Here is a 57671-nt window from a genome sequence, read left to right as displayed (position 1 = left end):
ACATTTTGCAGGTGGCGGATAGGCATCTCTTTCACGGTAGCCGATATGTCTCGAATGGTGTCGAACCAGTACGGGCTCTCTTTCGCCTGCGTCAAGGTCGCAATGCCTCGAGACCGAAGTCGCTGCAAGCTTGTAATGACAGAAGCTTGCTGCTGCCCTAAGTTCTGAGACAAAACAACGGACTCACCCAAATCTATGTCAACGTAAGGCACGCTCTGCGGCCAATAAAACTCGATAAATTTCTCGGCGATTCGTTCTATCGGGATCTGCAGCGATGAACCCGTGTCATCGCCCATTTCCACCGCAAGCTCGCCAAGGGCGAGTAGCAACGCGTACTTATAGGTGGAACTGAACTCACCTTCATCGAACACGAGTTGCAGTTGTCGTAAAAAGGCGAGCTGTTGATCCGCGGTAGGAGCTAAAGTTTCAGGCATCGCGAAGACGAGCGGTCAAATTGGCAAATGACGAATGATGCGCCGGTACGGATTTTTCCGGCCGCCGCCCTCATAGTACTTTGATCTTAGTGATTGGACGCGATGGCACCAATGATTGAGCCGATAAGTCCGCCCACCGCCCCCGAAAGCGCCACCCACCACCGCTTGTCTTTCTGGTGTTCGAGCGCTCGTGAATGAAGGTTGACAGCGGTGTCGACGAGCGTCTTTATATCGGATGCTGATAGGGGTACACGCGAGATTCTTGCATACGACTTCGGATCGGCATGGATTCTCCGCCTGTATTCCTCACCCGATAAGACGCATTGTTCGTCAACATCATATCGCTTCGGAAATTGACGCCGCCATACAAGTGATGCCCGCGCACGGTCTGAATCAAGTCTAAAAAACTCTGGGTGCTCCACAAAGACTCTTTTCCATTTCTCAGTCTGAGTTACATCTGCAGAAATCCGATCAGCCCATTCCGCAAAGCTGAGTTTATAGAACCTGTAGGTCGCCATTGCTTGGATTGCGGCTATCACATCACCTAGTCTGTTCGCATCCGCTAAATACGGCGATGGGACTTTAGATCGGAGGTTAAATTTTTCGATCATTTCACGCTCATTCAAACAACCTGATGCTGATGGGCCGGACATCCTGTAGGCACATCCGTTTGCGCCTAAACCTATCCGCCCCCAAAGAGTCGCACTGCGCACTCCCCCGTACAATGTCGGAGCCGCCTACAGCGACTTCGTTACCTGTTGAACAAGGTTTGCCACATCACTAGCTGCGCCAGCAAACCACCAACTATAAGCAACCACAGCAAGCTCGATCACAACCACCTCGAAAAAGGTTTTCGCTGTATAAGTTCGTTTGTATATCAACTGCATAAATAGCTTCCGTGGAAGCTGGACGACAATGTCTCGTATGGCCAGCCCTCGATAAGTATTTCTCACAGCGACGACAATCGCGATGCACCAGATTACGGGAACCATGATACGAATAGCCAAAGGTTGATCAAGTGCATAAGCACTCTGCACTATCGCAGCCTTCAGTTGAGGTAGCGTTACGCCGGCGGCGATCGCAAGAAAGACGCCCCCAATCAGCACGCTCACGCCTCCGGTAGCCCATATGTACGAGGCACGCGCATACGCACGCCGAAAGGGACGTTTGAGTCGTGAAAACGTCCGCTGTGGTTGTATTAGCAAATAAGCATTGACAGCAAGGTACAATTTTATTATGCAATTGAGGGTAAGGTAGGGCGTCTGTTTTGTCGCGAATCCTACAAAAGCCGACAGAACGACCACGCTCAACCCCCACACCTGTCGCCACTCTTCGCTCAATCTTTCCTTCCACACGTATTCAGTAATGCCGGGTCGCATTTTTTCCGTATGCTCCTGTGCGTTGAAAAGAGACGCTAAGCAAGATACTGCGCAGGTCGACCGCGAGTCCGAATCGCAAGAAAGCGTTTCTAGAACTCCCGCAACTTACCAAGGGTCGAGGCGAGTTCTATTTTAATCGGCGTGCCGACGTGGTTTCCACGCTTTCACGTAATGCAACGCCTGCTCGCACTGATCAAGCGTACAGGCGCGAATTTTCGACGGCAGCGGATCGAAGCCGAGTTCCGCCGCGCCCCATCGGAAAGCCCTGGCGCGGGCCCCCAAAGACACTGACGCCGTCGCACCGCGTCTTCGCTTCCGCTAACGGTTCGAGCATAACGTGCAAGCGGCTTTTCGCTTCCATAACGCTGCATTGGCGAGGCGGGCCAAGCGGAGAGTTGTGCTTGCCGCGCGGACCGATCCACGCGCCATACAGCGTGCACGCCCATACCGAGCAGTAGTCGCAATGCGGTCGAGGGAGAGCTTTGACAGGGGCCGACTCGCACGGGTATCCTGGCACCAATGCTGGTGTTTACCTTTCATGACAAGAGGTCTGGCTTTCCCCGTCAACGTCTCCTGTTACCCCGCTGTCAATTACGCAATATCGACAATTCCCATAAAAAGTTTAGCGACTACGTTCAAATTTCTTAGTGCAATCTGCGCTCCCGCTTTGATCGTTTTGTTGCCTTCGAATTGCTGCTACTATCCGGACCGTATTTGATTGACTAGAGACCTATGAATACTTTTTGGATAACCAATGTCGTCAAGCTTGTTTTGGAACAATCCATCAGATATAGATCAAAAGCGGGCAGCCGATCCGTTGGGCTTCGACGCCCTGCGCGAGGCGATGTCTGACGATCTCGCTCCGTTGCTAACTGGAGTAACCAGAAGTGCCGATGAGTATTTGTGGACCGTCATCGGCCTAAGGTGGGCGAAAGAAGCCACTAAAGCAAACGTCGACGCGGAGTTGTTCGGTGACGGATTCGCCCCGTTCGAGCGAGCGCTCAAACAGTTCTGGTGCAAGTTCGACACGGCAAATCAATGGCACATAGCTGGCATTACAGTCGTACGGAGTCTTTGCGAAGGCAAACGGCCTGACATCAGCCGCCCCATTCTTGCCGATCAGCGGGCCACCGGACTCGTCGGTAACTACATCGTCTCGCTACGCGGCTTAGGTGTTGTGCAGGACGGTTCGCTCCAGATTATCGATAGCGTTGTTGGAAATCTCTTGCAGGATGTGGACTTTCCCCAAGACCGTAAGTGGATTTCATCGTGGGACGCTTTGGAAAAGGCATGCCGTAAGGTCGATCTTCGTGCGGCACGCAAGCGCCTCGGCAGGTTGCTTTTCAGCGGCGCCAATAGTCGAATGAGGTTAGCTGCGCTCGCGGCTCTGCGTCGTCCTCTGGCTCAGTCATGGTCAGAAACACATCTGCGATGCCTCGACGCCGAGCAACGCCGACTCGCTCGAGCGACGAAGCTGGTCACTCAACTTGAGCGTGCCGCGCTGGACGTCTTCGCGGAGATGTTGCAAGGTGTCGAAGCCATCGCCTCGTCAAAGGCGCGAGCGCTGCGGACCCTAGCATCGGCTGCGCAACGAACCAATCCATTTCCGACTGCATGGCAGGCGAACAACCCGATCGCTGTGGCGCTGCGAGAAGGAATAGATCAACTCGCTCAAAGCGAGAATCCGGTAAATACCCTTTATCGAATGCATCTAGCGGTTACGCGCGATGCCCGGCGGGGAACACCTTGGTTGGATGCTATCGGACAGCACTCGGTCTATTCCGACTGGCGCCCCGCCACGCAACGCCGCGATTTCCGTTTTTCAAATCTCAGGGCTTTGGTCCGTCAAACAGGATGGAAAGCTCATGCGGCTTGAAGTAACTGCCTCACTAGAGGAAAGCTGGCTAAACGTCTTTCGCGAGCTAGGAGCACCGCAAGCGTTGCTAGCGTGCACGTTCACCTTCAATGGCGACTTTTTTGCCGACCTCCTTGCCCGATTCAGCAATGCCGCATGCGAATCGCCCGAAGGGGTAGCGTGGTCGCCGTCCACGGTCCTGGTTGACGTCATATGTGACCGCTCGAACTACAAGGGGCACAAGCTCGGATTCAATGTGTCATTCTGGCCCAATTCCCGACGGCTCTTTCATCCCAAGCTCCTTATCGCGCTCTTTGAACATCAAGTAGTCTGGTCCGATGGATCATCGAATTTGACGAGAGCAGGTTGGCGCGCGAATCGTGAGATCGCTATGTTCCATCGGCCGGGTGACACTCGATTGCCAAAGGATCTACAGGTTCTGCTTGATGCGCTCGGTGACGTCAGAAGTGCACAACTGATTCGACGGCAAAGCACGCAAGCGCGAGCGGACGACTTCGGTGGAGCATTCGTTACGAGCCTGAACGAACCAATCGGCCCGCGATTTTTATCTTCGAAGGCGCCGCGCGACGCGGAGGAGATTCACCTCATCGCCCCATTTTTTGAGCGACATGAGCCGGGTGACGGCTCCGTGGATAAAACATGGCTGGAACGACTGGCCACCCGATATCCGGACGCGCAGTTTCATGTCTATCTTCCGCAACTCGAAAAGTCGCCCCTTCGCGTGCAGGGCAATCGCGAAGTTTTCGAGCCGCTCGCGGACAGGCTTTTGTTGTATCCGGTTCCGCCCGCGCGCGGGCATCTGCACGGCAAGTTGGTCGGCATTGTGCATAGGCCGAAGCGTGTTCGACGGGTGTGGATGCTCGCGGGGTCGCCGAATATGACGCAAGCCGCGTTGCTTACCAAGCCCTCGTCCGGCAACGTGGAGTGCGCCTGGATCTTTGACGCAGTATGGGAAAAGATTCACGCGATGCTATTCGATCCACTGCAAACAAAAGGTGTCCCGCTCGACGAGGTTGAATTCCAACCGCCCGAGATCAATCGGAACAAAGTTTGGATGCCATTGAAGAGTGCGATCTACGAGCCGTTCAAGCGTGAACTCCGAATCGAATGGGTTTCGTCGGAAGCTGCGTCGAGTACGGAGTTGCGCTACGCGCGCAAGGTGGTCAAGGTGGCGCGCGGGACATGCAGCAACTTCGACCTTGCGGAAGGTGAAGCCTGCCTCGTCACCCACAAACGGGGCGGCGGATATGAAGTCGGATACTTCCCCATCTTCATCGAACCCGAGCAGCTTCCTGCTTGCGAAGAAGTCACGACGGACCCTGCGCCGGAGGATTGGCTCGCCATGATGGGCGCAATGACGGGCCGAGGGTTGCCAGGTACGAAATGGAAGATCGCAAAGCGGAGCAAAGGCGATGAGCAGTCGCGCTGTGATTTTCAGTGGTCCGATCGAGTTCGCGAACTTGCAAGCCGCATTCGGTACTTCGAAAGAAGCATGCTCGAACCAACAACGCCTGGATTGGAGCGCACCTATCTGACGCGACTCCTCGACCACATTTTCGATGTGCATGCTCCGGCGGCCGGCGCCGACGAGATCGAGAAAGTTTGGCACGCATGGGTACGCCTCGAACTATGGCAAGCAGCTGAAGCGCTGGCCGCACGCGTGCGCGGGAATGAACGCACCCGGTGGCAGCAACGCTCGAAACGATTTTGCTCAGGTATTGCCAAAGGTCTTCCGGTCCATCTTCGCCCGCAATTTCGAGTTGCAATCGAACAACTCAAGGGGGGCGCATGATCGCGTTTGGAGTTGGGAAGGATATCGACCTTTCCCTTTCAGGCGACGAAATAGGCAAGGCGTACAGGCAGGAATTGCTGAACCAAAACGCACGATCGCAAGGCATCTACGACCGTCTTTACGACAAGGACGAACCCGGCGTCCTTCTCGCCGACGAGGTAGGCAAGGGAAAGACGTATGTGGCACTAGGCGTCGCGTTTGCAGCGCTGGCGCGCAAGAAGGGCGCCAAAATCCTCGTGCTTACTCACAGCAGACGCATGGCCGAAGTTTGGCAGCGCCGTTGGGATGAGATTTCGCGCTGCGTCAGCGAAGAGCGCATTGCTGAATGGAAAAGCTGCGGAAAGAAGCTTTACTCAAACCTCAGCATGTTCGAATCGGACGCCGCGAACGGGACGCTGCCCAACATCTCATTTTCCTCGTACGAGACATTGAAGAAGTACGGTTCCGATAGTCGCGACGCCGGATTCCTTCGCGCCGCTCTCAAGCAGTCGGTAAGGTCTGTCGGTATACGGCTCCAGGATGCTGAGCGCAACCAGCTCATCAAGAAAGTGCTGGATTGTGACCTCCGTACGGTGCAAGACGAACAAATATCCCCAGCGCAGGCTCGTCGCATCAACCTCTTGCTGGACCCGAAAACCCGCGACTGGAAGGAAGGAGTGCATCCTCAAGTTGAGAACGAACTCGACCATATTCAGGCTCGTGCAAGTCTTAATGGGACACGATTCGACTTACTGATAGTCGATGAAGCACACAAGCTGGACGGCACCGTTCGACATCGCGTGGTGTCGCGACTACTTCACAATCGCTTCAAGAAATGCCTCCTGGTAACAGCGACGCCTTTCGCGTTATCTGTGGAGCAGTTCCGCAAGCGCCTGTTCGACTTTTCGCACGCGATCGGCGTACCGAAGGCGTTCAAGGATGAGATATCAGACCTCGCCCTCGATGATTTCCGGCAGGCCGTCGCGCGCCGTGCGCCGTACCCGGCCAAAGCAGAACTTGAGCGGAAGCTGCGCCGACATATGGTGCGAGCATCGTGGGATCACGAATCTGAGCGCGCGGTGCAGCATTGGGCCGGAAGGACAAACTCGGACGCCTTGCTACCCACGCTGTTGCTTGAACGTAGTATGGAGAGCGTATTGGCGTCCGGCAGTAGAACGCATATCGCCAGCCGCCGCGAATCGTTCTGCTCGTCATGGCCTGCAGCCCGAAAGTCCCTCGAGCTCTCGCCACTCGCCGCTGTCGACAAGCATTGGACAAACGCTTTTTGGGCCGTGGTTGCGAAGCACGAGGTCAATGATCCCAAGCTCCGGATTGCAGTAGAAAAGCTCGCTGAACTGGTCAGCAAGAACACCAAGGTAGTGGTGTTTACTCAGCGGATCGAGACTTCCAAGGCATTAACGAAGATGCTTTCCAAGCATCCGGCGGTCGAAAAGTATTCCGATGTGATGAGCCACCGCGCGGAGAAATTTCGGCGCAACATCGATAAGATTGTAAAGTGGCTTGATCTTGAGCCCGACTGTGCCGCTGGCGTTGCGAAAATCATGTCGCATTCCCAGGATTGCCCACCGATCGAAATGTCTGCCGTCAAGAATTGGTGGCGTAGGCATTTGAAGCACCTACGCGAAGCAAAGATGGATACATGGAAATCGCTAGAGCCTTTGGTGGGAACCGGTCGACGCTTGCCCGTCGTCGTTCGTCACGACGCGGAAACTGATGACGAAGAAAGAAACGTGGAAAAGTTCAATCTTCCGTCGTCTCCTCTTGTATTGATCGCTACGCCAAAGGCTCAGGAAGGGATAGATCTCCATCACTATTGCCGACATGTGGTTCTTTTCGATCTGACGTGGAACCCTGCCGCAATGGAGCAGCGGATTGGTCGGGTTCACCGGCTCGGGGGCAGCCGGCGTACGAATGAGAAGGTGGAGGTGATTTATTGCTATCAAGCGGGCACATACGAACAGACTATGGCTCGTCGCGTGCAGCAGCGTTGCGAGATGATGCGCGTCCTGCTTGGGGCTGGGCAGTGGCTTGATGCAGAGCAGGAAGTCGAAGAATTGGAGCGGTATAGGATGAGTTTTCCGGCATAGTCGTTGGGACAGGCTTTCCACGTCTGTCATCGACGGCATGCGCGTGCAATGCGGCAATACAGCGCCACAAGCCGACTCGTCAGTCTTTTTGATGGCAGTTGCATCGTAAGGATCTTCGCGCGTTTTCAGAGGCTATCCTTGACTGCCGAGAGACGCGAGACTGTCAGAGATTTTGTATTCAAGGCATAGCATGCACGCAGAGGAGTTGTGTGCCGCGCAAACCGAAATCAGGGCCCGAGGGCCCGACTGAATTGCCGAGTACCCCCATTCAGAGCCTCATACAGGGCCCGCGGCGCGTCATCAGGGATCTCGATCGTTCGGCACGAGTCTTCCCACGCCTGTAGCAATTCTTCGGCGTCTCGATCTCGCAAGCGAAAAACCTCGACAATCCTCAGCAAATCTACGCGTCGGGCGGCCTTTGCGCCCCACTTCGAGCGAAGACAGGTACGACTGCTCGTAGCCGAACTTTTCGGCGGGATCGGATTGCCTGAGGTTGCTGCGCGGTCGGAACTCGTGAAGAAGAATGCTAAAAGGACTCATGAAACCTGCTGTGTAAGCGAGTTCCCCGTACCGTCTGGAACTGACCGTTGAATTTGGCTACTTTGATGTCCACCAAATTATGGTGGACGCAATCGTGGACAGACCAACACAAGCCAAACGCATCAAACGCCCGAACTTCCCGGTGGAGTTCAAACGGCAGATTGTCGAAGCAACGCTGCAGCCCGGCGCATCGGCCGCACTGATCGCGCGCGAGCATGCGGTGAACGCCAATCTGCTGTTCAAATGGCGTCGCCACTACCTGGCTGGAGATTACGGCATGCCCGACATTGCGGCACAGGCGACGCCTGAACCCGCGACACTGAACTGGCTGCCTGTAGCGGTTGCACAGCCGGTGCCAGTTACACCCGAAGAACCCGCATGCCCACCACCGCATGTCGGCCACATGTATGAGATCGAATGCGGCGAAGCGAAACTGCGCCTGAGCGGCGACATCTCCACCGCCACCCTGATCGAGATCGTGGTAGTCTGTCGCGGTGAACGTGCTGATGTTGCCGTCCGCCGTTGGCCTGCCCGGCGGATCTCGCGTGTGGCTCGCCGCCGGCGTCACCGACATGCGAGCGGGCTTCAACAGCCTCGCCGCGAAGGTGCAGACCGTGCTCGAGCGAGATCCGTTCAGTGGTCACGTCTTCGTCTTCCGCGTAAGCGAGTATCGAGTACCGTCTGTTCATGACGAAGCTGCCTGGGCATTCTGATTCCCACCAGATCTAGTGGGAATCAGAGCAATGGAATTGAACGCACCAGGGCGGCAACGAGGCTCAAAGAACTACACGAAAGAGTTTCGGGAGATGGTGGCCGCCCAGGCAAACGAGCCGGGACGTTCGATCTCGGAGGTTGCGCAGGAGCACGGGCTGAATGCGAACATGGTGGCGAAATGGCGACGTGAGCGCGCACGGGTCGATGCGACCGGTCTGATGCCGGCAGAAGAAACGTTCCTGCCTGTGCAAATGCCACCGTCGCCGCGACAGCAGATGGCCATCATCGTGGAACGGGGACCCGTTCGCGTGCGCCTTGAAGGCCCACCTGATCTTGATGTGCTGCGTGCCGTGCTGACCTGCTTGCGTGATGTTCCGTGATGCTAGGCCTACCATCGGGTACACGCGTGTGGTTAGCTGCCGGCGTCACCGACATGCGCGCGGGCTTCAACAGTCTCGCCGCGAAAGTGCAGACCGTTCTCGAGCGCGATCCGTTCAGCGGTCATGTGTTTGTCTTCCGCGGCAGGCGCGGTGACCTGCTCAAGGTCCTCTGGTGGAGCGGCGACGGGCTGTGCCTGCTCATGAAGCGTCTTGAGAAGGGGCGCTTCGTGTGGCCACAGGCGACCGGCGGAACGATATTGCTGAGTCCCGCACAACTCTCGATGCTGCTCGAGGGCATCGACTGGCGTCAGCCGACGCGCACCGGCGCGCCCATGTCCGCGTGGTAAACGTCGCCGCCGACACGTAAACTGTCGGACATGAGTTCGGCCGACACCCTTCCCGATGACATCGATGCGCTCAAGGCGCTACTGCGCCAGCGTGACGCGCAGCTCGAGCACATGCAGGATCTGCTCGTCTCGCGCGATGCGGTCATCGCCACGGGCAAGGCCAAGATCGAACACCTGAAGCTGCTGATTGCGAAGTTGCGCCGCATGCAGTTCGGCCGCAAGTCGGAGAAGCTCGATCGCCAGATCGAACAGCTCGAACTGCGACTTGAAGAGCTCGAAGCAGACGAAGGTGCCACGCCAATCGAGATTCCGAAGACGCCGCGCACAACACCCGAACAGACGCCGCGCAGCCACTACCGGAACATCTACCGCGAGAGGTACAAACGCATCTGCCGGAATCGGCCGGGACATGCACAGCCTGCGGCGGGCAGATGAAACTGCTCGGTGAGGACGTCGCCGAGCAACTCGAGTACGTGCCGGCGAGCTTCCGTGTGATCCGTCACGTACGCCCGAAGTTCGCATGCGCTTGCTGCGATTACATCGCACAGGCACCAGCGCCGAGTCGTCCCATCGAACGCGGACTCGCCGGTCCGGGTTTGCTCGCCCATGTGCTCGTTGCGAAGTTCGCGGACCACATCCCGTTGTATCGGCAGTCGGTCATGTACGCGCGCGAAGGCGTCGAGCTCGATCGTTCGCTGCTTGCGAAGTGGGTCGGGCATGGTGCGAAGCTCCTGCAACCACCCGTCGATGCACTACGGCGTCACATGATGGCGGCAACGAAACTGCACGCTGACGACACGCCGGTTCCCGTGCTGGCGCCGGGCAACGGCAAGACGAAGACTGGGCGCCTATGGGTTTATGTACGTGACGATCGCGCATCGGCAAACATGACGCCGCCGGCCGTGTGGTTCGCTTATACGCCTGACCGCAAGGGCATCCACCCACAGCAACATCTCGAAGCGTTCGGCGGCACGCTGCAGGCCGATGCATATGGCGGATATCAAGCGATCTACGAAACCGGCCGCGTCACTGAAGCCGCGTGCTGGGCGCACGCCCGACGACAGTTCTACGAGTTGCATGCGTCGCGTCCGAATGCGCTGAACACCGAAGCCCTTGAGCGCATCGGTGCGCTCTACAGGATTGAAGAAGCGATCCGTGGCAAACCACCCGACGAGCGTCGCGCGTATCGACAGGAGCACGCGCGCCCGTTACTTGATCAACTTCACGCGTGGCTCGCCGCCATGCTGGAGAGGCTGTCGAAGAAATCCGACACGAGCCGGGCCATCCTCTATGCGCTGAACCGCTGGGAAGCGCTCACGCGATATTGCAGCGACGGCCAGCTCGAGATCGATAACCTGCCGGTCGAGCGAGCATTGCGCGGGGTGGCCATCGGACGGCGAAACTACCTGTTCGCCGGCGCCGACTCGGGCGGCGAACGCGCGGCCGCAGTCTACAGTCTCATCGGTACCGCAAAGCTCAACGACATTGATCCCGAAGCGTACCTGCGCTTCGTGCTGGCCCGCATCGCCGATCGTGCGATCAATCGCGTCGACGAACTGATGCCGTGGGCCATCGCCGATCAATTGGGCAGCGGCGCCCGACTAACAGGCGATTGACCAATGGGTTCCACAGATGAGTACCCGCATGAATCTGGATAGAACGCTGATAGTGGGGAACTCGGGTTCCGGAAAAAGCTGGCTCGCGGAACGAATCGCGAATCACCTGGGATCGCCTTGTGTAGACCTGGATTTAATTCATTGGCTTCCGGGCGGGTACAACATCGCCCGCGAGCGCGATGAGGCCGTTCAACTACTGCGAAATGCCGTCACAACCGATCGCTGGGTCGTTGAAGGTATTTACGGCGCGCTCGTCAATGAGATCCGTGACGACTCAACCGCGCTGATCTGGGTATGTCTTGATGAAGCTGAATGCGTTGAGAATATCCGTCAGCGCGGTATTCGTCGTGGCGGGGACACAGCGTCATTCGCAGCGTTGCTGGAATGGGCTTCGACGTATCGCAGCCGTCAGGGATCGAGTTCGTACATTGCACATCAGCAACTGTTTGACGACTACGCGCTCGACAAGCGGATTCTTCAATCACGCGATGACGTAACGGCCTTCCTGGATCGTTGGGGAGCGTAGGCTTTGTGCGGTCCGCCATGCGCCGGGCACACCGAGATTACAACGAGTGTGTCAAGACGGCATCGGCTACACGCTTACACTGCTGTTCGTTGTACTGCAGGCATTAACACGCAGGCGATGGAGGGCTTCGATGGGTCCAGTTTATGCCGCGTGCATCGGTCTCCTTTCGGGCCGAGAACGGACACTCATCATCCCGTGATGACTGTCGAAAATTGGTCGCGAACTGCACTCCAATTTGCGAAGTTGAGCGATCGCTTCAGGCTAACTAAGCGCGGGTCCCTCTCGGTAGCGGCAAGGCCGCCGCATGGATCCGAAGTGCCGGACTGTATGATTTCGGTACACTAGGCTCCGGAATTCCGGGTATGTCTGCGCGTAGTGAGGACACAGGCCCATGGACACGATACTAAAAAACGCAATCGCTTCTATTCAGATTGGGGCTGAGGATTACCTATCCGGGGACGAACGGAGAGGTCTTTCTGCTGTGCGCAATCTGACAGCCGGCATATTGCTGCCATTCAAGGAAAAACTGCGCCAACTCTCACCCCCGGATTCGGACGAAGCCCTAATTAAAAAGAACATCCGACCAGTGCGCAAGCAAGATAACAGCATCGGCTTCCGGGGAGAAGCCAAGAAGACGGTTGATGTTCAAGATATCAAAGAGCGATTCAAATCACTCAACATTGTCGCGGACTTTGTTCGATTGGATGAAGTGGTACGTCTTCGCAATGACATCGAGCACTATCGAACAAGTGCTACGACGGAAAGCATCCGCGAAGTATTAGCAAAGTCGTTCATTGTCATCCGCGACTTCATCGCTACCCAACTTAATGAGGACCCGGCTGAGTTGCTTGGCGACAAGACTTGGGCCGCGCTTCTTGACAGAACGAAGTTTACGAACGCGAACTCGATTCGTGCCGAGCAACGATGGACGAAATCGACTGGAAGTCGCCGGCGGGAGAACAAGTTGCCCGCCACATTCGCTGCAGTCATTGTGGTTCCGAGCTGGTGAAGCCGGTGAATTCGGAAGTCGAGTCTCTCGAACAACTCGCCTTCAGCTGCGCGTCCTGTAGGCAGGATTTCGACTTCGACGACGTCATCGAGGCAGCGGTCGCGGACTGCTATTTTGCGGACAGCTACATCGCCATGACTGATGGCGGCGACCAGCCTATAGCAATCTGCCCAGAATGCACTAGGGACACGTTTCTCCTCGAGGATGGACGTTGCATCGCATGCTCGGGGAGACTGCAATTCACCCGATGCGCGGCGTGTAGTGAGGCGCTTGGACCGGATGACCAAAACAACAATGGACTTTGCAGCTACCACGCCTGGCAAGCCGAAAGGGATGACTGAGCGCGATCCCGTAGCGTCAGCACAACACGTTGATTGCACAAATCCGGGTGACCGCTCTTCGATAAACTGCGGTACCCGCCGTGGTGACCTGAAGGTCAGCAACGGATCGTCACCGGTCGCTCCAGTCGCCGAGCTGAGATGCGATGGCTTAGTGCAGCACATGCCTCACGGCTTGTGTCAGACTCTTTTGTCGCAAGATGGCTGCGCTAACCGTGTCGCGCAGTGCTCGTGTCAACATCTCTTTCCCCGGGTCGTGATCACGAGCACCGCTAATCGAATGAGTTTATTCGGGTTGCTGTGTCAGACTCTATTGTTCGTTCACACCTGTGTATGCACTTGAAGCAAGCGCAAGCAGACGTTGACAACACGATATATCGCATAAACGGCGGTCACGAATAACTGGTGATCATGACATGCGCTAGCTCATCCAGCGTTAACTCTTTTTCACTCCCTGAATGTGTTCGCGCGCCAATTTCTCCAACACCCTCTCCCCCATGTTGAGCGGAATCGCTGCCTCAGCGTGTGCAGCAATCAACGGTATAACGGCATTCGGGTAACGCATCGAAACAAGCATATCCAGTAGATCGAGCATGTCGGGTAGACGGGGAAACTGTAGCGGGTTCGCCGTTGAGCGATCATCTTGAGCGTCTGACAAAATCGCGCTGATCCCAACGATCATCGCACCAGAAGCAGTCTTATATAAGAACGGTCGACCGTAATATGTATCCTTTCCGTGAGGCTTATCCGTGACGCTCGGGACTACATACTTCTTGATGTATGGATCATCTATTAGCAAAACCGATTGTTTTGCAATGCGCCCTGGCGTTTTTATTTGGAACCCACCATTACCGACCGTGTCTTCTGAAGGCTGATCTCGCTCATGCTGTAAATCCTTGCTGCTTTTCTGATCTAAGCGGCACCAATGATCGAAAAAACGCCCACTTTTCTCTATACCAAATATCAGAAGCTGCTCGCCCGTTTCTTCGACAACGACATCGTTGATACGCTTGAGCTCAGCTTTGATTGCCTGACTTAACCATGCGGGATGTCCAAAAATCGCCAAGCTGCCGTCCATAATTATGGCGACGTCCCCAAACATGGACCAGTTCCCACTTATCCGACAAAGACGCTCCATCTCACGCACAAAGCCTACAAGGAATAAGTGCTCGAGGACTCGCATGACTTCACCGAAACATTCCCCGTTGCTAGCGAAATCACCAAATCCCTCATGGATACGGAGCGCGTCCGACAAATAAACCGGATATTTTCCGCAAGCACACTTACCAGACGCATAGTCAGCCGTAGGTGTGTCCGTCACAGCACAGATATCCATCAACGGGCAGTGTTGCTTGGTATCCTGTTGCCTGAGGGTGAGCAGTGCTTTGTACGTATCTAGAAGAGATTCTGCGTTTTCTGCAGGCTTAGTCTTCTCGAGCAACTCGGACCAGTCTCTACGAAAGGAGGCGCGCGCATCCGGCGCCCCTTTCGTGACCATATTGGTGCTTGCCAAAACGGCGGTAAAAGGCTGCGCGCCCTGAACCTTGTTAAACTTCACTGGATCGATAGACGGTTTATCGGATTCTGCTAGAAGGAGTTGCACGTCGATCAAGATTGTTGCGACGCTTACGAAGCCAAGCTCGGCCCCCGGAAAGCCCTGATCGTACTGGACCTCATGATGACTACCGTCTATTGCCACCACATAGCGCGGTTGCCATTGCCGACGTTTAACCTCAACGCCGCGCGCACGCGTATCGTCGGGATACTCGGGCTCTTGAAATTCCTGAAGCTTGCGCTTCAACTCCTCATTCTCAGTGAATCTACCGAGAATCTTGTGCTGAGCAAATTCGGCAGGACCATACGACACAATATTTACCCCTGTTTATAGAGCATTTTCATCAATATTGAGAGTAAAACGTTCGATTTGTATCGGATTGATATACGGGTTACTCAACATCTTTACTCGCAAAAATCCTCGGTTTTGAACGCGCAAAATCGAGTCTTCGAAATTAGAGAAATCATAAAATTTCTTCAGTTCGCGCGTCTCATCGGTATTGTTGAGATGTGAAATAAACCAGTTCGCGGTATTCTTCAGAATATTTTTCTGAATACTCGACACCTCCTGAGTTGCGTACACCAAGCCAATCCGATACTTGCTACCTTCCTTCGCTGTTCTAACCCAGACATCCTTTAGGTCATCGGCTTTGCTTGGGGGAAGTAAATTATGCGCCTCTTCAACGTAGATCAAGATGTCGGGTGGGGTTAGACCAGAAATAAATGCACGCTGATTTCCCTTAAAAACGGCCCACATGATTCTTCGTGCAGCAGCCTCATTCAAGTATGGGTCCCCGCCCGCTTGATCGATGATCACCAGCTTCCCGCTAACCAGTTCGTCATAGATCTCGACCGCAAAATCCTTAGTGTTATTGGGCTCATGATATGGCGAAAGTCTTGCAACAGATCGCGCGCCATTCGGATAGCGATACATTTCCAGCACTCTCAACAAATTCTGGTCGGCCCAGTTTTCACCACTATTTTTTGAATCAGAAATGTATTCATTGTTAAAGTCCACATATCCGCTGCTCCTGTCCGCGATGAACTGTGCGAGTGTCTCGAGGGCATTGCCGAGTTTTTCCCACGTCAGGGAACTGGCGTTTGCAACATCTAGAGCATTTGCTGCTGCCGTATACGTAACCCGAGCATCAGCGTTAGGGCTGGCACGCATAGCCGTTAGGAGTTTGGCGCTAAATAGACCGTTTCCTTTATAACCGCTGATATCGGGTGCCCTTAACGCCGAGGGCGCATCTAGCCCGCCCCTGCGCAGAAGCGCACGATACGCAAGAACCAAGCGTCTATAGCGTGTATTTTTGCTTCCGCTACCAATATCAGACGGAACCGACAGGTCGACCTCGCAAAAATTTTGGATATATTTCGCGGGATCGTCTGCAAGCAAATCACCTAGAATGCCTTTTCCAACAATCAACATGTCTAGATCTTCCGACACCTTTTCCTGATCGGACCAGTCTCGAACTTTGTTCCCAAACGCGTTGATGTGAAGCATCCTGCGATCAGGATCTGTCACCGGCTTGTTGAGACCGTATGTCACCACATCATTGATCGCGCCCGCGCGCTCGCGCCAGACATTCTTTAGTGCGTTTGCGGCAATATCGCCACCCCCTTGGGTGTTCTCGTTGGCGTATTCACCGTTGTAGTCGAATATAAGCTGGCCGATTTTTGCAGGAGACGTCTCGGCGTTGCGCAGTTCGTATATCGCCCGAGCGATGATTTTGGTCGTATTCGATTTACCCGTACGACTCATCCCGAAAAGTGCCGTCCGCTGAGCGAGCATGTCCGTCGGAGCAATTGAAACCCCGACTCCGTCGACGCCTTGCATGAGACGGTCGGTACTCGCGTAGCGCACCGTACCGATCGGCACAATGTAATCCCTGAGCGGGTGATCCGGCGTGAGTGATGGATCTCTGAAATTTACAATCTCGTCCAGTGCGTCGCCAATAGGTTTGTATATTTTCAGTCCGCTGTTGGGGTAAAAATTGCTCGTGTCAGATCCGAATCTAAGTTCGAACCCTCCATCCGGATCATCGCCTTTGCGGCCAAGATAAAACGTCCCGACCACTTCGCACTCGAGCCCAGCAAACGACAACTGATACCGAGTGTACGCATCCATATGCTCCTTCGTCTCCCAATGTGCAGCGTCGTTTCCTGTAGCTCGTCGTGCGGCCTCCGAGCGTATAACGTTATCCATCATGTCACTTGGCGTCGGCGCCGCGCCGAGCACGCGCAGCAACAGGACACACGCGTCTTCCTGATCCCAGACGATGGGATGCATCCAAGGCTGAACGCGTGACGCCACCAGATAGCTCAGATGAGGAATTCCTCCCACCTGCCGACGGTGATGGTCATGTACCTGAACAGTCACGACGCGATAGTCCAGCTTCAAAGACTCCCCGACATATTGCGTTCGCTGCACCAACTTCCCAAGAACCTCCGCCGCGCGTTCTGACTCCTTCTGCTGCTTGGTCAGTTCCGCGGCCTCCTTCTCTTGTTCGCCTCGCTTCTGAATAGTCTCAAATGGATTCGGTGCCTGACTCATCAATACTCCACGGGTAGATGACCTTCGGGTGAACAGATACACACTGGATTTACTAAAAGAGACGACCCAAAAACGGCCGACGCCTCATTTAAAATTACCTACATCCGCTAGTAAAAACTCCTCTCGACGGAGATTAAGTCGATATGCCGAGATCATTGAATTGACTCGACCATCCTGTATGTATCATCGGAAACTGGTATAGGTTCTTCGACGAAACATCTTCGCCTCGCGCGCCTAGCATAAGAAGCGATGATATCTACATCCATATTAAACTGCTAGTTTCCACACGAAACCAATGCCCAATTCTGGTCTGGAAAGGTCAAGGGAAGCTGACTTCGACCGTTGGTAGAGAGATTGCCCGATCTGATTCTCGGTCTCACTAAGCAAAACGCATAAACGATGAGCTTAAAGGTGATGCCGTAACTGCCTCGCAGGAGAAAAATGCAAAGTGGCCCTATGCGCAAAGTGGTGTAATGCAACCAAGGAAGAAAAAGAGCCTAAGCGGTATTGGACCTACGTCGAGGCGGAACGGCGCTTGTCGATTTGCTGCGGATCGGAAGAGGGAGAATGCACTGGCCAAAAGCTGATACCTAAACGTCGACCGCGCGAGGAGAATTTGTGACCGCCCGCACTTGGCAGCCGTAGCTCACGCTCCGCTGCCACCGTTTGCCTTAAGATTACGGATTCAACCGGTCGATGCAATGCAATCAAAATTGCGCGGGAAACAAGTGTGCTGTAAATGAAGCGAGAACGCGGATGGTCTTGCTGGTGGAATCATCATCCTTCAACATCGCGCGTCGCGCGTTTGACGAAATGGCGCCGCACGTAAGTTGCGCTGTTTGTTATTGAACAACTCGTCGTACCCGCAAACGCTATCTCGGTGTCGCCAGGGGTCTCCGGCATATAGAGGTAGTGCCTCCGGCTACTCTCCTGCCAGACCATGTGAGGTGTACGCCCTCGCAGGCCTCGGTGCGGAGCATGCTGGTAACAGTCTACGACCCAGCGCACAACGAGCCTTGTCAGGTCGTCAAGGGTGACGCATGCAAGATCGGCGGACTCATAGTCGCCACGCTGATGCGTGTTAGACCATGTTGTCCCCGGGATGCGGTGAAATAGCTGTTCTGCGATCGTTCGCATAAAGCGCTCGACTCGTCCCTTGTGCCAAGGTGCGCGGCTTGGACAATATGCAAGCTCAATGCCGAGGTCCGCACAGCCGTGCCTTAACCCGGTCCCGTGAAACTCCATACCGTTGTCGGTAACAACAAGCGCGGGAACACCTCGGGCTCGCCAGTCCGTGTTTTCAAGCCCGAGCTGCTGCAACAGAGCACCTTTACCCATCATGCCCATGCGAATCGCCGCACCAACCTCTTCCTGCCCCGGTGTCCGCGCACTGATCTGAAATCCGACGACCATGCGAGAGTGAGCATCCATAACGACGGTCAAGACTGGCCGCACTATGACCATGCGACGTTCCGGGCAAACGCATAAAAGATTCACTGGCGTATGGTCAATTTCCCAACGCTCATTGATGTGTTGCGTTCGTAGTGAACCGTATACGGCTCGGTACTTTTTCTTTGCAGCAAAACGCCCTTCACGAGCAACTGTCGTCATGTACCAATCGAGCGTATGGATATGACGGTAGAGCGTCGCGCGGCTGATTGCTGGTAGCGGCTCCGGGAGGTGTTTGTTTTTCTCTTCGATGGCCGAGATGACCCTGTCGTACAGTGATGCAACGGACGGCCGCTGACGGTTGAGATAGTGTGTCTCGATCGTGTCCTCAACAAGCTCGAGCAGGGAGCCGGTCAGGATGCTGATTCGCCCTTTGCGCTCATGCCGAGGAATGACGTCCACTGAATCCTCCGCGACTCGATACCGGCTCCTCCAGCGGCAGAAAGTGCGATAGCTCGGCGGTGCCTTCGCGTCAAGGCCAGTAGCAATCCGGGCGAGTACCGTCTCCGAGCGAAATCGACCTGTACATCCGTCGGCGGCCACAGCCCGTAGATATGCCAAGCGCATTTGCGCCTCCTGTACATCCTTTTCCTTGTACGTCGACGCATCGCGCCGCGAGACCTCAATCGCAGGCGCCACGGACTCAGCGATACTGTCGTGGTATACCTGCCATTTGCCGGATGCGTGGTGCGCCCATAACTCCGTTTCGCCGACACGCAACAGTTCTCCGTCCGCTGATTCCAGCTGGATTCGACCGTCAGGCAAACGCCTCAATACCGTCCAGCGGAGAGCGCCTTCAGAAAATGCGATGCCAGGTTTAAGCAAAAATCGGCGCATGTCGCATCTCCGGTGGGTCAACGAAGATCTCTGCCGTCGACAGAAACGGTGAATCGAGATCGATACCGGCTGCACCATTCGCGAGCCACGCGAGCGCGCGTGTTTTGGTACGGGCGAGGTGGATGAGAGCGCCTAAGGTGCAAGGACGCATCCGAAAGACGAGGTCTCGCGCGCCTCATTTGCTTCGTCGCGACCGATCCGACCTCGCCACGGGCGTAGTTGTCGCAATGTGTCACCACGAGTGCCGGCTCCAGTGATCGTTTCGTCCCAGACGTAGAGTGGATATCCCCGTTCCGCGAGACCTGCGCGCGCCAAGGCCAGGCGGTTCGCCACGGAAGGGCGACGAGTTTCGTACGTCGGCTTGACTTCAATGAACACAATCGTGCCGTCGCGCAGTGTTGCCTCATAGTCCGGCGTATAGCGGAAAGGATGCGCGAACGTGCCGAGCTGAAACTGCCGGCTTTGTGCACTACCGTAATGCATCACCTCCGGAGAGAATTCAAGAAGGAGCGCGGCTGCTTCCTCGCCCCAGCTATGCCAGGGCACGGAGGGCGGCGACTTGACAGAAGGCATGAAGCCACGATAGGTTATTTTTGAAGGCATGAGATCGTCTCCGGCGCCCATCAGGGCGCCTGGAGAAAGAGACGCCCGGTCCGTCTGGACGAGCGCCGACCGCGCGATTGGGGATTTCGCGCAACGTGGAGACGAACGGGATTGACTCGGCCGGCGAAGTGACTATACTGACGTTGTCCAGCGTAGTACAGCCGCGTTCAGCGGGTCGAGGAAGCCAGTCCATCTCTGATGTGATTGGCTTTTTCACTTTATGGCATCGATTTCTTCTCCTGGTCGAGTTCCCGAAGGCCCGAGGCAGCAAAGCTTCAACCAACGACTCTGCCGAAGCCGTCCAAGTTACAAGTCGTCGCGCAATCCAAATAGACTTCGGGCGGGCAACCCGCCGTCTCGGTAAATTACTGATGTTTGGAGTTTCATTGATTGTGCGCCGGTAGGACTTCTTCAGCGCTCCCGTGCGGCTCTACCAGCGTGTTCATCCAAACCGCGACATCCGCCGGCCGCCAGAAGCGCTGGCGTCCAATTCGAAGGCATGCGGGCGTCTCGCCTTTCAGATACATCGCGTCGAGTTTTCGGCGCGAGATCCGCAGGATCGCAGCAAATTCATTTGCCGTAAGCAGGGCTTCCATGAACGACTCCGCTAATGCACGTCGATGCATTTTCCGTGCACGTCAAAATTTTCGCCAGATGGGATGAAAACAGCAAATGCAACGCCGCGGCAGCGCGCAAAGTCAAAGTGGGTATGGCTTTGGCCTAGATGGAGTTCGCCCTTCGATGCCGCCGTTTCAGGCTGGAGAAACCTTGAGGATGCTGTCCTGCTGGGGGACCTCGGGTTAAGCGAAGGTTGGATAAGTGTGTACGGTCTGCAAGCGCATATTCGTTGGAGTCACTATGTGGAGCGCCTGCCGTTTCTCCCGCTCGTGGTCGACGATATCGCGGTATCGTGCAAGTATAAGTGGCCCGTAACCGCCAATCGGATTGATCGGCTTGCAGCCTCCTGCTTGCGGGAGTGCCTCGTGGACGATATAAGCAGGGCCGCATTCCGCGACGGTGTCGAGTTTCTTCTAGACTCCATCGGACTTGATGCGAAGGCAATCGAGGAAGCGGTCCGAAGCCCGGTCAGGTTGCTAAAGATTGCATACGCGCAATTGCAGCTACTGCCGAGGCGATCGGATGACGGTTTCGACCGGGCAGCATTCTGGTTGGTCCTGTTCGGCTGCGCAGTCGACGAGCTGCGATATCCCAACTGCTACTTCTGCTTCAGACACGCACGTCATGGCCACCGCTACTGTTTCGCGCACTCCCAGTCGATTGAATTCGAGGGGACAAGGGCACAGAAGGCGCGCCGATACTATCTTGGGAAAGAAACGGCCGTTACACTAGGTTGGGATCGCAGAAAGCCCGCGATTGAAGTACATGATGAGGTCGAGACCATGCCGAGCCTCATCGCGCGTCATCTATGGGGAACTTCAACTCGGGGAGACGGACGCATATTCAAACACATCCGAAAACGGCTCTCCGATTCGCCGAGCGTCCGACGGATGCTAGGTGACCGGATTCCTCGGGCAAACGCGACGCTCGAAGCATTGCTTCGCGACAAGCTAGACCCATTGGAGTTGTTGCCTCAAGCGTGGCCTGAGAAGATCGCACTGGCAGAACGCTGGCTATCGTCTGAGTCATATCAAACGCCCGGTACACGACCCGAATCCCGAGCTTTAACTGAAAAAATAAAACGTGCCGAGTGCCTTGCTTCGAAGGGGATGTCCCTCGCGCAAATCGCGAGAGCTTTGGGTTGTTCGAGCGCGACCATTCGAAGCTGGTGCGCCCGAGGGCGAGCTCCAAGCCTGTCGAAAATTCTTTCCGCTAGCCGTCGCTTGTAGCTTTTTGATGCTGCTGCGCGCCGTGTCGAGTAAGCCACTTAACATCGGGGACGGTTTGCTTCCATAGCTATCGATGAAACGACTCTATCGCATCGCCGTGAATGCCGAGCTTGCCTTGCACATAAGGCAATCGAATCTTCGATTGATTCATGTCAGAAAAATATGGTATTTTTCCGACATGAACACGATGGCAGAAATTCGCAACTGGCTACCGCAGATCACCAAAGGGCAAGCATTTCGGACCGACGATGTTCGCGCCTTTGGTAGTCGATCTGCCGTAGATCAAGCTCTTTGCAGACTTGTGAAGGAGCGGAATGTGATCCGCCTGGCCAGAGGCATCTTCATACGCGCAGAGGACTATGGTGGAAAAAGCGAACAGGACCTTGTTCAGGCCGCCGTGTCTTCCCTCAGCAAAAGTCACGGTTTCCCGATTCAGGTCAACGGAAAGGCCGCACTAACGCGCCTTGGAATTACATCTGCTTCACCCGCTGCGGAAGCCAACATCTCGGAGTATCTGTGGAGTGCAGGTGTGCGGCGTTTCTCCGTGGCCGGCCAGCAGGTCCTTGTACGCAACGTTAGTCCTAGAAAGATCGCGCTTTCCGACCGGCCAGCCGGTCTGGCTGTAACTGGTATCTGGGGTATCGGAAAGCCTCACATGACACGAACAATGATGAAGAACATCGTGAGCCGCCTGTCCGTAAGCGAGCGCGAAAGCCTGAAATCTTCAGTATCCTCGCTGCCCGGATGGGCGGCGAAATACCTTCCATCGACGGACGAAGGTATTGCCGAAGGGGAGAAGAATGCTGCGATTCGCACGAAGAAGGGTGCGCGTCAAGCCACATCCATGGCGACGGACGTTCGCCCCGCCAAGCCGTTTAGACCAAGGTCAGTCGATCCGGATGACCTCTCGCGCGTATGGTCTCCCAGCACCGTGGAAGGGCGATGGTGCGGCTTTGGGCCATACTATGCGATGTTTCCAGTGGAATTCGCGCGCAAGGTTATCGCACGCCATTGCCCCATCGGGGGAGCGGTGTTGGATCCGTTTTGTGGCAGGGGGACCGTTCCGTTTGTCGCGCTCGCTACGGGTCGGCGTGCCGCCGGCTGCGACATCAATCCCGTTGCATGGGTCTACGCCAAAGTAAAGACAGATCCACACCCTGTTCCCGACGACGTGATTCGACGAACCGAGGAAGTTAGATCCAGTATTATTCGTGCCGACAGGATCGCTGAAAACGAGTTTCAGGAGCTCGCCTGGTCGACAGATGTGCTGGCCTTCCTGAACGCGGCGCGTCGTCTTTTGGACTGGCGAGACTCGCAGATTGACAGAACGTTGATGGGTACGTTGTTAATCCATCTCCATGCGAAACTTGGGGACGGCTTTTCAAATCAGCTACGCCAGTCCAAGTCCATGTCTCCCGAATACTCGGTACGATGGTGGCGCGCAAGAAACATGCAGCCTCCGATCATCGACGCAGTTGATCTGATTAAAAAGAAGATGGCATGGCGTTATGCCAAGGGCTATCTTGAGACCAACCGCGACATGCGACGCCCCGAGGTACTGCTGGGTGATTCGAGAAACGCTCTGCGAACACTCAGACGTGACTTCAAAGCGGACCTCATACTGACGTCCCCGCCTTATTACGGTGTGACCAACTACCGATACGATAACTGGATTCGCCTATGGCTACTGGGTGAAGGACCTTCATTTCCGGAATTCGATCAAAAAGGGAGACACCACAATCAGACGGAATATCGCGATCTCCTGAACCATACGTTCCAAGAATGCAGGAAGAAGTCTAGCGCTACCGCGACCGTCTATGTTCGCACCGATGCGCGCAACTTTACCCTCCAGACCACGATTGAAGCGCTAAGGATAGCCTGGAAAGACAAAAATCTGTTCTTCCGCCACGAAGAATTCCAGAAGGCTACTCAGACAGCACTATTTGGTGACAAAGGTGAAAAGCCGGGAGAAATAGATCTGATGTTGCTTCCGGAGGGCAAACGTCCTCCGGAAGGCATGGTGCGATTGCGTGCTCACGAGACGCTCGAGGTCTATGAGCGTACGGAAGATTAGCTACCTCGGCTTGTTCCTGAAGAGCTCTTCCAGGATGCTGATGCGCGCTTAAAGGGAACGGCCGCATGCGCATTTGTCCGCTCCAGCGGCATAAAGCCATCCTTATACAGATAACAACTACGCGGGTTGAGCAAAGATCCACGGAAGACTCGTCTCTGCCCCTATGTAGATCTTGGCCTGTTGCTATTGCTTGGCTCGGCCTGTGCTGCGGTACGCGGCAAGCGCCGCGGTGTGCCGACGGTCCGTTGGCACACCGCAAAAACAAAACACTCGCGATTATGTCATCTGCTGAAATACTTCTCCAAAAAACTGGAGACACATGCAAATTGATCTTCGATAGGAAGTAGCAACTGGAAAATCGATGCAAGACAACTTCCTGAGATTCAGGACATCTTTTCTGCGAGACAACAAGTGTTAGACGTCTATGTTTCCAGCTCGAAGCGCGTTCGACTCAATAAATGCCCGACGTGGCTCTACCTCGTCTCCCATTAGGGTCGTAAAGATCCCATCCGCCGCAATTGCATCCTCAATCTGCACTCGAAGCAGACGACGCACGCTCGGATCCATAGTCGTCTCCCACAGCTGCTCAGGATTCATCTCCCCCAAGCCCTTATATCGCTGCTTCGAAACATTCCGCTCAGCGTCAGCGATCAGCCACTTCATAGCGCTCTTAAAGTCGCTAACAGCCATGCTGCGTTCACCACGCTTAATGACCGCCCCCGCTCCAATCAAGCCTTTAAACGTATTCGCCGTATTAACGAGCTGCTGATAATCCGCCGTCAACTGAAACTCTTCATCGATGACGGAAACCTTCACATTCCCGTGATGCCGCCGCTCAACGCGCAGCGAGCGCAGCTCACGCACCGGGTCATACATCGGATGCACGCTGACCTCAGGCTTCAGCGCATCATCGCGCAGCTTTGTCTCAAGCGCCTTAGCCGAAGCCTCCGTAGAAGCCTCATTAGAAAGATCAATCGTGACCCCATCCATTACGGCTTCAAGCGCATTCGCGTCATACAGCTTGCTCAGACGCTCAACCACCGCTTGCGCGAGCAAATACGAGCGCGCGAGTTCACCAAGTGCATCGCCGGCGATCGGCGTAGCGCCTTCCGAAGCAATCAGCTCAGACCCGTTCAGAGCCAGCCGCAACATATGCGCATTAAGCTCCGCGCCGTCTTTGAGATACCGCTCGTCTTTCCCAGCCTTAACCTTATAAAGCGGCGGCTGCGCGATATAGATATACCCGCGCTCGATCATCTCCGGCATCTGCCGATAAAAGAACGTCAGCAGCAGCGTCCGGATATGCGCACCGTCAACGTCCGCATCAGTCATGATGATGATGCGGTGATACCGAAGCTTATCGAGGTTGTAGTCTTCCTTGCCGATGCCACAACCAAGCGCAGTAATCAGCGTAACGATCTGCTCAGAAGACAGCAGCTTGTCGTACCGAGCCTTCTCAACATTAAGCACCTTGCCACGCAACGGCAAAATCGCCTGGAACTTCCGATCGCGACCTTGCTTAGCCGACCCACCTGCCGAGTCACCCTCAACAATGTAGATTTCCGACTTCGCCGGATCCTTCTCCTGGCAATCAGCGAGCTTCCCAGGCAGCCCCACGCCATCCAGCACGCCCTTCCGCCGCGTCATCTCGCGAGCCTTGCGAGCCGCATCCCGCGCCCGCGCCGCATCCACAATCTTCCCGCAAATAATCTTCGCGTCGGTCGGCGTCTCGAGCAGAAACTCTTCAAGCGCCTTGGCCACCACTTCCTCAACCGGCGCCCGCACTTCAGAAGAAACCAGCTTGTCCTTAGTCTGCGAACTGAACTTAGGCTCCGGCACCTTCACCGACAGCACGCACGATAGCCCTTCGCGCATATCATCGCCGGACGTTTCAACCTTGGCCTTTTTAGCAATTTCCTGATCGGTGATGTACTTGTTAATCACCCGCGTCATCGCAGCACGCAAACCGGTAAGGTGCGTCCCGCCATCGCGCTGCGGAATATTGTTAGTAAAGCAAAGCACGTTTTCGTTGTAGCTATCGTTCCACTGCATAGCCACTTCCACGCCCACGCCATCCTTCTCGCCGACGATATGAAAAATCGTCGGATGCAGCACGCTCTTGGTCTTGTTGATGTACTCGACAAAGCCTTTCACGCCGCCGCCGAAGGCAAAATCGTCTTCCTTACCCGAGCGCAGATCCGTCAACCGGATCCGCACGCCGTTATTGAGGAACGACAGCTCGCGAATACGCTTGGCCAGAATGTCGTAGTGGTATTCGACATTGCCGAAGATCGATTCGTCGGCCATAAAGTGCACTTCGGTACCGCGGTTCTCCGTATCGCCCACCACCGGAATCGGCGAAACGCGCTCGCCATCCACGTCCTCGATCACGCGGTTCTGCGGCACGCCGCGGTGAAACTCCATAAAGTGCTTCTTGCCGTCGCGGCGCACCGTCAAACGCAACCACGACGAAAGCGCGTTCACGCACGACACGCCCACCCCGTGCAAGCCACCCGACACCTTGTAGCTGTTCTGGTCGAACTTGCCGCCGGCGTGCAATTCGGTCATCACGATTTCCGCCGCGCTGCGCTTCGGATCGTGCTTGTCGTCCATCTTCAGGCCCGTCGGAATGCCGCGGCCGTTATCGATAACCGAAATCGAGTTATCGGCGTGAATCGTCACGTGAATATCGTCGCAATATCCGGCCAGCGCTTCGTCGATCGAATTGTCGAGCACCTCGAATACGAGGTGATGCAGACCGGTCCCGTCCGACGTGTCGCCGATGTACATACCCGGTCGCTTACGCACCGCCTCCAGGCCCTCCAGGATCTGAATCGACGAGGCGCCGTAGCTGTTATCGGGTTGGGTATGGTTCAGTTCACTCATGGGTTCCTTCCGGTTCTGCGTACTGCTTCGTTACTGCACGGGGTATTTTCAAAACACCATAAAAACGCCAAAGGGGCGATGCGCCCCTTGGTCTGTTCTTATTGTCGGTCGCGTTATATGCGCATAGGCATCACCACGTATTTGAACTCGTCGTTCTCGGGTATCGTGATCAGCGCGCTCGAACTCGCGTCGCCGAGGCTCACCTGCAGCATGTCCACCTTCAGGTTCGCCAATACATCCAGCAAATACGTGACGTTAAATCCAATATCGACCGCGTCGCCCTGATACGCAATTTCCAGTTCTTCCTGCGCCTCTTCCTGGTCCGCGTTCGTCGACATGATCTTCAGCTGGCCCGGCTCGATAATGCAGCGCACGCCCTTGAACTTGTCCGACGTCAGAATCGCCGCGCGCTGCAGCGAGCGCTGCAGTTCCTCTCGCCCGATCACGAACGAGTTCTTGTGCGCCTTCGGAATCACACGCTGGAAATCGGGGAATTTGCCTTCCACAAGCTTCGACACCAGTTCCACCTGGCCGAAGCTGAACTTCACTTGCGTCTGCGCAATGTCGATCTTCAACACGTCGTCGATGTCTTCGAGCAGGCGTTGCAGCTCGAGAATCGTCTTACGCGGGATGATCACTTCCTGGCGCGCGAAGTCGCCTTCAATCTTCATCGACGAAAACGCGAGACGGTGACCGTCCGTCGCGACCGCCATCAGCTGGCCGCCATCCACCACGAGCAGCATGCCGTTCAGGTAGTAGCGGATGTCCTGCTGCGCCATCGCGAAGTACACCATGCCGAGCAGCTGGCGGAACGTCTTCTGCGGGACCGCGAGGTTCGCGCCGAAATCCTTCGCCTGCGCGACCGTCGGGAACTCGTCCGCGGCCAACGTTTGCAGCGCGAAGCGGCTCTTGCCGGACTGCACAGTCAGACGCTTGTCGTTCAGCGTCAGCGTGACTTGCCCGTCGGGCATCGCGCGCAAAATGTCGAGGAGTTTTCTTGCTGCTACCGTTGTCGCGACCGATTCGCCTCCGACGCCGAAGTCGCCGTGCGTCGTAATCTGAAGCTCGAGGTCCGTGGATAAGAACGACACATCGGGGCCGTTCTTGGTAATCAGCAAATTGGCGAGGATCGGCAACGTGTGGCGGCGTTCAACAATGCCACTCACGGTTTGCAGCGGCCTGAGGAGGTTATCTCGTTCGGTCTTGACCAGTTGCATAGAGTTCCTTCGTTGATGTATCGGCCCGCTCGCGTCGCCCGACCGCTTCGATGCGCACTGAGGCCCCGGCCCCCCGCCGGCGCCCGCCATTCCTTTAGCGCGCGCCGTCCGGCGTCATTCGTCTTACCCCGTCCGGCGCCCGTTCTCTTTAGTCAACGCTTTGAGTCGACCCGCAGGGTCGACGCTGGAGCTTGGCTATCGGTCGAACGGCCGGGCGGTTAAACCTATATTGTGCCTGAAAACGGTAGCGCTTCCCTAAAATGGGGGCACTCGGCGAAATAAACAGAACGATTTTGCCGACGTGCCGCGATGCGTCGCAAACTGCCGATCTCGCTCGCGCGTCGCTTTCGATGCCGCATGAGCAAACCGCGCTGCCTTACCCGCGGTCGCGCCGCAGCGCCGTCACATCAGCCTTTAAGCGTCTGTTCGAGCACATGCAGCTCGTGGTTCAGCTGCGCGTCCTTGCCCCGTTCGTCCGCGATCTTGCGCACCGCGTGCAGCACGGTCGTATGGTCGCGGCCGCCGAAAAGCTCGCCGATTTCCGGCAGACTCTTCTGCGTCAATTCCTTCGCGAGGTACATCGCGATTTGCCGCGGACGCGCGATGTTCGCAGGCCGCTTCTTCGAATACATATCCGCGACCTTGATGCTGTAAAAGTCAGCGACGGTCTTCTGAATGTTTTCGACAGAAATTTGCCGGTTCTGAACGGTCAGCAAATCTTTTAGTGCTTCCTTCGTCAGCTCGATCGTGATCTCGCGGCCGTGGAACTTCGAGTACGCGAGGATCTTGCGCAGCGCGCCCTCGAGCTCACGCACGTTCGACCGCAGATGCTTCGCGACGAAGAACGCGACATCCTCCGAAAGACTCACGCCTTCCGATTGCGCCTTGCGCATCAGAATCGCGACGCGCATCTCAAGCTCGGGCGGTTCGATTGCGACGGTGAGGCCCGAATCGAAGCGCGAGATCAGACGATCGTCGATGCCCGAGATTTCCTTCGGATACGTATCGCTGGTGATGATCACCTGCGCCTTGTTCGCGACGAGCGCTTCGAACGCGTAGAAGAACTCTTCCTGCGTGCGCGACTTGCCCGAGAAAAACTGGATATCGTCGATCAGCAGCAGATCGAGCGAGTGGTAGTAGCGCTTGAAGTCGTCGAAGGCCTTGCGTTGATAGGCCTTCACGACGTCCGACACGTACTGTTCCGCGTGGATGTAGCGGATGCGCGCGCCGGCTTTGTCCATCAGCAGCTGATTGCCGATCGCATGGATCAGGTGCGTCTTGCCGAGGCCGACGCCGCCGTACAGGAAGAGCGGGTTGTACGAAACGCCCGGGTTATCGGCGACCTGAATCGCCGCCGCGCGTGCGAGCTGATTCGCCTTGCCGGTGACGAAATTGTCGAAGGTCAGCACGGGGTTCAGCTTCGAACGCTCGTACATCGAGTCGCTTTCGCCGCTGTTGCCTGCCGGCGCGCCACCTTGCGTCGGGCGCCATGTGCGGCGCGCGGCGGCGGCTTCGTTCGCGTCGAGGCTCGGGAGGTCGAGGTCGGCGGAATCGTCGGCGGTTTGGTGTGACGAATGATGAATGGCGTGCGCGTGCTGGGCGGCGCTGTGTACGCCGTTGGCTGCGGACATGCCGCCGGCGCCAACACGCGCGGCCTGCGCCGCTTGCACCGCGCTCACCGCTGCACCCACCGCCGCCGCGCCGCCGTTCAACGCAGAGGCGGACGGACGCGCTGGCGCAACCTGCGGCGCACCGCGCATCGATGCTTTGGGATCGAGAACGAACTGCACGTCCACCGGCGTATGCCAGAAATCGCGTGCCAAGTCTGTAATGCGTCCGGAAAACTGGCTCTTGACCCAGTCGAGCTTGAACCGGTTCGGCGCCGCAATGCTCAACGTGTTCGCGTCGGCGTCGAAGGAGACCGGGGCCAACGGTTTGATCCACGTCACGTATTGCTGGGGCGTCAATTCACGCTCCAGCAATGCGGAACAGTGTTGCCAGAATTCGTTCATCAAGTCGCTGTCGTTATGGTTGCACCGCGCATTCGCCGCTGCTCTTGTCACTTCACGCGACGAGGCCCGAAGCAGCCGGACGAAACAGCTCCAAACGCTTGTGCCGCAAGGCTTTGCGGCGACGAGCGAAATGGAGCGGCGTGCAGGATTCTTGGGATGTAAGGCGAGATTCTAAACCCAAATCGGGCGGGAAAGTTGAGTTATCCACAGGGCCCGATCAACTGCGCGCGGCGAGCTTTGCCCGGCTTTTGCCCGGCTGAAGCGCGGCCAAGCGCTTACCTAAACTATTGACGACCAAAAGAAAACCGGTTTAAATAGCGGGTTCCGCCGAAACCAATTTCTCGTGCCGCCCGGCTAGCGTGAACGCCGGGTCGCCAGGCGCCCGCTCATGTAGCACCAGGGTAGCACCAAGCAGCACTCGGGCGGCGCGCCGTACAGTCCGCAAGCGGTCCAGAGCAGCGGCCCTCAGTGGTCATTTCACACAAGAAAGTGAGAGCAACATGAAACGTACTTACCAACCTTCCGTTACCCGTCGCAAGCGCACCCATGGCTTCCGCGTGCGCATGAAGACCGCCGGCGGCCGCAAGGTCATCAACGCTCGCCGCGCGAAGGGCCGTAAGCGTCTCGCCATCTAAGGCAGGCGCGGCCATCGTCATCGGCCGCGGTTGCCTGGGTCGTGGCGCATCGCCTGCGGTCTTCGTCCATCTTGTCCCGCGCTGTGGCTGATACCCGCGCTGTGGCGGGAACGGCAGCAGCGCAGCAGAACGTCAACGTTCAGATGCAGCGAGCGCAAGCCGCCTTTCCCAAAGCCGCCCGGCTGCTCAAAACGGATGAGTTTTCATCCGTTTTTCGTTTGCGCCCGTGGCGGCGTACCGCGCATTTCGTCGTCTATGCGCGGCCAACGGGCAATGACGCGCGGCTTGGCCTCGTCATCGGAAAGAAGTTCGCGCCGCGCGCGGCCACGCGGAATCTGATCCGCCGGCTCGCGCGCGAAGCGTTCCGGTTGCGTCGCAAGGAATTCGGCGGGTGGGACGTGTTGATCCGGCTTCACACGAAGATCGACAAGAAAGTTTTCCCCAGCGCCGCGTCGCCGCCGTTGAAAGCGTTGTTCCGCGGCGAGATCGATGTGCTGCTGGATAAGGTGGCGCGTGAGGTCGCGCGGCGGGAAGCCACGGCGCCTGTGGTTGCCGCTGAGACGCCTGCCACACCGCCGGCGGCGTCATGAAGGTCGAAGCGTGTTTGGCGGTCCGGCCGCTGTAGCCATGCAAACGGTACTGTTCGCTTTACTGCGTTTTTACAAAGTTGCCGTGAGTCCGCTGCTCGGCAACCGGTGCCGTTTTTATCCTTCCTGTTCTGATTACGCGCGCGAAGCAATCCAGTATCATGGCGCCGCGCGCGGAACGTACCTCGCCGCCCGGCGTCTGTGCCGCTGCCATCCGTTTTCGGCCGGCGGCGTCGATCTAGTCCCGCCACCCAAATCTGAAAAGCGCTGATGCGCTCTCGCCTCGACTGAGACAACGCATGGATATCAAACGCACGGTCCTATGGGTCATCTTCTTCGTATCGCTTGTCATGCTGTTCGACAACTGGCAGCGGTCCCATGGGCGCCCGTCGATGTTTTTCCCGAGCGCGACGCCGACGCGCACCGTCACCACCGCCGCGTCCGGCACGACGACGCCGGGCACGCAGCCGTCGGACCTGCCGCAAACCGCTAACGCCGGCACCGCGCCCGGCGTCACCGCGCCGGCCGAGCAGAAGGCCCAGCAGGTCCCGTTCAGCACGGACGTGTACCGGGGCGATATCGATACGCAGGGCGGCACGCTGTCGAAGCTCACGCTCGTCAAGCAAGGCGATGGTAAGCAGCCGGACCTCGTGATCACGCTGTTCGATCACACGAAGGACCACACGTATCTCGCGCGTACGGGTCTGTTCGGCGGCGATTATCCGAATCACAACGACATCTTCACGCCGGTCCCGAACCAGGTGCACGACCTGGCGGCCAACCAGAACGCGATGAAGATCAGCCTCGAGTCGCCTGTGAAGGGTGGCGTGAAGGTCATCAAGACCTACACGTTCACGCGCGGCAGCTATGTGATCGACGTCGACACGAAGGTCGAGAACGTCGGCACGACGCCGGTCTCGCCGACCGCGTACATGGAACTCGTGCGCGACAGCCAGCCGGTCGAAACGCCGCGCTTCTCGCACACGTTTATCGGGCCGGCGGTCTACACGGCCGAGCATCACTTCCAGAAGCTGTCGTTTAGCGACGTCGACAAGAACAAGGACGATTACGCCACCTCGGCCAACAACGGCTGGGTTGCGATGGTCCAGCATTACTTCGCGTCCGCGTGGATTCCGAAAGAGGGCGTCGAGCGCAAGATCTATATCAACAAGATCGACCCGTCGCTGTATCGCGTCGGCGTCACGCAGCAGCTGCCGACCATCCAGCCGGGCCAGTCGTACGACGTATCGGCGCGCCTCTTCGCCGGTCCGGAAGAAGAACGCATGCTCGAAGGCATCGCGCCGGGTCTCGAACTGGTCAAGGATTACGGCTGGGTGACGATCATCGCGAAGCCGCTTTTCTGGCTGCTCGAGAAGATCCACAGCTATGTCGGCAACTGGGGCTGGGCGATCGTGCTGCTCACGCTGCTGATCAAGGCGGTGTTTTTCCCGCTGTCGGCGGCGAGCTACAAGTCGATGGCGCGCATGAAGGAAATCACGCCGCGCATGCAGTCGCTGCGCGAACGCTTCAAGGGCGATCCGCAGAAGATGAACCAGGCGCTGATGGAGCTGTACAAAACTGAGAAGGTGAACCCGTTCGGCGGCTGTCTGCCGGTCGTAATTCAGATTCCGGTGTTTATCTCGCTGTACTGGGTGCTGCTGTCATCAGTCGAAATGCGCGGTGCGCCGTGGATTCTCTGGATTCACGATCTGTCGCAGCAGGATCCGTTCTACATCCTGCCGGTGCTGATGGCCGTCTCGATGTTCATTCAGACGCGTCTGAACCCGACGCCGCCGGACCCGGTTCAAGCCAAGATGATGATGTTCATGCCGATCGCGTTCTCGGTCATGTTCTTCTTCTTCCCGGCCGGTCTCGTGCTGTACTACGTCGTGAACAACGTGCTGTCGATCGCGCAGCAGTACTACATCACGCGGATGATGGGCGCGGGGAAGAAGAAGCCGGCGTGATCTGATTGCGCTGCGCATCAGGCGCGGCTCGCTTTCCGGCAAAACAAAAGCCGTCCTTCAGAAGTGAAGGGCGGCTTTTTTTATCGGCTGAAATCTTCAACCACGGTCAGCCAAAGCCAAAGTCAACTACGGTCCGCTACGAAGCCAGCCGGTTGATCATTCTTCCTCGACGTCGCCGTAGAATTGCGCGACCAGTTCCTGCACCAGATAGCGATGGTGCGGCATCAACGATTCGATCTTGTTCGCCAGCTGGAGCGACTCGGCCGAAGCTGGATATTTCTCCTCGGGCGGCGGCGGTGGCGGTGGCTTCGCCGCCTTCGGCTTCTTCCTGGGAGTTGTCGTCACCTTCGGCGAAGGCCCATATTGCAACCAGTGCAAGTCGACGCTGAGCGCGCTCGCAAGCGTTTCGAGCTTGTCGCGTTTTGGGATCGTCCGGCCTTTTAGCCATTTGTCGACGGTCTGCGTCGACACGGGATCACCCTCAAAACGCAAATTAAAGAAGCGCGCGAGTTCGGTGGGACCGTCCGGCTTTTCCGGAACGCGTCTTAGCGCGAGCTTGAGGCGATCGGAGAACGCCCGTTTTTCGTTGGTAGTAGCCATGTCGAGATTGTGCATTTGCAATCTCAAGTCGTAGCCAACCACACAGGCTAGGATTAGCTTAATCGAGATACAAATGGCCCGCTTAGGAATCAAATCAGAGAATGCCCAAGAAGGCAGGAAGAACATGAGAATCCATACGTACGAAGCGAAACATCGCAAGCTCCTTTGCGTCATCGGCCGAGATAATTCGATGTTTACCTTATCTCAAATAAGATAAATCTGTAGGTTAAACGACGAAGTTAGGACTCGACGCCACATCAAGGACTCGACGCACCGCCGCGCTACAATGCTCGGCGCCTGAAAAAACCGCTCCAGGCTCGCTGCTTGCGAAATTTCAGATTATCGATTTGCCATGCTCTCAACCGACTCCGATCCCATCGTCGCTATCGCCACCGCCCCTGGACGCGGCGGGATCGGTGTCGTGCGGATTTCGTTCGGACGGGCGGGCGAGAGGGCGGCCGAAGCGTTAATGCGCGCGCTGACGGGGCAAGCGCTGAAGCCGCGTCATGCGAGCTACGTCGGCTTTCTCGACGAAGCCGGTCATGCGCTCGATCGCGGTATCGCGCTGTACTTTCCGGCGCCGCATTCGTACACCGGTGAGCACGTGCTCGAACTGCAAGGCCACGGCGGTCCGATCGTGCTGCAACTCGTGCTGCAACGTTGCGTCGACGCGGGCAAAGCCTTTGCGCTGCGCCTCGCCGAGCCGGGCGAATTCACGCGCCGTGCGTTCCTTAACGACAAGCTCGATCTCGCGCAGGCGGAAGCGGTCGCGGACCTGATCGAGGCGAGCACCGAGGCCGCGGCGCGCTCGGCCGGGCGGTCGCTCGACGGCGCGTTTTCGCGCGACATTCACGCGCTCGTCGAAGAGGTCATCACATTGCGGATGCTCGTCGAAGCGACGCTCGATTTTCCCGAGGAAGAAATCGACTTTCTCGAAGCCGCGGACGCGCGCGGCAAACTCGCGCGAATCCGCGAGCGCCTCGCGGCCGTGCTCAGCGACGCGCGCCAAGGCGCGCTGCTGCGCGAGGGGCTGTCGGTCGTGCTGGCGGGGCAGCCGAATGTCGGCAAATCGTCGCTGCTGAACGCACTCGCGGGTGCCGAACTCGCCATCGTCACGCCGATCGCCGGCACCACGCGCGACAAGGTCGCGCAGACAATTCAGATCGAAGGGATTCCGCTGCACGTGATCGACACGGCCGGGCTGCGCGATACGGAAGACGAAGTCGAGAAGATCGGCATCGCTCGCACGTGGAACGAGATAGAAAAGGCCGATGTCGTGCTGCATTTGCTCGACGCGCGCGCCGGCGTCACGTCCGAAGACAAACGAATCGCTGAGCGCTTCCCTAAAGGCGTGCCCGTCGTGCGAGTCTTGAATAAGACGGATCTGACGGATTTCCCACCGGCCGTGCGCGAACTCGAAGCCGAAAACGGCAAAGGTGAAGGCGACGGCGGAGATACCCGCAGCGCCGACCTGCGTGAAGTCCGCCTGTCGGCGAAACACGGCGACGGCATCGCGTTGCTGCGCGCCGAACTGTTGCGCATTGCCGGCTGGCAGGCGGGCGCGGAAAGCGTCTATCTCGCGCGGGAGCGCCATCTGATCGCACTGCGCGCCGCCGACGAACACCTGACGCTCGCCGCGCAACACGCCGATCAGAACGCCCAGGCGCTGGACTTATTTGCTGAGGAATTGAGGCTCGCACAGGAGCAATTGAATTCGATCACCGGCGAATTTACGTCCGACGATCTGCTAGGGGTGATTTTCAGCCGCTTCTGCATCGGCAAGTAGCAAGACCAAAAGCAAGACCAAAGCATTGCGCGAGAACGCGAGAGCGCGAACTCGCCCGCGCGGCATCAAGCCGACTGCACAGCCTCGGGCGTTCCGTCTGCCGCTTCAATCGGTTGCGGAAACATCACGCCGAAGCCGCCCGCATCGAACTCATCGAGTTCGAGCAGCAAGCTGTCGATTGCGCACAACTGCACTTTGGTCAACACCGGCGCCTCAAGCAAACGATGCAGCCGTTGTCGCCAGTAAGCCGATGTGAGAATCGGACCGCCGAAATCGCCAGTCAGTGATGGACGCATCACGCGAGCAATATGGGCAATATCGCGATCGAGCAACCCGTTCATATGCGCCCCCCCGGTGCAATAGTCAGGTTCCTACGTTCTATTACATATGATCTTCTGAGGATTAATGTAGCGCCCTTTTCACCGTCGCGCCACCCTACAAAACAATTAGATCGCATTTAATGCGTGTTGGGAAAAATCGATGTCCCGCATGCCAAGCGTACGCGTCCGATTGCGAGCGCAATCGGGCGAACAGTGCCGCGATTCGGGGGGTAATTTCGGGAAATGCCGAACAGAGGAATGGCGGCGGCCGCAAAAGCGTCACCACGGCTCGTTGCCTGCGTTGTCGCCGCCCGCTTGCAGTCAAAAACCGCACAACACGGTAAGCGCGCGACTCGGCAATATCAGAGCCAACACCAACAAGACGAGTGGACATCCGGGAAAACAGCTAACCTCCACGGACGCCTCCAGCCCAAGGCGCGGGGAGGCCGGATTCCCGAACGCTCAGTGATGCAGGAAGCTGCGAATCGGATGCCGCCAATCCATCCGACGCGCCGCGTCAAACTCTTCCTCGAGCTGCTGGCGATGTTCTTGCCAAAGCTCATCGGAAAAGAGAAATGCGACGATCAGAAGCGGCACAATCAGAAACGCGCCTAGAACCAGATGCTCGATCACATTAGCCTCCGTGGATCGTGTTGACTCGCAATTTCATTGTAGGCGTCCTACTTGTTGCTGCGTGCAGTCCGTGTGGGTAAGCACGCACAATGTTCATTGAGGTTGAAGACCGTACCTTCTCGCCAAGGTTCACCCTCGCACGGCATTTCGCTACGCGAGGGTCACGCAAAGCGCTAGGCGGCGGCCTTTTTCCAGGCCGCTGCGAGCATGCCGGCCCCAATCAGTAGAGTTCCACCCGTTCGGTTCACAGCAAGTTGCACGCCAGGGCGGCGGATCGCACGACGCGCCGCCGACGCGAGCAGCGCATAACCCAGCGCGTTGAGCGTACCGAGCGCGACGAACGTCGCCTCGAACACGGCGATCTGCGACCACGTCGCGACTTGCGTATCAATGAACTGCGGCACGAACGCGACAAAAAACACGATGCTCTTCGGGTTGAGCGCCGTCACTGCGTACGAGTGCGCAAAGATGCGGCCCGTGCGCGTTTCGGCGCTCGCGTCAGGCGTCGCCTCTTCAGATATGACCGGCGTGCGCCACAGCTTCACGCCGAGATAGAACAGATAAGCCGCGCCGACCCATTTGAGCGCGGTGAAAAGCGTTGCCGACGCGGCGAGGATCACGCCGAGTCCGAGCATCGACGCAGTCATCGATGTCAGATCGCCAAGCGCGACGCCGGCGGTGGTTGCAAGCGCGTAGCGGCGCCCGTGACCGAGTGCGTACGAGACGACGAGCAGCACGGTTGGGCCGGGAATGGCGACAAGAATGGCTGATGCAATAGCGAACGGAAGCCAGTGGGCCAGCGTCATAACGGACGTCTCCTTGAAAAGTCGTTCCGATTTATCCACGAACTTTCGCGAAGCGCAAGACGAACCGTAGCGTCGCACATCGGCAGCGACGCCGTTATCGGTCAGGCATGGTTTTTATTCTTCGTTTGCCACATGCGGCCGTGCTTTTTCGCCAATGGCTTCAACGACTTTGTGTGCGTCGCATCAAGCATCGTTAAAGCGTTTAGCCAGTCACTTAATTGGATATTCTCGTAAACGAGAATACGCGCCGCAAACGATTGTCGGACAACGCGACGATCGCAAATCGATCAAGTGCTCGCGATTAAATATGCATGGTTTTGCCGGTGGCATTTACGCGCGTTACCGCATGAACGCGTCTGCGACAATCCGCCGCTATTGCAATCGCACACAAGTCGTGCTTGTTCTTCCGCACAGTTCTTCTAAATTCAAAACTGCGGGTGTCCCCCTGAAGTTAAATACATAGCTAACCTGAGTATTAACCCGCACGGAGGGTTTTATGAAAATGCGCGTCGCGGTTCTCTTCGCCATGGCAGCTTTCGCAGCTGCATCTGCCGCACAGGCTCAGGACCTGAAGCCGCAGCAGACCGTGCAATTGAAGGCCAACGCGTACGGCTGCCTGTCCAAGGACAAGCTCGACGCAGTGCGCCAGCACGAGCAGGCCGGCGAGCAGCAGAAAATGCAGGAGTATTTCTCCGGCTTCCAGTGCCTGTCCACGCCTGAAAACGCGACTTTCCGCATCGTGCGTGTCGATGGGCACGACATCGAATTCGTCAATGCGGCGAATAGCGATACCGAAGGTCTCTGGACCAACGATCATTTCATCAAGCAATAGTGGGTTTTTCCCCGACGCTTTGTCGGGGAAATGCGGACAGTGACGGTCTTTAGAAGACCGAATCAGCTTTTGCGTACTCGAAAACGGCTGGGCGATAATCGCCCAGCCGTTTTACATTTGCTCACCTCGTACAACACCGGAATAATTCCTCGCCGACCGGTAACGCGCACAAGCCGCCCGCTCGCCATCTCGTTGTCATCTCGCACCGGCTAGATTCGGTATCATCACGCTCCTCCCGTGTTTCGATCCGGGTTGATGCCGACGCGCCGCGCGGCACGCTCATTGCTTGATCTCACATCATAGGAAGCTGAGTGCGTTGCAGCGGCAAGCGAAGACCATCGGTCGCCGCCGCGTTCGGCAAAAACCGTTTCATCGGCGAGACGCGCGTGACGCGCGACAGAAGGCAGTATCAAAATGGCACGCTATTACGGCCCCGAATCACTCTTTACTCTCCGGTCCTCGTTTGCGGGATCGGGACTCTCCATGGCGCTCAAATCCACAATCTATAAGGCCGAACTGCAGATCGCCGACATGGATCGGCACTACTACGCCGACCACTCGCTGACAATCGCGCTGCATCCGTCCGAGACCGCCGAACGAATGATGGTTCGTGTCGCCGCGTTCGCCCTGTTCGCCCAGGAACGGCTCGAATTCTGCAAAGGACTCTCGGATACCGACGAACCGGACCTCTGGCAAAAAGATCTGACCGGCGCGATCGAAACGTGGATCGACATCGGCCAGCCCGACGAGCGGCGCATCGCGAAAGCGAGCGGCCGCGCGAACGAGGTTATCGTGATCGCGTACGGCGGCCGGACGTCCGACATCTGGTGGCAAGGCGTACGTGGCAAGGTCGAACGCCTGCGCAACGTGACCGTCTGGTCGCTTGGCGAAAATGTCGCATCGGCGCTCGGCGCGCTCGCCGAAAGAACGATGCGGCTGCAATGCACGGTGCAGGATGGCGCCGCGTGGCTCGGCAGCGCCGACGCCGACGCGGTGCCGATCGAATGGACGGTGTTGACGGGCGCATCGGACGCCCGGTCGGTCGCGCAAGGCGCCAAGTAAAGTGAAGTGCGGGGACGTGCGCTGAGTTCAGTTGAAGGTCGGGTTGTGCACGTCGGCATCTAAAGGGAAGTGGTCCGCGTCGCGTCCGGCGGACCTTTCAGTTCCACCATATTGCCTTCCGGATCGAACAGGTACAGCGACGGGCCAAATCCGTCCGCGCCATAGCGCACCGCTTTTTCGCCGACACGCGCGCCGCGTTCGACGAGATGCGCCTCGAGCGCCGCTTCGTCGAACGGTTCGACGCGCAGACACAGATGGTCCATATTTCGGCCCGCGCTGGGCAATCCACTATCCGGACGGTCGATCTTTGCGCCAACCTGCAACAGATCGATCAGCGAGCGGCCGGCACGCAACTGGGTCAATCCGATCTCGCGCTGCTCCTTCTCGACGCTGCAACCGAGCGCATCGCAATAGAAGCGCGTCATGGCACCGACGTCTTCGACCCTGATGACGACGTGGTCAATCTCGCGGATGTGAAACTTCATGGTTGCCGCCTCTTCAACTGGTTTGGAGCCGTAATGAAGAGTGTAGGGGATAGGCGGGAAGGCCGGGCGCGGCAGGGCAAAATGCGAAGACGGCGCGCTGAAGAGGCGCCGCCAGCGGCGGCACGCCGCTTGGACGCCAAGCGCCTGCTAGCCGTTGACGAAAGCGATGGACGAAAAAAAGCCCGCTGATTTGAGCGGGCTGAATCCATATCAGGAGGAGACATGGAGGAGACAGAAACCACTATACACAACGCCCTACCGCGACGCAATAACTTTTTAAGGGAAAACCCGATGTTGTGTCGTTTTGCCACATCGGCATAAGGGTGACGCTTCCGGCCCCCAATAGTTGGGAAGCGTGAGGGATGTCCGGGCCCGTATCCGGCCGCGGCGATGACAGAGCAAGAACCGGAGCGTAGTGTGTGGACGTGCGCCGTAATCTGGGAACCGTCGAAACCTGTCCACGAGCGCTGACGATGAAAACCGCTTACTCCACCGAATCCGACCGCTGGGCCGCCGTTGCGCACCACGACGCACAGGCGGACGGCGCCTTCTTCTACGCGGTGAAGACGACCGGCGTGTTCTGCCGCCCGTCGTGCTCATCGCGCCAGCCGCGCCGCGAAAACGTCGAATTCTTCGCGACGCAGGACGACGCGCGCGCCGCCGGCTACCGCGACTGCAAGCGCTGTCAGCCGGGCGGTTTGCCGCGCGAAATGGACATCGTCAACCGCGCATGCGCGGTACTCGATGCGGACCCACAGCAGCGTCTGACGCTTGCGCAGCTAAGCGACGCGGTACACGTGAGCCCGTTCCATCTACAAAGACTTTTCAAGCGCGTCGTCGGCGTATCGCCGCGGCAGTATCAGGCGGCGCAGCGCGGCGCCGCACTGCGCGACGCGCTCAGGCGGGGCAGCAACGTGACCCGCGCCACCGTCGACGCCGGCTTCGGCTCGCCATCGCGCATGTACGACACGGCGCCGGCGGAACTCGGCATGGCGCCGTCCGCGTATCGCCGCAAGGGCGCGGGCCTCGTCGTGCGCTATGCGGACGCGTCGACACCGCTCGGCACCGTGCTCGTCGCGGCCACCGACCGCGGCATCTGCAAGATCGCGTTCGGCGACGATCGGGCCGACCTCATCGACGGGCTTCGCGACGAATTCGCGAATGCCGAGCTCGTCGACGATCCGGCAAGGCTCGCGCCGTTCGTCGCCCAGATCGACGCCTATCTGCGCGGTTCGGAGCAACGCGTCGACCTGCCGCTCGATATCGCGCCGACAGCGTTTCAGCAACGTGTCTGGGACGCGTTGCGTCGGATTCCGTACGGCGAGACGCGCAGCTATTCGGAGATCGCCGCAGCGGTCGGCTCGCCGCAGGCCGTGCGGGCGGTCGCCGGCGCGTGCGCGTCGAACCCGGTCGCGCTGGCCATTCCCTGTCATCGCGTGCTGCATAAGGATGGGTCGTTGAGCGGCTATCGGTGGGGCGCGGCGCGCAAGGCGGCGCTGCTCGATGCGGAACGGCAACACGGCGGCGGGGCGTCGCAAGCGCCGGCGGCAAGCGGTCAATCGACAGCCGGCGCGTCCGCCGCCGCCTCCGCGCGCGACTCATCGCCCGCAACCACAGCCACAACCCGCCGATCAACCCCAGCCGCCGATCTGGACCACGCCGCTTGAGCACCGAAAACAACATCGAACTCGAACTACCGTTCAAAGCACCCTACGACTGGCCGCGCACGCTGCGCTTCTTCTCAGGCCGCGCGACACCGGGTGTCGAAGCAGTCGAAGAGGGCGCGTACCGGCGCGCGATCGAATGGGCCGGCGACAGCGGCACCCTGCAAGTTACGCTTCATCCGAAGAAACGCTGCCTCGTCGCGACGATCGACGGCGCCGCCGCGCGCCACGCGGAAACGCTCGCCGCACCGATCTCGCGCATGTTCGACCTGCGCGCCGATCCGCGTGCAATCGGCGCGGCGCTTTCCGCGGATCCGTGGCTCGCGCCGCTCGTCGATGCGGCGCCCGGTCTGCGTGTGCCGGGCGCGTGGTCGGGCTTCGAACTCGTGGTGCGCGCGATCGTCGGCCAGCAGGTCAGCGTGAAAGCCGCGACGACGATCATCGGCCGGCTCGTCGAGCGGGCCGGCAAACGTATCGACGATCATCCGCACGAGCGCACCGCGTGGCGCTTTCCGACGCCGGCTGCGCTCGCCTGCGCCGATCTCGCGCGGATCGGCATGCCAGGCAAACGCGTTGCCGCGCTGCAGGGTTTCGCGCAGGCAGTCGCAACCGGCGCGGTGCCGCTCGACGATCCGGCCGCCGACGCCGCGGCGCTGCGCACCGCGCTGCTCGCGCTGCCCGGCATCGGACCGTGGACCGTCGAATACGTGGCGATGCGCGCGTGGCGCGACCCCGACGCGTGGCCCGCCTGGGACCTCGTGCTGATGCAGTCGATCGCCGCGCGCGACCCGGCGCTCGCGCGCCCGACGCAGCAGCGCGCCCGCACCGATGCGTGGCGGCCATGGCGCGCCTATGCCGCAATGCATCTGTGGAATGAAGTGACGGACCGGATGGGCGCCGCGCGGGGCGGATAGCGGCGGTTAGTTGACATCGCTAACCGTCGATGCGAACGGCCGTGTCGAACACCCACCCGCGACCCACCCGCGACCCCACCCGCGGCGTACAGTAGACAGACCGCGAACGCCTGACCCGGCGCCCGGCCAACGCTCCATTCAACGCGAATCGCGCCGCCCTTCGAGTCGCTTCGACAGCGCGCAAAGTCGGGTCAAGCAGCCGTCGTGGCGAGATGTTAAAGTGCCCGCTACTGAAAATTACGCCGCGCGTGATCAACCGCATCGTGCACGCGGTAGCCGGGTATACCACCAGCAGCGCGCGACATCATTCAATGCCAAACACGAAATCTCCGCGCACGACCGACGCGCTGCTACACCGTCTGTCCGTGCTGACTTCCGGCCCGCAGCGCGACGCGCTGACGACGGGCCTGCGCGGCATCGAAAAAGAAAGTCTGCGTGTCACCCACGACAGTCGTCTCGCGACGACATCGCATCCTCGAGTGCTCGGTTCCGCGCTCACGCACCCGTCGCTGACCACCGACTATTCGGAAGCGCTGCTCGAGCTCATCACGCCCGCCGAGCACGACGCGTCGCTCGCGCTCGAGCAACTCGATACGCTGCATCGCTTCGTCTTCGCCAAGCTCGGCGACGAGATCCTGTGGAACAACTCGATGCCCGGGCTCTTGCCGGAAGACGACGAGATTCCGATCGCGCACTACGGCACGTCGAATATCGGCAAGCTGAAGTACGTGTATCGCGTCGGCCTCGCTCTGCGCTACGGGCGCACGATGCAATGCATCGCCGGCATCCACTACAACTATTCGCTGAACGAAGAAGTGTGGCGTCTGCTGCAGGTCGATCAGCAATCCACCGCAACCGCGGTCGATTTCCAGTCCGAACGCTATCTCGCGCTGATCCGCAATTTCCGTCGCACGAGCTGGCTGCTCATGTATCTGTTCGGCGCGTCGCCGGCTCTCGACAAGCGCTTCCTGCGCAACCGCCCGCATACACTCGAAGCATTCGACGCCGACACGTTCTATCGCCCGTACGCAACGAGCCTGCGGATGAGCGACCTCGGTTACTCGAACACGACCGGCCAGTCCGCGCTTCATGCCGACTACGACACGCTCTCCGGCTATCTCGAAGCGCTCGCCGAAGCGGTCAGCCAGCCTTATCCGCAGTACGAAGCAATCGGCACGAAGCGCAACGGCGAGTGGGTGCAGATCAACACGAACGTGCTGCAGATCGAAAACGAGTTCTACTCGACGATCCGCCCGAAGCGCGTCACGTACTCCGGCGAGCGCCCGCTGCATGCCCTTGCCGCACGCGGCGTGCAATACGTCGAAGTCCGTTGCATGGATATCGATCCGTTCGAACCGACCGGCCTGTCGCTCGAAGCCGCGCGCTTTCTCGATGCGTATCTGCTCGTCTGCGCACTGGAAGACAGCGCGCCGTTGCCGCCGCCCGCCTATACGGAAGCGAACCGCAACTTCTGCCTCGTCACAACGGAAGGCCGCAAGCCGGGACTCGAGCTGATGCGCGATGGTCAGCCCGTTGCGATGATGGATTGGGCGAACACCTTGCTCGACCGCATCGCCATCGCGGCCACCACGCTCGATGCTGTTCAGGGCGGCGACAGTCATGCGCGCGCGGTCGCTGCGCAGCGTGCGAAGCTCGCAGATCCATCGTTGACGCCTTCGGCGCGCGTGCTGCAAACGATGCGCGACAAGCAGCAGGGTTTCCTTGCGTTCGGGCTCGAGCAAAGCGAAGCGCATGCGGCGTACTTCCGCGCGCGGCCGCTCGATGCTGCCTCGATGAAAGAGTTCGAGACGCTCGCCGTGGAGTCACTCGCCGCACAGGAAAAACTCGAGCGCGAAGAGGTGGGCTCATTCGATGCGTTCGTCGCAGCATATCGCGCGTACACGTTGAACCGTTTCAGCGTCTGACGTGGACCTAAAGAAAATGCGCAAGCATTTCGCGAGGTAACGTCTACCCGTTTCGACCTCGCGGGCGCGCGCTGATCAGCAAGAATTTCACCGCTGCGGCACGCGTCAAATGCGGGCATCGAAGCGAAGCCCCAAACGTATTCGATCGCATGAAACACGCTCGGCGCGCGCGGGTCCAACCTGTGTTGCAGTATTGCGACCGATCTGCGGCGCGCGCATGAAGCTCGCGTCGCAGGCGTGCATCGTTCAGGGAGGAAGGATGCGATGAAAAAAGGTCTATTGGCCGTGTTGTGCGTGCTCGCCGCCGGATGCTCGACGCGCGGGCAGGTGAACCCCGACGTGATGCAGATCGCCACCGCGCCGCTCACGTGCTCGACGAAAGCCGAATGCGACACATGGTGGCAACGCGCGCGAACCTGGGTCAGCGATCATTCGCGCTACGACGTAACGACGACGACCGATTCGCTGATACAAACTGCAGGCCCTGACGGCGGCAAGCGCGAGCTCGCTTATCAGATCACGAAGACGTCGAACAACGACGGCACATCGACGATCGGCTTCTCCGCGCATTGCGACAGTTCGCTCGGCTGCAAACCGAATCCATGGGAAGCAGGCGCGGACTTCAAGCAGTTCGTGCGCGGCAGCAGCACAAACCCGAACGTCACGACGCAAGAACGTACGTCGACGCAGCCTGCCGACGCGATGCCTGGACAGACGATGCCATCGCCTACGGGCGAGCCTGTCTCGCAGTAATCAACACGCGCATCGCGCGGCTTTATAGGGATGCTTTAAGACTTCTCCGATTGGAGATGACGATGACCGAATTTATCGTTCGGTCACCCTCAATTCCATCGAGAAGCTCCCATGTATATCCGACTTTTCTTCGCGGCCGCATGCGTCGCACTCGCGGCTGGCTGCACCACATCATCAGGCCTGACCTATAACAACGACGTGATTACGTTGGCCAACGGCACGCAGGCGCATCGCGTGCAGTGTCTGGGCCTCGCCGAGACGACCGAAAGCTGTATGGACCAGGTGCGCAATGTTTGCGGCGACAAGCAGGCGTTGCGTGTATCCGCTACCGATCGCGCGATCTCCGGCTACAAGCCCGAAAACGATCCGCGTGAAATTCTCTTCACTTGCGCGACGCCGGTCGTGCAGCAGCCCGCCCCGCAAGCGGCGCCGCAGCCGGCTCCGCAACCGGCGCCCGCGCCGGCACGCAAGGTGACGCTGCAAGGCGACGCGAACTTCGCCACCAATAGCGCGACGCTGACGCCCGCCGCCAGGGCGAACCTCGACGAATTTATCGCGGCCAACCGCGGCGTCGATATCCAGCAACTGACGATCGCCGGCTACACCGACTCGACCGGTTCCGCCGCGCTCAACGAGCGACTGTCGGCAGCCCGCGCGCGCTCGGTTCAGGCGTATCTCGGCTCGCACGGCTTGCGCGCCGCGAATTACAGCGTGAACGGCTACGGCAGCGCCTCGCCGGTCGATACGAATGCGACGGCTGCGGGCCGCGCCAAGAATCGCCGTGTCGAGATCCAGGTCGACGGCCAGTAACTCGAACGACTTCGCGTTTCTTTTCCGCCAGAAAAAGCGGGCCGTCGTTCCCCGGACCCGTATTGTGCGGCGGCATCGGCATTCAGCCGATGCCGTTTTTTTTCGTCTGCAGGGTTTGCGTCGGGCGCGTCCCGGACGCCTTCGCGAGTGCCGCGTCCATCGATAGGATGCGCAAATACGCACGATAGCATTCATGCCTAGGCAATCAAAAGACGGCTCATGTCTTGGATTTTGCCGCCTTGGTCAGCTGCGTCACCGCGCGACGCCCGGCGCAAATCACTGTTGCGTCAGCCGCCTCAATCTACGCCTAAATGCTGCCTTCTCCGATGCTTGGCACGTCCGTGTTGTTAGCGAACACTCACATTCAGTCATCATGGTTTGCATATTGAGAGATATATTTCGCCAAAAGGTCGCTTAACCTGCAAATAATGCATGAAATCGGGTGCGCCTTTGCGCGCCTATGGCGCCAGACAGAAGACGAACCTGCCTCAAAGCGTCCGACAGAAAAACAACACTCGATCAGGGGTCTCGCACGAACTATGTTGAAACTTAATTGCATAGTCAATATTATGTCAGTCAACGAGTTACGCGCGATCCGCGCCATTCGAGACCATGTTCTGACCGCTTCAAAGCGCGCCCGCCCGTGCCGGCCGCAGAGGAAATCCCGCGATGCTGTACCTGAAAAACACCCTTGGCGGCCTGAGCCGCTCCCTCATCGATTCCGCGCTGCTCAATTTTCAGAAGCCGTATCGCTGGTGGAAACTCGCGCTCTATGCAGTCGTCTTCGTGCTGCCGGGCGGATCGCTTGGGGTGTTGTTTCTCGCGTGGATCGATCACCGGCGCGCGCGGCGCAGTGGCAAGGCCACCGCAACGGTCAGGCCGGTCGCGCTGCTGGTTACGTCATCCGTGAAGGCGAAAGCGCCGTCGGCCCTGAAAAGCATCGCGCCGGGCGCCGTCATCTGCCAGTCGCGCTCCGACGCACCCGCTTGCCGCGCTGCGGCCGGCAAGCAAGCCCGCCAGGGCTCGGCGGATCTTCGCGCCTGAACCGGCCGCCGTTGTCCGCTGCTATCTCCGCCGCTGCCACACGAGTCAACGGTCGATAAACACGCCGCCAGGCCGTGTTCGTCGGCCGCCTCGCGTCGTCCGCGTCCGCCGCAGTAACGACACGTAACCTTGCGAACACCCTCCGTAACACATCTGCAAGGCTCACCGCATTACTCTTCTGTCTCCGGGCGAGGCGCAGTAAGCTAGCGGTCGCGCATCGCGGCCCAGCTCACGCTGCGGCTTCGTTCATGCCCGATATTCATCTTCAAGCAGCAGACCACGCGCAACCGCCGGCCCTTTTGCGTCATCCGCGGGCCGAATCGACAGGAATTCGAGGAATTCATTTGCATGCAGTCCGATTTCACGACGCGCCGTAGCGCCGCCGCGCCTCGCGCCATGACGATCGCCGTCGCCGTGGCGCTCGCCGCGATGCTGGCCGGTTGTGCGGTCGGCCCCGACTACAAACGGCCGACCACGGAAATTCCGGCGTCCTACAAGGAAGCCGCGGAAGGCTGGAAGATTGCGCAACCGAACGATCAGCACGATCGCGGCCCGTGGTGGACCATCTATCACGACGCGCAGCTCAACGCGCTCGAAGACAAGCTCAATGCGTCGAACCAGTCGATCGCGCAGTTCGCCGCCGCCTACCGGCAGGCGCGCGCGCTTGTCGCGGAAGCGCGCTCGGCCTACTTTCCAGTAATCACGCTGAATGGCAGCGGCGAACGGCAGCAGTCCCCGTCACGCAGCGGTGGCTTTGTCACCGGCACCGGCTCGGTCGGCTCGTCGGGCTCGATCACCAATAGCTTCCGCCTGTCCGCCGACGCGACCTGGGAGCCGGATCTGTGGGGCCAGGTGAGCCGCACGGTGGCCGCAGAAAAAGCAGGGCAGCAGGGCGCCGCCGCCGATCTCGCGAACGCGCGCCTGTCCGCGCAGGGCACGCTCGCGCAAACCTACTTCACGCTGCGCTCGCTCGATTCGCAGCAAAAACTGCTCGACGATACCGTCGTCTCGTTCGAGAAGTCGCTGCAATTGACGCAAAACCGCTACGCGCAAGGCGTCGCCGCGCGCTCGGATGTGATTCAGGCGCAAACGCAGCTGCAGTCCGCCCAGGCCGCGGCAATCGACAACGGCGTCGCGCGCGCGCAGAACGAGCATGCGATTGCGGTGCTGGTCGGCGAGCCCGCCTCGACGTTTTCGCTGCCGCCGGCGCCGCTCGATGCGACCCCGCCCGACGTGCCCGCGCAGCTGCCGTCGGCGCTGCTCGAGCGGCGGCCCGACATCGCGTCGGCCGAGCGCAAGGCCGCGGCCGCGAACGAGCAGATCGGCATCGCGATCGCCGCCTACTTCCCGACGCTCACGTTTTCCGCGAGCGGCGGCTTCGAAAGCTCGGTCTTCTCGCAGCTCCTCACGGCGCCGTCGCGCTTCTGGACGGTGGGTCCGCAACTCGCGGCGACACTATTCGACTTCGGCCTGCGCGGCGCGCAGACCGACGCGGCACGCGCAGCCTACGACCAGAGCGTGGCCACCTATCGGCAAACGGTGCTGACCGCATTCCAGGACGTCGAAGACAACCTCGCGTCGCTGCGCATTCTCGGCAGGGAAATCGTCGTGCAGCAGCAGGCCGTGCAGTCGGCGCAGCAGGCGCTCGCGATCGTCACAAACGAGTACAAGGCCGGCACCGTCGACTATCTGAACGTGCTGACCGCGCAGACCACCGCGTTTACCGCGGAGCAAAAGCTCGCGAGCATCGCGGGTCAGCGGATGGTCTCGTCGGCTGGACTCGTGAAGGCGCTCGGCGGCGGCTGGGATGTCGCGCAGATGAATCGCGAAGATGGCGGGGTAGCGGCGCCCGCGCCTGTTCCGGCAGCGGGCGCATCGGCGCCGCAGGCGGCGATGGGTTCAGCGCCGGTCGCGCAGAAGGGCGCTGCCGCGGGCGAAGTACACAACGACTAACGACCAACCCGCTCGGAAGGTTGGAAACAAAGGCGCCGTGGCGAAACGACACGGCAAGCGCAAGCGCAGCAACGCGTACGAAGCGGCCAGCAACCCACAAGCCGCTTCCTACGCGCGCCTCAATGCGTGAAATCGAGCGAAACCGTCCCTTTCCCCACTGGCGGCCCGATCAGATTCAACAGCCCCGCGAGATTATCGAGCTGATCGGGCGTCGCGCTCGCGGTGCCCTGAAACGATGTCGAGCGCCCGCCGAACGAGCCGCGTCCATTCAGCAGCAACGGCCCCTTCAATGTCGACAGATCGACGGTCGCCGCCGCGCCCTGTGCCTGAATCACGACGCGATACGACCCGAGCGGCTTCACACGCGACACGCTCGAACTCATTTCATTGAGCAGCACCGAGAGCTGCCCGAACGCGTCGCGGCCGAAGCTGCGCCAGTCGGTCCACGACAGCCGCACCTCGCCTTGCAGGTTCAGCGTATTGAACGGCGCGCCGAGCCCGGCGAGCAGCGACGCCGGCACCTGAATCGCGCCCGCCGTCATGGTGGCGCCGAGGCGCGACACGTCGACCTGAACCGCGTCGGGCATCGCATCGGTCTGCCGCATCTGCATGCGCACGCGGCCCGTGAAGAGCGGCCAGAACGACGTGCGCCATTCGATGCGCCCGGGCAGCAGCGTCGCGCCGCCGCCGTCGGTGCCGGCAGCCAGCATCAGCACCGCCGAGCCCTGCCACAGCGATCCGTCGGGCTCGATCAGGTTCACGTGCCCATGCGTCGCCTTCGCGAATTGCGGCGTGATCCAGGCGGCCGGCAGCGTGACGAGCAGCACCGCGCCGCACGAGAGCAGCGCGACGATCACCCACGGCAACGCAGCGCCGATGCGGCGCATCCAGAGATTCTTCACAGACGTTATCCGCGGCGGGTCACTTGATGGTCGCCGGCTGCAGCGACGCGGTCAGATCGACCTGGCCGTCTTCCTTCAGCGCGGTCACATGGGCTTCGGACACCTGCACCTTGAACTGGCGGCGCACCTCGTCGAGCCACGCGGTCCACGCGGGAAACGACGCGTTCTTCAGCTGGATCTGCACGGCATTGCCGATGACCTGCACCTGCGTCGTGTTCAAGCCGTGGTCGCTGAGCGAAGTGGTAAGCGCATCCTTGAGCGCGCCGCCGGTCGGCGCGACGCCTTGCGCGACGCCGGCAAGCGCGCGCGCCTCGTTGGCTTGCCCCGTCATTTGCGCGAGCTGCCGCTGCAAGGCGGGCAGCGTTTCGAGCAGACGCGCGCGGCCTTCCTGCGCGGGCGACCACAACACCGACCACGCGATCACGATGACCAGCACCACCGAGCCCCACGTCAGTAGCGCTTTTTCGCGTGCGTTGCGCGCGCCCCAAAAGCCGGCCCATGCTTCGAGCAGTTGTTCTTTCATTGTCCGCTCCTGATGGTCCACTTGCCCGTGTTGCTATCGATGGCGCCGTTCAACCCGTTGCGTGCGAGGCGCTGGCCAAAGTCCGCATCGACTTTCACCTGGGGCTTGAACGTCACGTCGAGACGGTGGTTCTGGTAGTCGAGCGCGGCGAGCCCGTTGACGGGCAACGGCCCGAGCGAACGCGCGAGGCCGTCCGCGAGCGACAGGAAGTCTTCCGGCGACAGCTCGCCCGCGGCCACGCGCAACTGCTGCAATTGCCGCGTCATCTGACCGGGTGCGTCGAGCACGACGGTCGTCTTCGGGAACGCGTTGAGCAGCGCCTCGGTCATCTGCGCATTGATGGCATCGCGCTGGCGCGCAAGGATCAGCCACTGCACGTTCGCACCGATGATCGCAACGAGCGCAGCAGCGGCGACGAGCGCGATCGGCGCGCGCAGGCGGCGCAGCGTCGCACGATCGAGCCGCCACGGCTGCGACGTGAACTCGAACTGGCACAAGTCGAAGCGGCATTCGAGCGCGCGCTGCGCGAGCGTTTCGAATGTCAGCGGATGCGCGCTCGCCTGGTGCGCGGCGCTATCGATGGCGCGCTGCATCGGCGCGCCGGCCGCCGCGAGCGACGTCACATGCGGCTCGCTGCCGGGCAGGCCGGTCAGCGCATAGAACGTGAGCGGCCTGTCGCCGGCCAGTGCGGCGAGCGTCGCGCCGACCGCGCCCGCCGGCACCGCGAGACCTTCACCGATGCGCCCGCGCGCGATCGCGAGTTCGACACGCGGCGCCGGCGCGTCCTGCGGCACATCGCCCAGCAGCAACGCGGGCGAGGACTGCGCGGCCTCGCCTAGCAATGCGGCGACGATCGGCTCACGCGACGGCGCGGACGCGTCGGCTGTTGCGTCGGCAGTGGAAACGCCGGAAGCACCGGAAGCATGAGCACCGCCAGAAATCGGCAGTCCATCCGCATCGACCTCGGCATGCGCTTCCGACATCGCCTCGGCGAGCGCATCGTCCGCCGCTGTTGCCGACTGCCGCTGCGGCAAACACGATGTGACCGGCACGGCGCGCAAGTTCCGGTGTCCGGCGCCGACAAACGCCTCGTGAATAAACCGGAACCACCCGCGATCGACGATCGCAAGCAGACGCCGGCCGTCGGCGAGCGGCTGCGCATCGATCGCGATATGGCACGTCTGCGGATCCTGGATCAGTTGATCCTCGACGACGTTCGGCAACGCCTGGCGCAGCCGCGGCCCTTTCAATGCCGGCACGGCGGTAGCCATCATCAGCAGGTCGCGCGCCGCGACCATCAGCACCGTCGACGACGCGCGCGGCAACAGCGCCAGCGACGCCTCGCCGGCGCGCATCGTGCGCCCCGACTTGTCGATAAGCAGAAACGGCATCTCCGGCAGTTGCCATTCCTGCGACGGCACCGCCGGATCACGCGGCGGCAATAGAACGATCAGCGTGCTCAAGGCCCACTCTCTTTGGGAAAGGCGTTATTCATAATTGGTCCCGCTCCCGTACGATACGCGTCGTATGAGTCAGCGCGTCGCGATAGACGAGCGTCGTGCGATCCACCTCGGCGCGTTCGTGCTGCACGCGTCCGTGCACGACGAAGTAACTCGAATTGACGTCCATCTGGCCCGGGTCGAACACCGCGGCCGGCACACCGGCCGCGCTGAGCGCGAGCTGCACGTCGGCGACATTGTGAAAGAACACCGTTTCGCGGCGCGCGACGAGCGCCTGCGCGCTGGAGACGTTCATGCCCGGTATGATCGCGGCGATCACTTCCGCGGGCGCGGTGTTCATGTTGACCGCCGTCACCGTCGGCAGGATCGTGACGAACGGGCGCAGGCGCTGGACCATCTCGGGCGTGAAGCCCGGCACGTCGAGCAGCGAATCAACGCTCGTCATTTGCAGCGGCGCGACCGAGGGATTGGAGTCGGAATCCGATAACCCCGGGTTGTCCGTGTACTCGCCGCCCGCGGCGCCGCCCGTCACCACCGGCGCACTGGCCGCGCCCGGCACGGCGGTGGGATTCGTCGGGTTGGTCGACTGAAAACGCGTCGCCGAATGCTGGAGGCTCGCACGCATCTGCAGCGCGGCATTTTTCGCCAGCTGGCTGTTCAAGCCCAGCGTGGAGAGCAGCCGCTGAAACACTTCGATCTGCTGCAGGTTCAGTTGCAGCATGCCCGGCGTCGCGTTCGAGACGAGATTGCGCAGGTTGAACTTCGCCTGCGCATCTTCGATCGAGCCGGACAGAAAGGTATCCGAGCCTTCCGAACCGTGCACTTCGCCGATTTGCCCGAGAAAATCGGACAGACGCGTCTTTGCGATCGGCACGCCCCAGATGCCACCGAGATACGTGATGCCCGCCGACGTGTCGGCTTCCGAGCGCAAGATGAGCCGCGTCCAGTCGAGCGCGCCGCGGCCGACCCATTGCGCCTGCGCGAGCAGCCGCTGATTCTCGATGCGGCGCACCTGCACCTGCTGCCGCCACAAGATGCCCGACACGAGAATCGCCGACAGCGCGACGACCAGCAACGCGCTGATAATCGCGGCGCCGGCCTCGCGCGTTCCCGCTCGCAATCCCTCGCGCGACGCCCGTCGCGACGCGACTCGCGGTTTCGGTTTCGGACAGACGCGGCACGCGCGCGGCAGGCGGATCACGGCCATCACTCCCCGACGAGGAATACCCGCGTCACCGGGCGCTTCAACGCAGCCGCGCCGATACTGACCTCGAGCCCGGTCACCGCGCGCGGAATCGGCGCATTGCCGAGCTGCGGCACTTTCAGGTTGTTCACGTTCTCGGTCATCGCGGATTGCACGTCCTTCATCTCCGTCGTCCAGCCGGCCTTCGTCACAAAGATCCGCGCGGTAATCATGCCGACGCCGCCCATCAGCGGCACCGCGCTCCAGTTGCCGTTCTCGTCGCCGGACAGCGCGCGCCGCACTTCGCCAAGATTTTTCAGCGCCGGCGACGCATAGCGCGTGATGCGGCCATCGGACACGCGATAGCGGACCACCTGCAGCCGCGGCGGCGAACCCGGCGCATACAGCTCGCGCACGATCTGCAGCCCGCTCGATGCCACCGACACCGACGGCTGGCCGACTTCGTCTTCGGTGGCCGCCTGGCGCGCGTCGATGCGCATCTGGTCGAACAGCTGCGCGAAGACGCGCTCGTCCTCCATCGCATTCGTGACCGTCTGCCGGCCGCGGATGATCTGATCGAGCCCGCGCCATGACAGCACGGCGATCACCGCGAGAATCGCGATCGCGACGAGCAGCTCGATCAGCGTAAAGCCGCGCACTGCGCGCCGCGGCTTCATGCCGCGCTCAAAGCGGCCGGTTTGTTTCATTCGGGACCACCGTCACCATCTGCGCGAGCGCGCCCGCCCGGCCCGGCATCTTCACTACGACCTCGACGCGGCGAAACACCGGATTGGGCGTCGTCGTGACGTTCTCCGTGCAGATCAGCTGCAGGTTGCCCTGCGAACAATCGAAACTTTGCGAACCGAGTTCGGGCCACGCGTGCGTGAGCCGCAACTGCGCCAGCGTGTTGTCCGCACTCCAGCCGGCCAGCAGCCGCCGATGCAAATCCGCTTCGCCGGTGGCGAGGGCGCCGACCGCGCGCAGCGATGCCGCCAACGCCACCGCGATGATCGCGAGCGCAACGAGCACTTCGATCATCGTGAAGCCGCGACTGCTGCACCTGCCGCGATGGCAAAAACGCGCGCGCCGCATGGTCAACGCACCTCATACCGGCCATTGCCGGTACCGACGATCGTCGCGCTGCCGACGCCCGAATAGAGCGTCACCGAGACCGGCGTGTCGATGCTCTCGGTGCCGAACACGACGCGGTCGCCCTGTTTGTCGGAACCCGGGTAGTTGATCGATACGCCGGTTACACCGCCTTCCCAGTTGCGCGGACCGAGCAGATCGTCGCGCAGCGTGCGCCAGCCGTCCTCGGTGTGGATATCGAAGCGAAAGCCATTTTCGAGCGGCATCCACGCGATCGGCCGGGCGCGCACCTGCGCCTCGTCGCCGGCCGATTCGAACAGCAGCGCGAGACGCTGCGCTTCCTCGTTCAGATCGGTGCGCGGATTGCGCGTCAATGACAGCGACGCCAGCGAAATCAGCAAACCCGCGATCACGAGCACGACAAGCATCTCGAGCAGCGTGAAGCCGCGCTGACGCCGCGCTCGACCGTCGAGTCGGCCGGCGGGCCGGCTCGCGTACGGCAGACACGCGCCGCCGGAGTCAGCGCGGGACGCGAAAGCCGGGCAGGGAAGTGAACGCATGATGCGTGACGAAACTCGACTACCGGACCGTAAAAGTTTCAGCGCCCGTCACTGCCACGAACCGACATCGGCGTCGTTGCCTTCGCCGCCCGGTTTGCCGTCCGCGCCATAGCTGAACACGTCGATTTCGCCGTGCACGCCGGGGTTCAGGTACTGATACTGATTGCCCCACGGATCGTTCGGCAGGCGCTCGAGATAGCCGCCGTCCTTCCAGTTGTTCGGCACGGGGTCGGTGGTCGGCTTTTCGATGAGCGAGCGCAGCCCTTGCTCCTGCGTCGGGTAACGGCCGTTATCGAGGCGATACAGCTTCATCGCCTGCATGATCGTGCCGATGTCCTGCTTCGCGGCGACACGGCGAGCCTCATCCGGCCGGCTCATGATCTTCGGCACGATCAGCGCGGCGAGAATGCCGAGAATCGCGATCACGACCATGATTTCGATCAGCGTGAACCCCCGTTGACGACGGGCGCGGGCGCCCACGATTTCCGTGCGGCGATTCGTCCACATTTGCATAGCTTGCTACCTCATTCCAATTGATTTGTCCGCTGTCGCGCCAGCCCGGCGAAACTCGCCCAAGCCGGCGCACATCTTGCGCCTTTCAGTGTGAACGGCGCATTTTCCGCAGTCCCTTTCAGCACACTTTCCGGTGGCGCGGCCGGTCATTCTAAAGGGATGCCGTCGTACGGCTTCGATCCATCGCAACTTTCACATTTATCCGTACAATGTCGCGCATGACAGCCCTCCAAGTTCGCCTCATTTCGCTGCTGTGCTTCGCCGTGTTCTGCGCGACGGCAACCTATTGGGTCGTCACGCTGACGTCACATCGCGGCCCCACCGTGCCCGCCGCCGCCGCGCGCGCGCCGGTCTCGGTCGATCAGGCGGCGACGCTGTTCGGCGGACAGCTCACCCGCACCGTCAATCAGGACGTGCGCCTCTACGGCATCCTCGCACTGCGCGACGGCGCCGCCGCGATCGTCAGCGTGGGCGGCGAACCGCCGCATGCGGTCTCGCTCGGCAACGCGATCATGGAAGGCGCGAAACTCTCCGAAGTGCGCGCCCGCTCGATCATCATCGATCGCAACGGCTCGCATTCGGAAGTGTTCCTGCCGGCCAATGCGCCGGGGCCCACCATCTACGTGCGCTGAACCGACACGCCGCTGAACCCTTGCCGCCGCATCGCCTGATTCCTCGCCGGCGCGGCGCAGCGCCTCGCGCTTACTGCACGAGGTTGTTCAGTTCGATGATCGGCATCATTACCGCGAGCACGATCACGAGCACCACGCCGCCCATCGCGAGAATCAGCAGCGGTTCGAGCAGGCTTGTGAGGAACATCGTGCGGCGTTCCAGTTCGCGCGATTCGCCTTCCGACGCACGGTCGAGCATCGACGTCACGTCGCCGGTCGCTTCGCCCGAACGGATCAAGTGCACGAGCACCGGCGGAAACGTCTTCGTATTGCCGAGCGCGCGCGACAGCGACGTACCCTCGCGCACGCGCACGATCGCATCGTCGATATTCGTGCGCATCGCGCGGTTGCTCAGCGTTTCGCCGGCCGCCTGAAGCGCGCGCAGAATCGGCACGCCGGCCGCGGTCAGAATGCCAAGCGTGCTCGCGAAGCGCACCGTGTTGTAGCCGCGCACGAGCTTGCCGAACAGAGGGGCGGTCAATACCCAGCGGTCGAACGCGAGGCGTGGGCCAGGCTGCTTGAGAATCGCTCGCACCACGTAGACCACCACCACGATCGCGATCAGCATCGCCCACCAGTAGCTTCGAACGAAACCGGACAGCGCCATCATCAGGATCGTCAGAAACGGCAGTTGCTGCTTCGTGCTGGCGAATACATTGACGACCTGCGGCACCACGTAGCTGAGCAGAAACGTCACGATGCCGAACGCGATGACCGTGACGACCATCGGGTACGTGAAGGCGAGCACGATTTTCTGCTTCAGCGCATTGCGCTGTTCGATGTAATCCGCAAGACGCGACAGCACGAGACCGAGCTTGCCCGTATGCTCGCCGGCCGCGACCAGCGCGCGATAGATATCGGGAAAATCCTTCGGATGCTGCGACAGCGCATTCGCCAGCGAATGGCCGCCGAGCACTTCCGCGCGAATCGCAGCCATCAGTTCGCGAATGTAGTCGCGCTCCGATTGCTCGGTCAGCACCGCGAGCGCTTCGTCGAGCGGCAGGCCCGCGATCAGCAGGCTCGCGAGCTGGCGCGTCAGAATTGCCTGCTCGCGCTGCGACAGCTTGCGGCCCAGCGACAAACGCTGGCTGCGTTCGCCGCGCGTACGGGTTGCGGCGGGCTCGACGACGAGCGGCGTCAGCCCCTGCGTGCGCAATTGCGTACGCGCGCCGCGCGCGCTGTCCGCATCGAGCACGCCTTTTTGCGCCTTGCCCGCGGCGTCGATCGCTTCGAACCGGAAAGCAGGCATTGGTTTAGGCTCCGCCCGTCACGCGAATCACTTCTTCGAGCGACGTGAGGCCGGTCGCGAGCCAGCGATCGCCGTCCTCGCGCAGCGTGCGCATGCCTTGCTTACGGCCCGCATCGAGAATTTCGGCGTCGGCGGCATTGCGGTGGATCAGGGTGCGGATCGAATCGTCGACGAGCAGCAATTCATAGACGCCGCGCCGCCCGGCGTAGCCCGAGTGCCCGCATTTGTCACAACCGACCGGATGCCATTGCTTGTGGCCGTCTTCTTCGCGCTCTTCCTTGCACACGGGGCACAAGCGGCGCACGAGACGCTGCGCAAGCACGCCAAGCAGCGACGACGCCAGCAGATAGGGCTCGACACCCATATCGGTGAGACGCGTGACGGCCGAAGCCGCATCGTTCGTATGCAGCGTCGCGAGCACGAGGTGGCCCGTCAGCGAGGCCTGCACCGCGATCTGCGCCGTTTCGAGGTCGCGGATTTCGCCGATCATGATCACGTCCGGATCCTGACGCAAAATCGAGCGCAAGGCGCGCGCGAACGTCATGCCGATCCGCTCGTTGACCTGCGTCTGGCCGATGCCGGACAGGTCGTATTCAATCGGGTCCTCGACGGTCATGATGTTGGTCGTGGCCGTTTCGAGGCGCGACATCGATGCGTAGAGCGTGGTCGTT

General features: G+C 59.7%; 52 protein-coding genes and 2 pseudogenes (1 of these 54 running past the window's edge). 27 read left to right on the top strand and 27 right to left on the bottom strand.

The genetic code is table 11. The features are described 5' to 3' along the window. From ACYPXD_RS29860 to ACYPXD_RS29850, 3 genes are all read right to left on the bottom strand, one after another. Positions 1-434, bottom strand: the beginning of a protein-coding gene (locus ACYPXD_RS29860; RefSeq protein WP_459720304.1) for an HNH endonuclease. The gene continues 628 nt to the left of window position 1, outside the view; the window shows 434 of its 1062 coding nt (coding positions 1-434); it begins with the start codon at positions 432-434; its stop codon lies beyond the left edge, outside the window. An 86-nt stretch (positions 435-520) separates the two neighbouring features. Beyond that, on the bottom strand, positions 521-1045 hold the full coding sequence (locus ACYPXD_RS29855; protein WP_459720301.1) for a hypothetical protein: 525 nt from the start codon (positions 1043-1045) through the stop codon (positions 521-523). A 126-nt stretch (positions 1046-1171) separates the two neighbouring features. Further along, positions 1172-1546 carry a hypothetical protein gene (locus ACYPXD_RS29850; RefSeq protein ID WP_459720298.1) on the bottom strand — a complete coding sequence of 125 codons (375 nt, stop codon included), beginning with the start codon at positions 1544-1546 and terminating at the stop codon, positions 1172-1174. A 1021-nt stretch (positions 1547-2567) separates the two neighbouring features. Between ACYPXD_RS29850 and ACYPXD_RS29845 the strand changes: the two genes are divergently transcribed. From ACYPXD_RS29845 to ACYPXD_RS29835, 3 genes are read left to right on the top strand one after another with little or no spacing between them, the layout of a single operon-like run. Beyond that, complete coding sequence (locus ACYPXD_RS29845; RefSeq protein ID WP_459720295.1) at positions 2568-3689, top strand: hypothetical protein; 1122 nt, start codon at positions 2568-2570, stop codon at positions 3687-3689. Continuing rightward, positions 3679-5481: a hypothetical protein gene (locus tag ACYPXD_RS29840; protein ID WP_459720292.1), complete on the top strand. Its 1803-nt coding sequence runs from the start codon at positions 3679-3681 to the stop codon at positions 5479-5481. The genes ACYPXD_RS29845 and ACYPXD_RS29840 overlap by 11 nt, the downstream gene beginning before the upstream one ends. Next, on the top strand, positions 5478-7568 hold the full coding sequence (locus tag ACYPXD_RS29835) for a helicase-related protein (protein ID WP_459720290.1): 2091 nt from the start codon (positions 5478-5480) through the stop codon (positions 7566-7568). Before ACYPXD_RS29840 ends, ACYPXD_RS29835 begins: the two co-directional genes overlap by 4 nt. 300 nt (positions 7569-7868) lie before the next feature. On the opposite strand, the gene ACYPXD_RS29830 is transcribed toward ACYPXD_RS29835, so the two are convergent. Further along, positions 7869-8108, bottom strand: coding sequence for a helix-turn-helix domain-containing protein (locus ACYPXD_RS29830; RefSeq protein WP_459720287.1), 240 nt, complete (start codon positions 8106-8108; stop codon positions 7869-7871). A gap of 79 nt (positions 8109-8187) precedes the next feature. Between ACYPXD_RS29830 and tnpA (ACYPXD_RS29825) the strand changes: the two are divergent. From tnpA (ACYPXD_RS29825) to ACYPXD_RS29795, 7 genes and pseudogenes are all read left to right on the top strand, one after another. Further along, positions 8188-8577: pseudogene (tnpA, locus tag ACYPXD_RS29825) on the top strand (IS66-like element accessory protein TnpA); the annotation flags it as partial. Between the two features lie 37 nt (positions 8578-8614). After that, positions 8615-8821 carry an IS66 family insertion sequence element accessory protein TnpB gene (gene tnpB, locus ACYPXD_RS29820; protein WP_459720284.1) on the top strand — a complete coding sequence of 69 codons (207 nt, stop codon included), beginning with the start codon at positions 8615-8617 and terminating at the stop codon, positions 8819-8821. Positions 8822-8851: 30 nt separating this feature from the next. Continuing rightward, on the top strand, positions 8852-9202 hold the full coding sequence (gene tnpA / locus ACYPXD_RS29815; protein WP_459720280.1) for an IS66-like element accessory protein TnpA: 351 nt from the start codon (positions 8852-8854) through the stop codon (positions 9200-9202). After that, entirely contained in the window at positions 9202-9549 is a 348-nt protein-coding gene (tnpB, locus tag ACYPXD_RS29810; RefSeq protein ID WP_459720277.1) for an IS66 family insertion sequence element accessory protein TnpB, read from the top strand. The genes tnpA (ACYPXD_RS29815) and tnpB (ACYPXD_RS29810) overlap by 1 nt, the downstream gene beginning before the upstream one ends. A gap of 30 nt (positions 9550-9579) precedes the next feature. Next, positions 9580-11165: pseudogene (gene tnpC, locus ACYPXD_RS29805) on the top strand (IS66 family transposase). 28 nt (positions 11166-11193) lie between these two features. Next, the gene (locus ACYPXD_RS29800) at positions 11194-11691 is read left to right on the top strand and encodes a P-loop NTPase family protein (RefSeq protein ID WP_459720274.1); all 498 of its coding nucleotides are present in this window, start codon (positions 11194-11196) and stop codon (positions 11689-11691) included. Positions 11692-12082: 391 nt separating this feature from the next. Continuing rightward, entirely contained in the window at positions 12083-12700 is a 618-nt protein-coding gene (locus ACYPXD_RS29795) for a hypothetical protein (RefSeq protein ID WP_459720271.1), read from the top strand. A 774-nt stretch (positions 12701-13474) separates the two neighbouring features. Here the strand turns inward: ACYPXD_RS29795 and ACYPXD_RS29790 are convergent. The 5 genes from ACYPXD_RS29790 to ACYPXD_RS29770 form a co-directional block, all read right to left on the bottom strand. After that, complete coding sequence (locus ACYPXD_RS29790; protein WP_459720268.1) at positions 13475-14839, bottom strand: hypothetical protein; 1365 nt, start codon at positions 14837-14839, stop codon at positions 13475-13477. Positions 14840-14920: 81 nt separating this feature from the next. After that, positions 14921-17149: a helicase HerA domain-containing protein gene (locus tag ACYPXD_RS29785; protein WP_459720265.1), complete on the bottom strand. Its 2229-nt coding sequence runs from the start codon at positions 17147-17149 to the stop codon at positions 14921-14923. A gap of 777 nt (positions 17150-17926) precedes the next feature. Then, positions 17927-19435: a transposase family protein gene (locus ACYPXD_RS29780; protein WP_459720260.1), complete on the bottom strand. Its 1509-nt coding sequence runs from the start codon at positions 19433-19435 to the stop codon at positions 17927-17929. A 132-nt stretch (positions 19436-19567) separates the two neighbouring features. Next, a complete protein-coding gene (locus ACYPXD_RS29775) occupies positions 19568-20038 on the bottom strand; it encodes a hypothetical protein (RefSeq protein WP_459720257.1) in 471 nt (156 codons plus the stop codon). A 383-nt stretch (positions 20039-20421) separates the two neighbouring features. Then, positions 20422-20634, bottom strand: a complete 213-nt coding sequence (locus tag ACYPXD_RS29770) for a helix-turn-helix transcriptional regulator (protein WP_459720253.1) — start codon at positions 20632-20634, stop codon at positions 20422-20424. 24 nt (positions 20635-20658) lie between these two features. On the opposite strand from ACYPXD_RS29770, the gene ACYPXD_RS29765 reads away from it, so the two are divergent. Then, positions 20659-21885: a helix-turn-helix domain-containing protein gene (locus tag ACYPXD_RS29765; protein WP_459720250.1), complete on the top strand. Its 1227-nt coding sequence runs from the start codon at positions 20659-20661 to the stop codon at positions 21883-21885. Positions 21886-21958: 73 nt separating this feature from the next. Next, positions 21959-23959, top strand: coding sequence for a DUF6088 family protein (locus tag ACYPXD_RS29760; RefSeq protein WP_459720247.1), 2001 nt, complete (start codon positions 21959-21961; stop codon positions 23957-23959). A 414-nt stretch (positions 23960-24373) separates the two neighbouring features. On the opposite strand, the gene gyrB is transcribed toward ACYPXD_RS29760, so the two are convergent. From gyrB to dnaA, 3 genes are all read right to left on the bottom strand, one after another. Next, positions 24374-26845, bottom strand: coding sequence for a DNA topoisomerase (ATP-hydrolyzing) subunit B (gyrB, locus tag ACYPXD_RS29755; protein WP_459720244.1), 2472 nt, complete (start codon positions 26843-26845; stop codon positions 24374-24376). 113 nt (positions 26846-26958) lie between these two features. Further along, positions 26959-28062 (bottom strand): DNA polymerase III subunit beta, encoded by a 1104-nt coding sequence (gene dnaN, locus ACYPXD_RS29750; RefSeq protein ID WP_459720241.1) that lies wholly within the window; start codon positions 28060-28062, stop codon positions 26959-26961. Positions 28063-28469: 407 nt separating this feature from the next. Beyond that, complete coding sequence (dnaA, locus tag ACYPXD_RS29745) at positions 28470-30074, bottom strand: chromosomal replication initiator protein DnaA (RefSeq protein ID WP_459720238.1); 1605 nt, start codon at positions 30072-30074, stop codon at positions 28470-28472. Positions 30075-30574: 500 nt separating this feature from the next. Between dnaA and rpmH the strand changes: the two genes are divergently transcribed. From rpmH to yidC, 4 genes are all read left to right on the top strand, one after another. Next, the gene (rpmH, locus tag ACYPXD_RS29740) at positions 30575-30709 is read left to right on the top strand and encodes a 50S ribosomal protein L34 (RefSeq protein ID WP_004198824.1); all 135 of its coding nucleotides are present in this window, start codon (positions 30575-30577) and stop codon (positions 30707-30709) included. A gap of 143 nt (positions 30710-30852) precedes the next feature. Continuing rightward, positions 30853-31299 (top strand): ribonuclease P protein component, encoded by a 447-nt coding sequence (gene rnpA, locus ACYPXD_RS29735; protein WP_459720929.1) that lies wholly within the window; start codon positions 30853-30855, stop codon positions 31297-31299. 37 nt (positions 31300-31336) lie between these two features. Continuing rightward, on the top strand, positions 31337-31567 hold the full coding sequence (yidD, locus tag ACYPXD_RS29730) for a membrane protein insertion efficiency factor YidD (protein WP_219798432.1): 231 nt from the start codon (positions 31337-31339) through the stop codon (positions 31565-31567). A gap of 28 nt (positions 31568-31595) precedes the next feature. Next, complete coding sequence (yidC, locus tag ACYPXD_RS29725; RefSeq protein ID WP_459720229.1) at positions 31596-33263, top strand: membrane protein insertase YidC; 1668 nt, start codon at positions 31596-31598, stop codon at positions 33261-33263. 156 nt (positions 33264-33419) lie between these two features. Here yidC and ACYPXD_RS29720 read toward each other — a convergent pair whose 3' ends face one another. Next, complete coding sequence (locus ACYPXD_RS29720) at positions 33420-33863, bottom strand: transcriptional regulator (protein WP_459720927.1); 444 nt, start codon at positions 33861-33863, stop codon at positions 33420-33422. A gap of 352 nt (positions 33864-34215) precedes the next feature. Between ACYPXD_RS29720 and mnmE the strand changes: the two genes are divergently transcribed. Further along, on the top strand, positions 34216-35649 hold the full coding sequence (mnmE, locus tag ACYPXD_RS29715; RefSeq protein ID WP_459720226.1) for a tRNA uridine-5-carboxymethylaminomethyl(34) synthesis GTPase MnmE: 1434 nt from the start codon (positions 34216-34218) through the stop codon (positions 35647-35649). A 65-nt stretch (positions 35650-35714) separates the two neighbouring features. Here mnmE and ACYPXD_RS29710 read toward each other — a convergent pair whose 3' ends face one another. The 3 genes from ACYPXD_RS29710 to ACYPXD_RS29700 all read right to left on the bottom strand — a co-directional run bounded on the left by ACYPXD_RS29710 (position 35715) and on the right by ACYPXD_RS29700 (position 37408). Further along, positions 35715-35990 carry a hypothetical protein gene (locus tag ACYPXD_RS29710; protein ID WP_459720224.1) on the bottom strand — a complete coding sequence of 92 codons (276 nt, stop codon included), beginning with the start codon at positions 35988-35990 and terminating at the stop codon, positions 35715-35717. Between the two features lie 441 nt (positions 35991-36431). Beyond that, entirely contained in the window at positions 36432-36602 is a 171-nt protein-coding gene (locus ACYPXD_RS29705; protein WP_219798437.1) for a hypothetical protein, read from the bottom strand. A gap of 173 nt (positions 36603-36775) precedes the next feature. Beyond that, positions 36776-37408, bottom strand: a complete 633-nt coding sequence (locus ACYPXD_RS29700; RefSeq protein ID WP_459720219.1) for a LysE family translocator — start codon at positions 37406-37408, stop codon at positions 36776-36778. Positions 37409-37904: 496 nt separating this feature from the next. Here ACYPXD_RS29700 and sap1 point away from each other — a divergent pair, with 496 nt between their 5' ends. Both sap1 and ACYPXD_RS29690 read left to right on the top strand, forming a co-directional pair. Continuing rightward, entirely contained in the window at positions 37905-38240 is a 336-nt protein-coding gene (gene sap1, locus ACYPXD_RS29695) for a surface attachment protein Sap1 (protein WP_459720214.1), read from the top strand. Between the two features lie 483 nt (positions 38241-38723). After that, entirely contained in the window at positions 38724-39302 is a 579-nt protein-coding gene (locus tag ACYPXD_RS29690) for a YaeQ family protein (RefSeq protein ID WP_459720211.1), read from the top strand. A 59-nt stretch (positions 39303-39361) separates the two neighbouring features. Here the strand turns inward: ACYPXD_RS29690 and ACYPXD_RS29685 are convergent, their stop codons facing one another. Next, the gene (locus ACYPXD_RS29685) at positions 39362-39787 is read right to left on the bottom strand and encodes a VOC family protein (protein WP_459720208.1); all 426 of its coding nucleotides are present in this window, start codon (positions 39785-39787) and stop codon (positions 39362-39364) included. Positions 39788-40260: 473 nt separating this feature from the next. Between ACYPXD_RS29685 and ada the strand changes: the two genes are divergently transcribed. The 7 genes from ada to ACYPXD_RS29650 all read left to right on the top strand — a co-directional run bounded on the left by ada (position 40261) and on the right by ACYPXD_RS29650 (position 48850). After that, complete coding sequence (gene ada, locus ACYPXD_RS29680) at positions 40261-41454, top strand: bifunctional DNA-binding transcriptional regulator/O6-methylguanine-DNA methyltransferase Ada (protein WP_459720205.1); 1194 nt, start codon at positions 40261-40263, stop codon at positions 41452-41454. Further along, positions 41451-42365: a DNA-3-methyladenine glycosylase family protein gene (locus ACYPXD_RS29675; RefSeq protein WP_459720202.1), complete on the top strand. Its 915-nt coding sequence runs from the start codon at positions 41451-41453 to the stop codon at positions 42363-42365. Before ada ends, ACYPXD_RS29675 begins: the two co-directional genes overlap by 4 nt. Before the next feature lie 311 nt (positions 42366-42676). After that, a complete protein-coding gene (gene gshA / locus ACYPXD_RS29670; RefSeq protein WP_459720199.1) occupies positions 42677-44290 on the top strand; it encodes a glutamate--cysteine ligase in 1614 nt (537 codons plus the stop codon). 264 nt (positions 44291-44554) lie between these two features. After that, positions 44555-45043, top strand: a complete 489-nt coding sequence (locus tag ACYPXD_RS29665; protein ID WP_459720195.1) for a hypothetical protein — start codon at positions 44555-44557, stop codon at positions 45041-45043. 111 nt (positions 45044-45154) lie between these two features. Further along, positions 45155-45853, top strand: a complete 699-nt coding sequence (locus ACYPXD_RS29660) for an OmpA family protein (protein WP_459720192.1) — start codon at positions 45155-45157, stop codon at positions 45851-45853. A 669-nt stretch (positions 45854-46522) separates the two neighbouring features. After that, complete coding sequence (locus ACYPXD_RS29655) at positions 46523-46897, top strand: hypothetical protein (RefSeq protein WP_459720190.1); 375 nt, start codon at positions 46523-46525, stop codon at positions 46895-46897. Between the two features lie 348 nt (positions 46898-47245). Further along, entirely contained in the window at positions 47246-48850 is a 1605-nt protein-coding gene (locus ACYPXD_RS29650; protein WP_459720187.1) for an efflux transporter outer membrane subunit, read from the top strand. Between the two features lie 119 nt (positions 48851-48969). Here the strand turns inward: ACYPXD_RS29650 and ACYPXD_RS29645 are convergent, their stop codons facing one another. The 8 genes from ACYPXD_RS29645 to gspG are packed head-to-tail and all read right to left on the bottom strand — an operon-like array spanning position 48970 to position 55080. Further along, positions 48970-49737: a type II secretion system protein N gene (locus ACYPXD_RS29645; RefSeq protein WP_459720924.1), complete on the bottom strand. Its 768-nt coding sequence runs from the start codon at positions 49735-49737 to the stop codon at positions 48970-48972. Positions 49738-49771: 34 nt separating this feature from the next. After that, positions 49772-50275, bottom strand: coding sequence for a type II secretion system protein M (locus tag ACYPXD_RS29640; protein ID WP_459720184.1), 504 nt, complete (start codon positions 50273-50275; stop codon positions 49772-49774). Then, the gene (gspL, locus tag ACYPXD_RS29635; RefSeq protein WP_459720181.1) at positions 50272-51738 is read right to left on the bottom strand and encodes a type II secretion system protein GspL; all 1467 of its coding nucleotides are present in this window, start codon (positions 51736-51738) and stop codon (positions 50272-50274) included. The genes ACYPXD_RS29640 and gspL overlap by 4 nt, the downstream gene beginning before the upstream one ends. A gap of 28 nt (positions 51739-51766) precedes the next feature. Further along, positions 51767-52942 carry a type II secretion system minor pseudopilin GspK gene (gene gspK / locus ACYPXD_RS29630; RefSeq protein ID WP_459720178.1) on the bottom strand — a complete coding sequence of 392 codons (1176 nt, stop codon included), beginning with the start codon at positions 52940-52942 and terminating at the stop codon, positions 51767-51769. Beyond that, a complete protein-coding gene (locus ACYPXD_RS29625) occupies positions 52942-53625 on the bottom strand; it encodes a PulJ/GspJ family protein (RefSeq protein ID WP_459720175.1) in 684 nt (227 codons plus the stop codon). Before ACYPXD_RS29625 ends, gspK begins: the two co-directional genes overlap by 1 nt. Further along, positions 53603-54010: a type II secretion system minor pseudopilin GspI gene (gspI, locus tag ACYPXD_RS29620; RefSeq protein ID WP_459720172.1), complete on the bottom strand. Its 408-nt coding sequence runs from the start codon at positions 54008-54010 to the stop codon at positions 53603-53605. The genes ACYPXD_RS29625 and gspI overlap by 23 nt, the downstream gene beginning before the upstream one ends. Positions 54011-54012: 2 nt before the next feature. After that, a complete protein-coding gene (locus ACYPXD_RS29615; protein WP_459720169.1) occupies positions 54013-54567 on the bottom strand; it encodes a GspH/FimT family pseudopilin in 555 nt (184 codons plus the stop codon). Between the two features lie 48 nt (positions 54568-54615). Further along, entirely contained in the window at positions 54616-55080 is a 465-nt protein-coding gene (gene gspG / locus ACYPXD_RS29610) for a type II secretion system major pseudopilin GspG (protein WP_459720166.1), read from the bottom strand. Between the two features lie 218 nt (positions 55081-55298). On the opposite strand from gspG, the gene ACYPXD_RS29605 reads away from it, so the two are divergent. Then, the gene (locus ACYPXD_RS29605) at positions 55299-55712 is read left to right on the top strand and encodes a type II secretion system protein N (RefSeq protein WP_459720164.1); all 414 of its coding nucleotides are present in this window, start codon (positions 55299-55301) and stop codon (positions 55710-55712) included. Positions 55713-55782: 70 nt separating this feature from the next. Here the strand turns inward: ACYPXD_RS29605 and gspF are convergent, their stop codons facing one another. Together gspF and ACYPXD_RS29595 are read right to left on the bottom strand one after the other, a co-directional pair. Beyond that, positions 55783-57000 (bottom strand): type II secretion system inner membrane protein GspF, encoded by a 1218-nt coding sequence (gene gspF / locus ACYPXD_RS29600; RefSeq protein ID WP_459720161.1) that lies wholly within the window; start codon positions 56998-57000, stop codon positions 55783-55785. A 4-nt stretch (positions 57001-57004) separates the two neighbouring features. Beyond that, positions 57005-57671: GspE/PulE family protein (locus ACYPXD_RS29595; protein ID WP_459720158.1), on the bottom strand; the 667-nt coding region annotated here is incomplete at its 5' end.

It is taken from the genome of Paraburkholderia sp. 2C (genome assembly GCF_054589215.1).
This window is presented reverse-complemented; position numbering and strand designations above follow the sequence as displayed.

What these genes read in the sequence shown, in the direction of transcription:
- ACYPXD_RS29855 (WP_459720301.1), bottom strand. Translation starts at nt 1,045, where the DNA reads ATGATCGAAAAATTTAACCTCCGATCTAAAGTCCCATCGCCGTATTTA.
- ACYPXD_RS29845 (WP_459720295.1), top strand. Translation starts at nt 2,568, where the DNA reads ATGTCGTCAAGCTTGTTTTGGAACAATCCATCAGATATAGATCAAAAG.
- ACYPXD_RS29840 (WP_459720292.1), top strand. Translation starts at nt 3,679, where the DNA reads ATGCGGCTTGAAGTAACTGCCTCACTAGAGGAAAGCTGGCTAAACGTC.
- ACYPXD_RS29835 (WP_459720290.1), top strand. Translation starts at nt 5,478, where the DNA reads ATGATCGCGTTTGGAGTTGGGAAGGATATCGACCTTTCCCTTTCAGGC.
- ACYPXD_RS29830 (WP_459720287.1), bottom strand. Translation starts at nt 8,108, where the DNA reads ATGAGTCCTTTTAGCATTCTTCTTCACGAGTTCCGACCGCGCAGCAAC.
- tnpB (WP_459720284.1), top strand. Translation starts at nt 8,615, where the DNA reads ATGTTGCCGTCCGCCGTTGGCCTGCCCGGCGGATCTCGCGTGTGGCTC.
- tnpA (WP_459720280.1), top strand. Translation starts at nt 8,852, where the DNA reads ATGGAATTGAACGCACCAGGGCGGCAACGAGGCTCAAAGAACTACACG.
- tnpB (WP_459720277.1), top strand. Translation starts at nt 9,202, where the DNA reads ATGCTAGGCCTACCATCGGGTACACGCGTGTGGTTAGCTGCCGGCGTC.
- ACYPXD_RS29800 (WP_459720274.1), top strand. Translation starts at nt 11,194, where the DNA reads ATGAATCTGGATAGAACGCTGATAGTGGGGAACTCGGGTTCCGGAAAA.
- ACYPXD_RS29795 (WP_459720271.1), top strand. Translation starts at nt 12,083, where the DNA reads ATGGACACGATACTAAAAAACGCAATCGCTTCTATTCAGATTGGGGCT.
- ACYPXD_RS29785 (WP_459720265.1), bottom strand. Translation starts at nt 17,149, where the DNA reads ATGAGTCAGGCACCGAATCCATTTGAGACTATTCAGAAGCGAGGCGAA.
- ACYPXD_RS29780 (WP_459720260.1), bottom strand. Translation starts at nt 19,435, where the DNA reads ATGCGCCGATTTTTGCTTAAACCTGGCATCGCATTTTCTGAAGGCGCT.
- ACYPXD_RS29775 (WP_459720257.1), bottom strand. Translation starts at nt 20,038, where the DNA reads ATGCCTTCAAAAATAACCTATCGTGGCTTCATGCCTTCTGTCAAGTCG.
- ACYPXD_RS29770 (WP_459720253.1), bottom strand. Translation starts at nt 20,634, where the DNA reads ATGGAAGCCCTGCTTACGGCAAATGAATTTGCTGCGATCCTGCGGATC.
- ACYPXD_RS29765 (WP_459720250.1), top strand. Translation starts at nt 20,659, where the DNA reads ATGCATTTTCCGTGCACGTCAAAATTTTCGCCAGATGGGATGAAAACA.
- ACYPXD_RS29760 (WP_459720247.1), top strand. Translation starts at nt 21,959, where the DNA reads ATGAAACGACTCTATCGCATCGCCGTGAATGCCGAGCTTGCCTTGCAC.
- gyrB (WP_459720244.1), bottom strand. Translation starts at nt 26,845, where the DNA reads ATGAGTGAACTGAACCATACCCAACCCGATAACAGCTACGGCGCCTCG.
- dnaN (WP_459720241.1), bottom strand. Translation starts at nt 28,062, where the DNA reads ATGCAACTGGTCAAGACCGAACGAGATAACCTCCTCAGGCCGCTGCAA.
- dnaA (WP_459720238.1), bottom strand. Translation starts at nt 30,074, where the DNA reads ATGAACGAATTCTGGCAACACTGTTCCGCATTGCTGGAGCGTGAATTG.
- rpmH (WP_004198824.1), top strand. Translation starts at nt 30,575, where the DNA reads ATGAAACGTACTTACCAACCTTCCGTTACCCGTCGCAAGCGCACCCAT.
- rnpA (WP_459720929.1), top strand. Translation starts at nt 30,853, where the DNA reads ATGCAGCGAGCGCAAGCCGCCTTTCCCAAAGCCGCCCGGCTGCTCAAA.
- yidD (WP_219798432.1), top strand. Translation starts at nt 31,337, where the DNA reads ATGCAAACGGTACTGTTCGCTTTACTGCGTTTTTACAAAGTTGCCGTG.
- yidC (WP_459720229.1), top strand. Translation starts at nt 31,596, where the DNA reads ATGGATATCAAACGCACGGTCCTATGGGTCATCTTCTTCGTATCGCTT.
- ACYPXD_RS29720 (WP_459720927.1), bottom strand. Translation starts at nt 33,863, where the DNA reads ATGGCTACTACCAACGAAAAACGGGCGTTCTCCGATCGCCTCAAGCTC.
- mnmE (WP_459720226.1), top strand. Translation starts at nt 34,216, where the DNA reads ATGCTCTCAACCGACTCCGATCCCATCGTCGCTATCGCCACCGCCCCT.
- ACYPXD_RS29710 (WP_459720224.1), bottom strand. Translation starts at nt 35,990, where the DNA reads ATGAACGGGTTGCTCGATCGCGATATTGCCCATATTGCTCGCGTGATG.
- ACYPXD_RS29700 (WP_459720219.1), bottom strand. Translation starts at nt 37,408, where the DNA reads ATGACGCTGGCCCACTGGCTTCCGTTCGCTATTGCATCAGCCATTCTT.
- sap1 (WP_459720214.1), top strand. Translation starts at nt 37,905, where the DNA reads ATGAAAATGCGCGTCGCGGTTCTCTTCGCCATGGCAGCTTTCGCAGCT.
- ACYPXD_RS29690 (WP_459720211.1), top strand. Translation starts at nt 38,724, where the DNA reads ATGGCGCTCAAATCCACAATCTATAAGGCCGAACTGCAGATCGCCGAC.
- ACYPXD_RS29685 (WP_459720208.1), bottom strand. Translation starts at nt 39,787, where the DNA reads ATGAAGTTTCACATCCGCGAGATTGACCACGTCGTCATCAGGGTCGAA.
- ada (WP_459720205.1), top strand. Translation starts at nt 40,261, where the DNA reads ATGAAAACCGCTTACTCCACCGAATCCGACCGCTGGGCCGCCGTTGCG.
- gshA (WP_459720199.1), top strand. Translation starts at nt 42,677, where the DNA reads ATGCCAAACACGAAATCTCCGCGCACGACCGACGCGCTGCTACACCGT.
- ACYPXD_RS29665 (WP_459720195.1), top strand. Translation starts at nt 44,555, where the DNA reads ATGAAAAAAGGTCTATTGGCCGTGTTGTGCGTGCTCGCCGCCGGATGC.
- ACYPXD_RS29660 (WP_459720192.1), top strand. Translation starts at nt 45,155, where the DNA reads ATGTATATCCGACTTTTCTTCGCGGCCGCATGCGTCGCACTCGCGGCT.
- ACYPXD_RS29655 (WP_459720190.1), top strand. Translation starts at nt 46,523, where the DNA reads ATGCTGTACCTGAAAAACACCCTTGGCGGCCTGAGCCGCTCCCTCATC.
- ACYPXD_RS29650 (WP_459720187.1), top strand. Translation starts at nt 47,246, where the DNA reads ATGCAGTCCGATTTCACGACGCGCCGTAGCGCCGCCGCGCCTCGCGCC.
- ACYPXD_RS29645 (WP_459720924.1), bottom strand. Translation starts at nt 49,737, where the DNA reads ATGCGCCGCATCGGCGCTGCGTTGCCGTGGGTGATCGTCGCGCTGCTC.
- ACYPXD_RS29640 (WP_459720184.1), bottom strand. Translation starts at nt 50,275, where the DNA reads ATGAAAGAACAACTGCTCGAAGCATGGGCCGGCTTTTGGGGCGCGCGC.
- gspK (WP_459720178.1), bottom strand. Translation starts at nt 52,942, where the DNA reads ATGGCCGTGATCCGCCTGCCGCGCGCGTGCCGCGTCTGTCCGAAACCG.
- ACYPXD_RS29625 (WP_459720175.1), bottom strand. Translation starts at nt 53,625, where the DNA reads ATGAAACAAACCGGCCGCTTTGAGCGCGGCATGAAGCCGCGGCGCGCA.
- gspI (WP_459720172.1), bottom strand. Translation starts at nt 54,010, where the DNA reads ATGCGGCGCGCGCGTTTTTGCCATCGCGGCAGGTGCAGCAGTCGCGGC.
- ACYPXD_RS29615 (WP_459720169.1), bottom strand. Translation starts at nt 54,567, where the DNA reads ATGCGTTCACTTCCCTGCCCGGCTTTCGCGTCCCGCGCTGACTCCGGC.
- gspG (WP_459720166.1), bottom strand. Translation starts at nt 55,080, where the DNA reads ATGCAAATGTGGACGAATCGCCGCACGGAAATCGTGGGCGCCCGCGCC.
- ACYPXD_RS29605 (WP_459720164.1), top strand. Translation starts at nt 55,299, where the DNA reads ATGACAGCCCTCCAAGTTCGCCTCATTTCGCTGCTGTGCTTCGCCGTG.
- gspF (WP_459720161.1), bottom strand. Translation starts at nt 57,000, where the DNA reads ATGCCTGCTTTCCGGTTCGAAGCGATCGACGCCGCGGGCAAGGCGCAA.